Origin of the sequence: Streptomyces chengmaiensis (genome assembly GCF_029846775.1) — a bacterium.
GTDB lineage: Bacteria > Actinomycetota > Actinomycetes > Streptomycetales > Streptomycetaceae > Streptomyces > Streptomyces chengmaiensis.
In genome coordinates, this window is sequence record NZ_JARWBG010000018.1 from 55213 (window position 1) to 111798 (window position 56586).

Consider the following 56586-nt stretch of genomic DNA (forward strand, 5'->3'; position numbering starts at 1 on the left):
GCCGAGCGGGAGCGGAAGCCACGGCTGGACAAGGGCGAGGACGGCCCGAGGGAACTCGACTGACCCGGGAACTCAGATCACGCTCCGGGAGTACCTGATATAGGGACAATGCGTACGGCGCACGTGTGCGCGGACGTTCGACGTCGACGGGGCTGGACGGGTGGAGCGGCATGGAGACTGCTGAGCGGGGCGGCACACGGGCCGGCGGCGGCGTGCCGGCGGCCGGACTTCCCGGCTTCGCGTACACCGAGGCCGACGCAGAGAAGCAGCGCGGCGTCCGTCGTATGAAAGCCACCGCGACCGGCATGCTGCTGCTCGTCGCCCTGGTCTTCGCCCTTGCGACCTGGGGAGAGAACGCCGGGCTCGGCGGCTGGACCGGGTATGTCGCGGCCGCGGCGGAGGCGGGCATGGTGGGTGCGCTGGCCGACTGGTTCGCGGTCACCGCGCTGTTCCGGCGGCCGCTCGGGCTGCCCATTCCGCACACGGCGATCATCCCGACGAAGAAGGACCAGCTGGGCGCCGCGCTCGGCTCGTTCGTCGGGGAGAACTTCCTGTCGGGCGAAGTCGTACGGGCCCGGTTGCGCGCCATGGGCATCGGCCGCCGCCTGGGGGCGTGGCTGGCCCATCCCGACCACGCCGACCGGGTCACCGCCGAGCTGTCCACGGCGCTGCGCGGCGCGCTGACCGTGCTGCGCGACTCCGATGTGCAGGCGGTGGTGGGGGAGGCGATCACCCGGCGCGCCGACGCCGCGGAGGTCGCGCCCGGCATCGGCAAGACCCTGGAGAAGGTCGTCTCCGACGGCGCCCATCACCGGGCGGTCGACCTGATCTGCGCCCGCGCCCACGACTGGCTGGTCCTGCACGCGGACTCGGTGATGGACGCGGTGGAGGGCGGGGCCCCCGGCTGGACCCCGCGGTTCGTCGACCGGAAGGTCGGCGAGCGGGTCTACAAGGAGCTGCTGCGCTTCGTCACCGAGATGCGGGACATGCGCGGGCACCCGGCCCGCGGTGCGATCGACCGCTTCCTGACGGACTTCGCCACCGACTTGCAGGCGGACACGGACACCCGGGCGCGGGTCGAGCGGATGAAGTCCGAGCTGCTGTCGCGCTCGGAGGTGCAGGATGTGATCGCCTCGGCTTGGGGCAACGTCCGCACCATGATCATCTCGGCGGCGGAGGACGACCGCAGCGAACTGCGGCTGCGCGCCCGCGCCTCCCTGCTGTCGCTGGGCGCGCGGCTGGCGACGGACAGCCGGCTCCAGTCGAAGCTGGACGGGTGGGTCGAAGACGCGGCGGTGTATGTGGTGACGACGTACCGGCACGAGATCACCGCGCTGATCTCGGAGACGATCGCCAGCTGGGACGCGGAGCACACCTCGCGGAAGATCGAGGCGCATATCGGGCGGGATCTGCAGTTCATCAGGATCAACGGCACGGTGGTGGGTGCGCTGGCGGGGCTGGTCATCTACACGGTGGCGCATGCGCTGGGCGCGTGACCCGCTCCCTCGTGCGGTTCACGCGCCTCACGCGCCCGGTTGCCGCCGGAGGGCCGCTCAGCGGAAGAACTGCCCGCGGACGGCCCCGTCCGGGAACTCACTCGTGTGGATGTTGGAGTAGTAGTCCGACGGGTTGGCGCGGACGCGCTGGACGACGTCCGGGCTCTGACCGGTGAGCCGCCCGGAGACGGCGAAGATCCCGTCCGGCACGGGCCGGTTGAACAAGCTGAAGACGACATCGCCGTTCTTGCCGAAGCCGCCCTGGTGGACATGGCCGAGCGTGGGGCTCTTGATGTTGATCCAGGCGAGTGAGTAGTCGACGTTCCTGCCCTTGGGGTGCAGGAAGGTCACAGCGTGCCCGTCGGGGTCGCCGACCTTGGACGCGTCGTTCTTCGGCACCTCCTGACCGCCGTTGGCCAGCGCCCGCAGCTTCCCGCCCTTGATGACGGTCAGCGGGTCGATGTTCCGCTTCAGCGGCTGGAGCTGGCCGCGGACGGCCCCGCCGGGGAACTCCGCGCTGTGCAGGTTCACATAGAAGCCCGAGGGGTTGCTGCGGATGCCGTGGGCCAGTGCGGCGTCGTCGACGGTTACCTGCCCGGCGGCGGAGTGCACGGTGTCGGGCATCGCGGAGCCGAACAGCGGAACCCTGACCTCGCCGTTCTGGCCGGCGGCGCCCTGGTGGACATGGCCGAGCGTGGGTACGAACCCCTTCCACTGGATTGCGAAGGTCACCCGGTCGCCCTTGACCCTGACGAGGGCGACGGCCTTTCCGTCGGGGTCGTTCACGGCGGGGCCGCCGGGCACGGGCACTTCGTCGGCGCCGGAGAGCGTTGCGGTGAAGGTGTCGGCGCGCCCGCCGTGCCCGTCATCCGCGACGGCGGGCGCAAAGCCCGCCACGCCGACGACAGTCGTCGCCGTGATCGCTGCGGTCGTCGTCATGGCAGCCATTCGCTTGTGCACTCTTCTGGTCCTCCCGTTCGCGGTCAGCCGTTCGGCCGGTCGTGTTCGGGATACGAGCCCTGGAGGACCCCCGGTTCAAAGAATTCTGATTTCTCCCTGAATTGAACCGGGGGCGAGTCCGGCTCGTGGCTCCTGCATACGCTCCGCTCCGTCAATCGGCTGCCAATCGGCTGCGGATTCACCACGGGCAAGCACGGAGCAAGCCCATAGCGAGCACGGAGCAAGCCCGGAGCAAGCACAGAGCGAGCCCGAGGCGCACCGACTGCCGGGAGCGAGCCCGAGGCGCACCGACTGCCGGGAGCGCGGCCTGCGCTCACCGGCGCACCGACGGCTCAGTCAGATCTCGCTCACGGCTCACTGCGTCATTCGCAGCCGACGCCGTCGCCGTCGCGGTCGAGGTGGCTTCCGTATCCGGGGTCGCCGCGGTGCACGGGCGCCGCTCCGGCGGCGCGGGCGGCGTCGCAGTTCTTGTAGTACGTACTGCCCCCGCCTCCGCTTCCTCCGCTGGACGACCCTCCGCTGGACGACCCTCCGTTGGACCCGCCCGTCGATCCGCCGCTCGATCCGCTGTACGGCTCGCAGCCGACGCCGTCGCCGTCGCGGTCGAGGTGGCTTCCGTATCCGGGGTCGCCGCGGTGCACCGGTGCGGCCCCGGCGGCGCGGGCGGCGTCGCAGTTGCGATAGGAGACCGGGGGAGGAGCCGTCACGTTGATGCGCACGACGGCGGTGCCGCCCGTGCCGCCGTCCTGCGGTTTGACCCGGTAGGTGAACTCGTCTGGCCCGCTGTAGCCGGCCGTCGGCCGGTATGCGATGCGCGCGCCGTCGACGGTGGCGGTGCCGTGGCCGGGTACGGCGTCGACGGTCAGGTCCAGGTCCAGGCCCTCCGTGGCGCCCGACGGCGATGTGACCGTGTCGTTGTCCAGCACCGCGATCACGATCCGCTCGCCGGCCTCCGCAGTGTCCTCGTCGTCGCTCAGGGAGAACGACCAGGTGGGCGTGGGGCTCGGCGTCGGGCTCGCCGTCTCGGACGCCGCGGTCTCCAGCGGCGTGCCGCTGACCGCGGACGGATCGGCTGCCCCGGCCTTCTCGCCCTCCGTGCCGCCCGTGCCGCCTCCGCAGCCCACGGCTGAGATCCCCAGCGCCACAGCCGTAGCGATCAGCCGCACGCGTCCCGCTGTCCTTCTGGTCCCCGTGCGTATCTTCCCAGTGTTCATAAGCCCCCCAAGGCTCCCCGGTACGGATGAAACGGAAGAAGGGCCTGATGCTTCCATGCCGCTCGGGGCGGCGTGCCCGCCGTAATCAAGCTGTGACGGCATGTGTCTGTCGCATACGCCTGCGTTGCGGCGGCGGGCTGTGGGGACGCACCCTGGAAGAAGACAGGGAGACCGTCATGCCCACACTTGAGGAACAGATCGACATCAAAGCGTCCGGAGACGCGGTCTGGAACCAGTTGCACCAGGTCGAGGACTACCCCCGGTTCGTCGAAGGCTGCCGCGACGCGCGGCGTGAGGGAACGACCGGGGTTCATCTGGACGTCGACACCCACGGCACGGCCCACGGCATCGACGCCGACACCCAGGACCTGCGCCCGCAGTCCACGATGACCTGGCGGACCACGGACGGCTCGCATCTGCGCGGCTCCGTCTCACTCCTGCCGATCGACTCGGACCACACCAGAGTGCAGGTACGCATGGAGTACGACCCTCACGAGGCGCACAGTGCCTTCGGGGGCCCCAAGGGCTTCGCCCAGTCCTCCGCGATCGAGCGGATGGTCCGCGAGGACCTTCAGCAGTTCAAGGACCTGGTGGAGTCACACCCCACCAAATGACGCACGGCGCAGGTGATCCGTCATGACGATGCAGCACTGGAACATCGACTTGTCGTTCGAAGAGGACGGGACGCGTACCGCGTGCAAGGCCTCGCTCAGCGGACCGGAGGCACCAGCGGTCCAGGGCATGGGCGTGGCCAGGCGCAATCCCGCCGACACCCCGGACGCCAAGATAGGCGAAGAGCTCGCAGCGGCCCGCGCCTGCTCCGAACTGGCCCACGAGCTCGTGGGCCGGGCAGCCGCGGACGTGGAGAGCCACACCCACAGACCGGCCGACCTCAACATCTGACCATCTTCCCGACGGCGCGGGGCCGCTCTCTCCCCCTCACCCCGGCCCCGCGTCACCGCACGCTGGGCAGCACCTCGAACCCACTCGCACCCTCGGGGGCCTCGTCCCGCACCTCGACCCGTTCCACCACAGCGGCGGCAGGGCCCCTTCGCGCCCACCGCACCAGCGCCTCGACGCCGCCCTCATCCCCCTCGAACACGGCCTCGACCTCCCCCCACCCCACGTTCCGCACCCACCCGGCGACCCCGTGCTCCTGGGCGGTCTGCCGACACGTGTCCCGAAAGAACACACCCTGCACAACCCCGCCGACCACGACACGCTTTCGCACGACCATGCCCCGGATGCTATGAGCCCCACGGCCCGATCCGGGGCATTCCCCTGGCGCGCCGACCCAACTCAGGCGCTTCGCTCTCGTCGTGCGCTGCGCTATCTCGAAGCCGTGCCAGTACGGCGGCCGACCGGCGTATCGGGCCAGGCTAGCGAGACGGCGAGGTCGGCCGGATCACAGGCGGACGACGCCGACGCGCGGAACACGGAAGCGGCCCGCGACACGTTCCCCATGCGCCTCGACCTGACGGTGACTTCGGCCGGCCGTCTGCTGGGCTTCACAGCCGACCCAGTGGCGGACCCCGTAATGCCACGGCCGGAGAACTGAGGTGCGCCGGACGGCGGATAGGTGCCGTGCCTCCAGTGCCCAGGTGGTCCACGCGCCGACCCGACTCAGCCGAGACAGTTCTCCCTCACGGCTCCGATGAAGACACCCCACGCCTGCGCGGGGACCACGAGCTGCCTGGCCACCGGATCTTTGCTGTCGCGTATCGCTGTACGCGCGCTGAGTCGAGCTATCTCCACACACTCGGTGCCGCTGCCGCCGCTGTACGAGGACTTGATCCACTGGAGGTCGTCGCCGCCCATCACAGCTCCTTGCAGGCCCGGTCGAGGAGCGCGACCGAGGATGGAATGTCCAGCGCCTGGGCGCGCAAGTATTCGAATGCCAGCTTATAGCGGTCAAGTTCCTCGGGCTTCTCCATGAACAGGCCACCCCCGATGATGTCCACGTACACCACATCCAACTCAGGCGTGGGACCGCCCAGGACGACGAAGCTGCCCACGGCAGCAGCGTGAGCCCCTGTTGCGAAGGGCAGCACTTGAACGGTGATATGGGGCTCGCCTGCGAGCGTCCGCAAGTGATCCAGTTGCCGGCGCATCACGCTGCGCCCGCCGACGACCCGGCGGATGACGGCTTCGTCGACCACGGCCCAGATGTGTGGCGGTTCCTCTCGGTCCAGCAGTTCCTGTCGCTTCATGCGGATGTCGACCATGTGTGTGATCTCTTGCTCACTGCATCGCATTTCGGAAGCGCGGTGGACAGCTTCGGCGTACGCGCGTGTCTGGAGCAGCCCAGGGACGTACATGCAGGCGTAATGGTCCTCGCGTACGACCTCGTCCTCCAAGGTCAGCATGAGGCTCATTGACTCGGGGATCGGGTCGGCGAGGGAGTGCCACCAGCCCTTAATCCTGGCGCCTTTGGCAAGTTCGACCAGTGCGCTCCGCTCTTGCTCACTCGAACCGTACTCACGACACAGGGCATCGACAGCGGGCCACTTGACGCTTCCCTCCTTGGTCTCGTACCTGCTCAGGGTCGCCTTGGAGATACCGACGCGTGCCCCCGCTTCCTCAAGGGTGAGACCTGCACGCTCCCGTAGGCGACGCAGGTCGGCCCCGAGCTGCCGCCTGCGTGTGGTCGGTCCAACTGCCATTGCTGTGGCCCTTCGTGTTGATCTGCCCGAGCGTGCATGCCCACCTGCCGTACAGACAAGGTGGCGTGCGCGGGGAGCGCGCACATGTGGGTCTGCGCTCCCTCATATCAGTGATGAGAGTCTCATTTTGAGAGTTCCAATGTCACGATGGCGATGCAAGGCGCTACCGCATGTAACTACCGCCTGCCGGAGAGGTGACTGGAAATGCACGAGTGTCGGTGTGAAGTCCTTAGGAAGCCTTGGGAACTTTCGTTCCTTGCGGAGGCGCGGGAAGTAGCCGGGCTGCGGCGGGTGATGCGGCTGCACCTGGCGACTTGGGGTCTGCCGAACGTGATCGAAGCGGCTCAGCTGTGTGTCACCGAACTGGTCAGCAATGTGGTCCGTCACGTGGGGTCAGGAACACCCGCGACACTTGCCGTGTCGATGCGCGGTCCTGCCGTTCGTATCGAGATCCGCGACCCTGATACGCGGGCGCTCCCCACCCTCGTGTCAACGCAGGTGGACGACGAGGAGGGGAGAGGCATGGCGCTGGTCGATGCGACGGCCGAGCGATGGGGTGTTGTCCTCAATGGAGACTCGAAGATCACATGGTGTGAACTCGCCACCGGGCTCGACTCGGCGCGGGGTCATATCAAGGATGTTCGGGTAAGCAAGGCAGAGGCTGTTCTGGCGATCTGTAGCGCGTCGCCAGAAAGGTGGGAGGTCTTCGGCCAGATGGGCGTTCGCGAGGCGCAACGAGACGCGGTCATCCTCATGGCCGACCTGCTGCACTGGATGCGCGCCCATGGGTGCGACCCGGACGAAGCGCTGGACCGGGCACAGGTGCTGTTTGAGGCCGAAGCCTACTCCGAAGATGTCTCGCTGCAGGCGTAGCCCTGCTCCGCCTGCCAGATCGTCTGAATGGAGAGCGCGGCACAGAGGTCGCGCAGGTCCTTGCGTGGCTCGGACGGCGTGAGAATCGCAAGCGACGGCGTTGGCGTTATAAAACGCTGGTAGTCGAAGAGTTGACCGATCGCCGTGCGGATGGCTTCGCGTGTGGCAGCGCTTTTCGCCTCTATCAGCGTGTCTGTGGTGGCATCATAGAGGTCAGTCAAGAGGGGGCTAGATTCTCCCTGTGGTCGTATTTTGAATCGACTGACCTGGTGCCCCAGGTTGACAAGATGGTTATGGTAGTCGCTAACTAGCTCCGACTCCCGCCGATTTACGATGATCGATTTATTCGAGCGGTTGGCGGATGTCGTGGAGGTGAGGTTGCGTTCTACGGAAGTTATTTCAACTTCTGTCTGTGATGCCGGGACTCTGCTGATCCTCGGTTCTCTCACTGAAGAAGCGTCCACCGGTATGAGACGGAACATAATGGCTGACCGCTGGATACCTTCGACGTCGGGAGTCTCGGTGCGATACCAGGGATTCTCGCTCGCTAGCACAAATTCGCCTCGGTAGGCGACAACGCCAGAAGCTATCCCTTCGAATAGGTGGAGGGACTTTCCGGTTTTGGTGTGTTCCAGGACTGCTTTATTGCCGCGGGTTATTTGCTGATCACCGTGTCGGCCCGCTCCGCAATAGTGATAGTGGCCATCTTTCCCCCAGCCGTCTCTGTAGCCGTACTGCGGGCCTTTGGTGTGATCGGTGAAGAGGAATATATAAGGGCCTTTCCCGGATGGGCAGATTCCCCCTTGGGGGCTACCGCCGTACTGTTCGTGGATCTCCTGACGCCGACGGCGCTCGTCAACTTGTATGTCCAGCACAAAAATACCCTCGGTGTCTTCGGTGAATCGTTTCTTTTTTAGTCGTGCAAGGAACAGGGGCCGGGGGGGAACTGCTAGCTTGTGGCAATCGTGGAGTAGGTCCAGACATCCGCCGGCATCTCATGTCTGAGCTTCCAGGTAACCTCCATGGGTTTGCTTCCCTTGTGCTCCACATAGTTGGCGGGGCCGAGGAGCATCCACGGCTGTGGGCCACCGATGTCGGTCTTCTTGTAGCGACGGACGAAGAGCAGTACATGACTGCCTTGGGTGGCGTGGGTCTGGTAGCGGATACCGGTCGGGGAAGTCTCCGATGTCTGGTTCTGTGACTCCCAATGGAAGAGCGAGTCGCTCATGGCATAGTCGCGATAGCGCGTCTGCGGAGAGAAGTCCTTGGCGTCCTTCTCCAAGGTGATCAGCAACGCGTCCGTCCTGATGCTTTCACACCACTTCACTCCCTCACGGAAGTGTCCTGGCATAAATCCACCAATGAATGACTGACCCAATGCCGGGAGGATCTCCTCGCGGCTGTAAGAGGCATGGACAGTCAGCGGTAGATCGGCTAGGTCGCCGGTGAGTGCGATGGGTACGTGATCGGCTCGGTCGAGGGTGTGTGCCAGGACTTGACGGAGCTCATCGCGAAAGGCGTGGTGTGGGCGGAGCGAAGCGATCCCTTCTTGGTAGGAGGCGAAGCCTCCCAAGGGCCAGAGCGAGAAGTAGAGCATGCGCGCATAAGCCTTTTCTCGCTCGTCGAGCTCAGCGTACGCAGGCGCGTCATCGTCCAGCAGCCTGCTATAGGCGGCAACCCGCTGCGGGTCGTCCACATGCAGGAACGCCGATACTCGCTTTAGTAGTGCGTGCTCCTCCTCAGGACCTTCCTTGGGCAGCAGGCCCGCGCGACGGAGCAGCCCTGTCCAGGAGTTGCCGTTGCCGCGGTAAAGCTCCTTCAACTCCCGGCCGCTTTCTCTCAGGTAGGTGGAGAGGTGAAGCACGCCGTACTGGCCGACCTCGTTGGCGAGTTGTGTCACATTGACGCTGAGCTGGCTTCGCACGTTGTTGATGATCATTTCCTTGGCCTTGGACTCAAGGATGATCTGGCAGCCGGACGGCAGCTGGGGGAAGTCATGCTCCATGCTGTCCAGCAAGCGGTTACGGGTGAGATTGGTGAGAGCCCGGAACTGTTCCTCGAATCGGAACTCCTTGTGGTGCTGCCCAATGAAGTCCAGCACGGTCAGTACCGGTTTTTTTCGGTTCGCCGCAACCCTCTGCCGAGCTGCTGTAGAAAGACGGTGGCGCTCGATGTGGGGCGCAGAAGCAGCAGTGTGTCGACGTCTGGGATATCGAGGCCCTCGTTGAGGATGTCTACGGAGAATATGATCTGAAGCTCGCCCGACTTGAGAGCGTCGAGAGCCGCCTTTCGTTCTTCATGAGCTGTCTCCCCGGAGAGAGCGCATGCCTTGAACCCTGCGCGCTCGAAGAATCTCGCCATGAAGTGCGCGTGCGCTACTGAGACGCAGAACCCGAGGGCTCGCATCGAGTGTGGGTCGGTGATCTTGTCGATCACTGCTCGGACGACGAGACGTGCCCGAGCGTCATTTCCGGTGAAGAGGTTGTCGAGCTCCGAGACATCGTATGATCCGCGTTTCCAGGCAACGGCGCTCATATCGGTGTTGTCTGTGACGCCGAAGTAGTGGAAAGGGGTGAGTAGATCGTTCTCAAGGGCTTCCCAGAGCCGCATTTCGGCGGCGATACGCCCATCGAAGAACTCATCCTGGACGTTGCGTCCGTCCATGCGCTCTGGAGTAGCGGTAAGGCCGAGCAACTCCAAGGGGGTGAAGTGGTCGATGATCCTTCGGTAGGTAGGGGATACGCCGTGGTGAAACTCGTCGATAACGATGACATCGAAGTGGTCGGGCGCAAAGCGCTCAAGGGAACGAGCGTTGAGTGACTGCACACTCGCGAAGACATGCTGCCAGTTTTCCGGCACGATGCCGCTGTGTAGCTGCTCACCAAAGTTGGCGTCAACGAGTACGTCTTGGTATATGCGCAGGGACTGTCGTAAAATCTCCTGCCGATGCGCAACGAAGAGAAGTCGCAGGTCGCGACCGTACTGCTGTCGCAGGTGTTTGTAATCAAGGGCGGCCATAACGGTCTTTCCCGTGCCGGTGGCGGCCACCAGAAGATTGCGGTGGCGGTCATGGACCGTGCGCTCCACCTCAAGCCGCTCCAGCATGTCGCGCTGATGAGGGTAGGGGCGAACCTCTAGGCCCGACAGTGTGATACGTCCGCCTGGGGCGGTGCTGGTACCTCGCCCCGCACGCTGGAGCGCCTCATCAAGGCGGGATGCGTCTCTGTCTGGCACGTATCGCTCAAAGGCCGATTCGCTCCAGTAAGGATCAAAGGTCGCCTCGAACTTGCGGAGTACGTCAGGTGTGGCAATGGATGAGAGGCGGACGTTCCACTCCAGGCCGTCGAGCAGTGCGGCTTTGGAGAGATTGCTGCTTCCGACGTATGCGGTGTCGTAGCCGCTGTTGCGTCGGAACAACCAAGCCTTGGCGTGTAGCCGGGTGGATCGAAGCTCGTAATTGACCTTCACTTCGGCGTTGAACCGCTGGACCAGCTTGTCCAGGGCTCGCCGCTCTGTAGCTCCGATGTACGTCGTGGTGATGACGCGGATAGGTACTCCACGTGTATGGGCTGCTTCAAGTGACTGCTCGATGACACGGAGCCCGTGCCACTTCACAAAGGCGCACAGGAGGTCGACTCTATTGGCAGTGGCGAGCTCAGCACGAAGCTCAAACCCCAGGTTTGGGTCCTCCGGTGAATTGGTGATCAGCGCTGTTTCGGACAGAGGCGTCGCAGGGCGGATGGCATAGACACCTTTGGCCTCCTGCTCGGCGATGGCAAGCAGCTGTCGCGGACCGGCTGCGACCAAGTCGACCCACTCACGGGCTCCCTCAAGCGTGTTCATGGACTCGAGGATGTGATTCGCCGCGTGGACCCGTTCATGAGCTGGCAGCCGTTCGAGGATGCGCTTTGTCGTCGCCGCCACATGCCGCGCCAGGACTTGAGGTGTCGAATCCGGGCTGACCGTATCGTCGATGGCCTGCCAGCTACCGCCCTGGCTGAGGTTTTCCAGCTGGTGCTCAAGCCGCAGCGTGATCAGTTGCTCATACAGCCCGGCAACAGGCTGATCTGTATCCATGGAGCCGGTCACCTGTGTCCCTCCCGTTTGTTGCTCCAGTGGTACCAGGCCCCACTGACAACTGATCAGGTATTAGCCGTCTCCGTGGCAGTCGCGGTATGCCGTGCCCGAGCCGCACCAGCAGGGGGCGCCCTTGGAGGGCGGCCAGGGGGTGGCGTGGCCGCGGGCGGCGAGGGTGGTGGCGTATTGGGGGAGGAGCGCCGGGTTGGCGGGGGTGGACTGTTCGGAGGCGGCGAAGGCCTCGTAGGAGGGGACCGTGCCGCGGACGATGCCCAGGTTGCGGGTGCCGGTGGCGGCGAGCTCGCGGAGGGAGGCTTCGATGTCCGTGAGGTGGGCCTCGTAGGTGGGGTACTCCGTCTGTAGCTCCGGGCAGGCCGTGAGGAGTTCGCGGAACTCGGGCTCCGGCCAGTGGAGGACGGTCACCGGGAAGGGGCGGGAGAGCGCGGAGCGGTAGGAGCCCAGCTCGGAGCGGAGGCGGGCGATCTCGGCCTGGAGTTCGGCGGGGTTGTCGGAGCCCAGGGCCCACAGCCGCTTGGGGTCGTGGAGTTCGTCCAGGGAGATGTCGCCGGTGTGGACGCGGTCGGCGAGGGCGTCGCGGTCGTCGTGGGGGAGGCCCAGGAGCCGGCGGACGCGGTGGCGGCCGGTGAGCAGGGACTGGATGGAGTAGGGGACGTCGTTCTCGCCTGCCGGGAGGAGTAGCTCAAGGGCCGCGGTGAAGCAGTCGTGGGAGTCCTCGAGCTCGTCGTGGGACTCCAGCGTCTCCGCGACGATCTCCCACGGGGCCGCGTCCGCCGGGGCGGCCGCGCGGACGCCGGCGATCAGGGCGCGGGCCTCGGCCTCGTGGCCGTACTCCCAGAGATTGGCCGCTTGGAGGGCCTTGATCAGCAGGGGGTGTTCCGGGGAGTCGGTGAGCAGACGGTCGTAGAGGGCCGAGGCGCGTTCGCGGGCGCCGGCGAGTTCGAGGTGGGCCGCGGCCCGCAGGAGCAGCGGCTCCTTGTCCTCGGGGTAGCGCTCGGCGGTGCGCAGCAGGCGCTCGGCTTCGGCGGAGTGGTCGGCAGGCGTGTCGGGGCGCATGCCAGACACCGTACTGCCGTATGGGGGTTCGGCGGGGGCGCCCCGATTCTCATCTGCGCCTGGTGACTTGGGCAGGTACGGCCTATCGTGCGCCCGTGCTGCAGCAGCGGAGGGCGGTCGTGGTGCGGGGGCCCGCGGGGGGCGCGGCGTAGGGCATTCGCGCGTGTGCTGTGGGGCGTCGCCGAGCTGGCCGTCACTCTCGGGGGCGTCGTCCTTCTCCTCGTCGTACACCAGCTGCAGTGGACCAACCTCCAGGCCCGGCATGACGCCCGGCGGCACGTCCGCGTCCTCGAGCAGCAGTGGGAGCGGGCGGAGGGCGCTGAAGAGGAGGGCGGTGAAGGGGAGGGGGCTGAAGGAAAGTCGGGTGAGGGGGAGTCGGGTGAGGGGAAGAACCGGGCGGCCGATGGGGGTGGGGGCGAGAAAGGGGAGACGCAGGGCACAGCTTCTCCCGCTCCCTTCCGCGGCTACGCCGTCCTTCGCATCCCACGCCTCGGCGTCGTCGCCCCCGTCGCCCGCGGGGTCGGCAAGCGTGAGGTGCTGGACCGCGGGTTTGTGGGGCACTATCCGGATACCGCAGCGCCGGGTCGCGCCGGGAACTTCGCGGTCGCGGGGCACCGCAACACCCACGGGGAGCCCTTCCGCCGCATCGACCGGCTGCGCAAGGGAGACGAGGTGCGGATCGAGACCGCGCAGGGCGTGTACGTCTACGAGGTGGACCAGACCCTCGCGCAGACCACGCCCGGGGACACCGGCGTGATCCAGCCCGTGCCGCGCAGCCTGGTGCGGCCCTCCGCCGGCTACGACCGGCCCGGCCGCTACCTCACGCTGACCACCTGCACGCCCGAGTTCAGTTCGGCCTACCGGCTGGTGGTGTGGGGGGAGTTGGCCGCGGTGCGGACCCGGTAGTCGTGTATAACGGGTGTGTACAACGGTATGGACAGATGTGCGCATGAGGGGGGAGGGACTGTGTTCCGGCCGGTCGCGTTCCTCTTTCTGCTGCTCATCGAGGTCCTCCTTGTCGACGGCGACGGCGGTCTGGCCGCGGTCGCCCTCGCTTTCGCCGCGGCCGCCGTCTGCGCCGTCATCAGTGCACGCTGTGCGCCCGCCGTGCCCCGCACCCGCGTCCGCACCGCCATCCGCGACCGTGAGCGGCGTACCGCCTTCCTTCCTCAGCGTGATCCGGACGCCCGCGGGCGCACCAGGCCCCGGGCTCCCGGGCGGGGTCTCCTCGTGACGGCCGCGTAGGAACGAGCGGGCGGACTCCAGTCAGCCGACCGGTCCCTCCGCAGTCGTCATGCCGCATGCACGTTCTCCATCGGCACGACGAGACCCCGGAGGGCTCACCCATGTCCTTTTTCGCCACGCTTGTCGAGCAGCTTGCCGCGCTGCTCCGGCCGCTGTTCCACACATCCGCCACGGCCGCCGCGATCGTGGTGTTCACCGTGCTCGTACGGCTTGCGATCCATCCGCTCTCCCGTGCCGCCGCCCGCGGCCAGCGGGCCAGGGCGCGGCTCGCGCCGCAGGTCGCCGCGTTGCGCACGAAGTACCGCAATGATCCGGAGCGGCTCCAGCGGGCCGTGTTGGAGCTGCACGGCAGGGAGAACGTGTCCCCGCTGGCGGGCTGTCTGCCCAGCCTGCTGCAGCTGCCCGCGTTCCTGCTGATGTACCACCTGTTCGCCGGCGGCGGCGTCGGCGGGACGCTGCTCGCCGCGCCGCTCGCCGGGAACTGGCTGTCCGCGATCGGCCAGGGCGGGGTCTTCGGTCCGGCCGGACTGGTGTACGTCGCCCTGTTCTTGATCGTGGCCGCCGTTGCCACGTTCATGTACGTGCGGGGGAAGCGGCAGTTCGCAGCCTCGGGGGCGACGCCGGAGGGGGTGCCTGCGGGCGTGACGAAGGCACTGCCGCTGCTGTCCTTCGGCACGTTGGTCAGCGTCGCCGTCGTCCCCCTCGCCGCTGCCCTCTATGTCACCGTCAGCGCCGCCTGGACCGCGGCGGAGCGGGCGCTTCTTACGGCCTAGCGGCGGTCCAGGTGGTGAACAGGGTCTTGCGGAGCGGCGGGGGCTCTTGGAGGATCAGCCAATCCTCCGATGGCCGCACTCCATCGGCCGGGGCCTCACCTCGACCACAGGGAGAAGACCATGAAGCTGCTGCGTGTCGGTGCGGCGGGCGCGGAGCGTCCGGCGCTGCTCGACGAGGACGGGACGACCCTGCGGGATCTGTCCGGGCTGGCGGCGGACGTCGACGGGGAACTGCTCGCCGATCCGGATGCCCTCGCCCGGGTGCGGCAGGCTGCGGCGGGCGGCGAGCTGCCCGCCCTGGACGCCGCCGGGCTGCGCATCGGACCGCCCGTGGCCCGTATCGGCAAAGTGGTGTGCATCGGGCTGAACTACCACGACCACGCGGCCGAGACAGGTGCGGAGCCCCCCGCCGAGCCGGTCGTGTTCTTCAAGGCGGCGGACACGGTCGTCGGCCCGCACGACGTTGTCCTGGTGCCGCGGCGCAGCCGCAAGACCGACTGGGAGGCGGAGCTCGCGGTCGTCATCGGCCGGACCGCGCGCTATCTGGCGGACGACGAGGACCCGCTGTCGTACGTCGCCGGATACGCGGTCTCGCACGATGTCTCCGAGCGTGAGTTCCAGCTGGAGCGCGGCGGGACCTGGGACAAGGGCAAGAACTGCGAGACGTTCAACCCTCTCGGGCCCTGGCTGGTGACCGCGGACGAGGTTCCCGACCCCCAGGCGCTGTCCCTGAGGCTGTGGGTCAACGGCCGGCTCCGGCAGGACGGCAGCACCGCGGACCAGATCTTCCCGGTGGCGGACGTCGTCCGGTACGTCAGCCGTTTTATGACCCTGTACCCCGGCGACGTCATCAACACCGGCACCCCGGCGGGCGTGGCGCTCGGGCAGCCGGAGCCGAAGCCGTTCCTGCGCGCGGGCGATGTCGTGGAGCTGGAGATCCAGGGGCTCGGACGGCAGCGCCAGGAGTTCAAGGACGCGTAGGCGGACGAGCGAAACGAGGGAATGCGGGGCGGCGCGGCGGGTGTGTCGGGCGTGTTGGCCGGGCCCGCCTGACCGATTTTCACATATTGCGACGTATGAGAAAGAAGACTTCGCCGCGCTCCCGCGCCGCCGTGTCCGCCTCCGCGAGCGTCGCCGGGGCGGCCGTCCTCCTCGGAGCCCTCGCCGCCTGGGGGGTCGCCGCCCCGCTCCCCAGCGGTCTCGGGCACTGCCTGCCGGGCCCCTGCCCCACTCCGCATCCCGAGCTCTACAACGGCCCGCTCGCCGGCCGGGACAACAACATCAACATCTTCGTCGGCGATGACTTCCTCGTACGGGGAGCCGCCGCCGAGGCGGAGGGCAGGATCGTCGTCCTCGACCGGTTCGACATGGACAAGCGCACCGGCGCCTCCGCCGTCTACAACGTCGGCGTCGTGGGCGTCGGCTCGCGCGTGCCTCCCGACGACGGAACGGACTTCCTCACCGCGGGCGGCGATCTGACCGTCGCCGCCGGGCAGCGCCTGCTGGCCGAGGAGGGCCGCGCCTCCGGAGTCGTACGGTACGGAGGGACCCTCACCGGCGCCGTCATCCCGTCCGCCGTGTCCGACCCGGGGGCGGCCGGCCCGTTCACGGAGCTGCGGCGGGAGTTCGCCGCGGCCAGCCGCTGCTACGCGTATCCGGACGGGGACGCCCCGCGCGAACCCACCGGAACCGCCGTCAACAACGGCGGCGCGACCGTCTTCACCGGCGACGGCGTCTCCGGCCTCCAGGTCTTCAACGTCGACTTCGATCTGACGACGGAGTCCGGCGGGCAGCAGGGGATCACCTTCCGGGGCATCCCGTCGGGCGCGACCGTTCTGGTCAACCTGATCGGGGAGAGCCGCACCGTCAGCACGTATACCGGGAGCCTGCCCGGTGGTCTGCGGGAGCGGCTGCTGTGGAACTTCCCCGATGCCACCACCGTACGGCTGGTGGGCACGGGGCAGTTCCAGGGGAGCGTGCTCGTGGGCGAGCCGCACAGCATGACGACGGTGACGCTGCCCGGTGTGAACGGCCGGCTCTTCACCACGGGGTCGCTGACGCACACCTCGGAGGAGGGGAGGGGCGGCGGGCAGGAGCTGCACGCGTATCCGTTCGACGGGGAGCTGCCGTCGTGCGTCGAGGAGTCGCCGACGCCCGAGCCGGCGTCCCCGGACCCGGCGTCCCCGGACCCGGCGTCCCCGGACCCGGCGTCCCCGGATCCGACCGAGCCGGAGCCGATTCCCGCGGGCTCGGGCTCGGACCCGAATCCGACCGGCCCTGCCCCGAGTCCCGCGAGCCCTGCCCTGAGTCCCGCACCAGCAGATCCCTCGTCGAGCGGTGATACGGCGGGCGGTTCCACCGGAGGCTCGGACGGCGGAACCACCGGTGGCGGGTCGACCGGCGGCGGTTCCACCGGCGGAACGACGGGCGGCGGCGAGCTGCCCGACACCGGCGCGTCGGGCAGCGGGCTCACCGTCCTGGCCGCGCTGTCCGCCGCCCTGCTCGCCGCGGGCGTAGGAGCCGTAGCCGTCGCCCGAGTACGGCGGAACACCCCCGACGACGAGGCCTAAGACGGCGTCTTCCGAAAGTGCTCCAGTATGAAGCGCTCCAGCGCCTCGACCACCAGCGCGTGGTCCTCCGCCTGCGGCAGGCCCGAGACCGTCACCGCGCCGACGACGCCCACGCCGTCGACCGCGAGCGGGAACGAGCCGCCGTGGGCCGCGTACACATCCGGGTCGAGGCGCGAGGACGCCTCGAACGTCGTGCCCTTGGCGCGTTGCCTGGCCCCCACCAGGTACGAACTCTCTCCGTAGCGCTCCACGACCCGCCTCTTGCGGTCGATCCACGCGTCGTTGTCCGCGCTCGAACCCGGCAGCGCGCAGTGGAAGAGCTGCTGCGGTCCGCGGCGAATGTCGATCGCGACGGGGGCACGGCGCGTCCGCGCCAGTGAGACGAGCAGCTTGCCGAGTGCCCAGGCGTCGTCGTACGTGAGACGGGGCAGGGTCAGTCGGCGCTCCTGTGCCTCGATCTCCTCGACGGCCGGCGGGGGCGGTGTGCTGCTGCTCATGAGGAGAGCTCCACTGCTCATGAGGAGAGCTCCACGGTCACGCCGTCACGGGCGGAGCGCAGCGCCGCCTCCAGGACGTCCAGTGCGGCGGCGGCCTCCTCGACGGTGACGGGCGGCGCGGTCCTCTCGCGCAGCGCCCGTTCCACCGCTGCGTAGTACGCCGGGTAGGCGCCCGGCACGGTGGCCAGCGGCCGGCCCCCGCCGGTCAACGGGGACTCGCCCGCTCCCACCCGGCCCCACGCCGACTCCGGCTCCACGCCCCACGCAGGCTCCCCGGGCCCCGGCCGCCGCCCCTCGCGCAGAGCGGCCTCCTGCGGGTCGAGGCCGTACTTGACATAGCCCGCGCGCGAGCCGAGCACCCGGAAGCGCGGGCCGAGCTGCGCGGCCGTGGCGCTGACATACAGATGGGAGCGCACCCCGCCCGCGTGCGTGACGGCGATGAAGGTGTCGTCGTCCGCCTCCGCGCCCGGACGGCGCACGTCCGCCTCCGCGTAGACGCGGAGCGCCGGGCCGAAGAGCGCGAGCGCCTGGTCGACGACATGGCTGCCCAGGTCGTACAGCAGTCCGCCGATCTCCTGCGGGTCGCCGGACTCCCGCCAGCCGCCCTTGAGCTGGGGACGCCACCGCTCGAAGCGGGACTCAAAGCGCTGTACCTCGCCCAGCTCGCCGTTTGCCAGCAGTCTGCGGAGGGTGAGGAAGTCACTGTCCCAGCGGCGGTTCTGGAAGACGGAGATCAGCAGTCCGCGCTCCTCGGCGAGCGCCGCCAGCTCGCGCGCCTCCGCTGCGGTCCCGGCGACCGGCTTGTCCACGACGACCGGCAGACCGGAACGCAGCGCGGCGGCGGCGAGCGGGACATGGGTCTTGTTCGGGGACGCGACCACCACCAGGTCGAGCTCGCCGCTCCGGTCCCACAGCTCTTCGGGCGAGTCGGCGAAGCGCACGGCGGGGAATTCGCCGCGCGCCTGCTCCCGGCGCTCGGGGCTGGAGGTGACGATCGTGTCGAGGGCGAGGCCCTCGGTCGCCGCGATCAGCGGGGCGTGGAAGACGGAACCTGCCAGGCCGTAGCCGACGAGTCCGACGCGGAGGGCACTCTTCATGGGCTTACTTAAACAACGCTGTTGCTAAAGTGCAAGCGGGCAGGACAATGGGCAGGTGACGATGTTTCCCCGAGGCGCCGGACCGTCTCCCGCCGGCGCCGGACTGCCCGCCCTGCGCAGCCACAACGCCGCTCTGGTCCTCGATCTGCTGCGCGCGGCGGGCGGGGACGGCATCAGCAGGCCCGAACTCGCCGAGCGCACCGGGCTCACCCCGCAGGCGGTCAGCAAGATCACGGCACGGCTGCGGGACGAGGGACTGGCGGCGGAGGCGGGCCGCCGTCCGTCAACCGGAGGCAAGCCCCGCACCGTGCTCCGGCTGGTCCCTTCCGCCGGGCACGCCATCGGGCTGCATCTCGACCGGGACGAGCTGACGGCCGTACTGCTCGACCTCGCAGGTGAGACGGTCGCGTACGAGACGAGGCCGCTGGACCTCGGCGCGGACGCGGAGGCGGTCGTCGAGGCGGTCGTCGAGGCGGCCGTCGACGCCGCGGCGGACCGGGTGCGGGCCGTCAGTGACTCCGGGGGTTCCGGGGACGTCGACGGCCCTGGGGGCTTTGGCAGTTCCGGTGGCTCCGCGGGCTCCGGTGGCTCCGCGGGCTCCGGGGAGCGGGCGGCTGGCATCGGCCGGGTGCTCGGCGTGGGGGTCGCCATGCCGGGCCCGCTCGACCATGCGCGCGGCGTGCCCGGCAGGGTCACCGGGTTCCCCCAGTGGGACGGCTACCCGCTGCGCGACGTCCTCGCCCGCCGCCTCGGCCTGCCCGTCGTCCTCGACAAGGACACCAACGCCGCCGCGCTCGGCCTCGCCCTGCGCGAGCCCCGCGAGTCCCGCGAGCCCGGCCGGTCCAGAGGGTCGAGCGGGGCCGGAGGCGCGTTCGCCTATCTGCATCTCGGTACGGGGCTGGGGGCGGGCCTCGTCCTCGGCGGTGCGCTGTACCGGGGCGCACGCACGGCGGCGGGGGAGTTCGGCCATCAGGTCGTCCAGTTGGACGGGCCCGTGTGCGAGTGCGGAGACCGCGGCTGTATCGAGGCGCTGTGCCTGGCCGCCGTGGCCCGCGGCGATCTGACCGAGGCTGCGAGGGTCCTCGGCGTCGGGGCCGCGAACCTCGTGGGGCTCCTCGACGTCGACCGGGTCCTGCTGGGCGGGCGGGTCGTCGCGGGTGCGGAAGAGGTGTTCGTGCGGGGGGTGGGGGAGGCTCTCGCCGCGCGTACGGGTGTGGCCGCCGAGGCTGCCGCGGGCGGTGTGCGACTGGTTGCGGAGGGGGCGGCACAGCTGGTGCTCGCGCCGGTCTTCGGGCGAGCGGAGGCCGTCCCGGCGCGCCTGGCGGACTCGGCGGACCTGGTGTTCCCGGTCTTCCCGGCGGACCTGGCGTCCCCGGTGTTCCCGGCGGACCTGGCATCCCCGGCGGACAAGGTGTAGTCGGCGCGCCCGGCGGACCTGGCATCCCCGGTGCTCCCGCCTGCCCGGGCCGCCGCAGCGAACCCCGGACCCGCTGTGCCCGGGCCGCCCCCTCCGCACCGAAGCAGGGGGCTGCCGATCCGGCCGATCCCCCGGCGGCCGGGACCGCCGGTGATCGCCGGGACCGCTGAGCCGCCGGGCTCGCAGGGACGGTAGCCGGATGATGGCCCAGGGCCGTGTGGAGCGCTGCCTCACCGGGTCCGATGGGGCGATGCCGCACGCCAGTCGGGTCGTCCCGCGCCGCGGTGCGCGAGTCGCGCCGCCCTGTGTGGCACACAGACCATGGGCGGCCGGTGCGCTTCCTCCGCTCCGCCGCCCAGCGAGCAGCACGCGACAGCAAAGGCAACCCATGCGACTGCGCAACGCCCTCGCCGTCACCGTGACCGTGGCCGCGGTCGCCCCCGTGGTGGTCCCTGCGTCCCTGGTCGTGGCGGCCACGGCCCGCGCCCCCTCCGACACCCGGGCGGCGGGACCGCCGAGCCGAGCCGAGGCCCTCGTCCCGGGGCCCGGCCCGGCGTCCGCCGGCCCGGCATCCTTCTCGTGGTCTGTCCCCGCACCCTCGCCGGCACCGGCACCGGCACCGGCACCGGCACCCGCTGCCGCGTCCGCGTCCACCCCGGTCCTCGACCCGGCGGCGGAGGACGGAGCGCCCGGCCGCCGGGAGCCCGCCGACCGCCAGCCCTCCTGCGGCAACCCGTCCGACCCGGACTTCCCCATCGAGACCCGCGTCCAGGACGGCCCCGAGGAGTACCGGCCGGGCGGGGGCTTCCAGGAGTGGTCCCTGGACCTCGGCAACACCACCCGCGAGACCTGCCACAACATCCACCCGGTCGTCGTCTTCACCTCGGACGACCCCGCGGCCCTCACCGCCGACCAGTTGCGGCTCGAGTTCCATGAGCCCGAGGCCGGCCGCTGGCGCCCGGTGGACCTGGAGAAGACCTCCGAGGACGAGATCGTCGGCGTCGTCGATGCGCCCGACTTCCCCGGCTTCGCGGTGCCCGCGGGCGCCTCCGTGCCCGTCCGCATGCGGCTGGCCGTCGACGCCGAAGCGCCTGCCCCCGCCCGGGTGACGGCCAACGCCGCGGTGGTGCAGCGCAAGGGCGGCGACGGCGAGTGGGTCGGGGAGTCCGGCGACTACCGGTTCGCGGTACGCGACGAGGAGGCGGTGCACGACGAGGAGAAGGACGAGCCCGTCGGAGCGGCGGAGGACGAACCCGCCCAAGTGCTGAAGGAACTCGCCGCCACCGGTGCGCAGGTGCTGCCGTGGGTGGGGGCCGGGGCGGCCATGGTGGCGCTGTGCGGCGGAGGGCTGCTGCTGGCGGTGCGCAGGGCGCGACGCCGGGGCTGACCGGCCCTTCCGGCTGGTCGTGCGCAGCTCAGGGTGCTGCTCGGCGGCGATGGGCGACGGCGGCGACGGGCGACGGCGGCGACGGGCGACGGCGGCGACCGGCCGGCCCATGTCCAGCGGCCTGCCTGCTGAAGCCCGGACCGGTTGCGTCCGGCAGCGCGGTCCACCTCGGTTCACGGTCTGTGCCACCCCACGAATGCGGGCGTATGGTCCATGTACAGGCGTATGGTCCGTGTATGAGTGACTCTCGATATGTGAGTGACTCTCGGTGCGGTCGGCGTGGGTCTCGGCCCGGCGCCGACGCGGGCGCCGGTTCCGCTGCCGGACGGCTGGACGCCGCGCTGGTCGACGTCGTGCGGGACACCGGGGCGTCCATGGGCCTCGTGTATCTGTCGGCGCCGGGTGAGCGCATGCTGCGGATGGCGCTGTTCTCGGGAGCGCCCCGCCAGATCGCCGCACCCTGGGCCCGGATTCCGGTGGATGCGCCGATCCCGGTGGCGGACGCGGTCCGGGACCGGAAGCTGGTGTGGCTGGGCAGCCAGGAGGAGACCGCCCGCCGCTACCCCCGGCTCGGGATCGTGCTCCCGTACGATTTCATGCTCGCCGCAGCGCCCGTCGCCACCGCCGCCAAAGTGTGGGGCGGCCTCGTACTGCTGTGGCCGGTCCGACACCCGGCGCAGCTCAGCGGTACGGAACGGACCGCGCTCGACCGCTTCTGCCGCCGAGCGGGTCTGCTGATGCAGCAGGCCGAGGACAGCGGCCACCCGTTCGTTCCCGCGGACGAGCCGAGGTCTGTGCCCCCGCTGCCCCGCACCGAGGCGGACCCGGAGCTGGCCGCCTCCGCCCACGACTTCGCGGAGCGCCTTCCCATGGGCTGCTGCGCCCTGGATCTGGAGGGCCGGATCACCTTCCTCAACGCCGCCGGCGCGGAGCTGGTCGGCCGCGACGCGGCCTCTCTGAGGGGCGCGCGCCCGTGGGAGGCCCTGTCGTGGCTGTGGGACCCGGCCTTCGAGGACCGCTACCGCGCCGCGGTGGTCTCCCGCCGGCCGACCTCCTTCACCGCACTGCGCCCTCCCGACACCTGGCTGTTCTTCCAGCTCTACCCGGACGCGGACGGCATCAGCGTCCACATCACCCCCACCGGGGGGCCGCCCCTCGCCGATGTGCCGACGGACGCGGCCGTCGGTCCCGGAGCGCAGCCCGCGCAGCCCGCCGAACACGTGGGAGCCACGGCGCTGTACCACCTGACGCATCTGGCGGCGTCCCTCGCAGAGGCCGCCGGGGTCCACGAGGTGGCCGATCTGGTCGCCGACCAGATCGTGCCGGCCTTCGGGCCGCAGGGCCTGGTCCTGATGACCGTGAACGACGGGCGGCTGCGGATCGTGGGCCACCGCGGCTACAGCGAGGAGTTCATCAACCGCTTCGACGGCACGCCGCTGACCTCCGGCCTGACCACCGTGCAGGTCCTCGCCACCGGAGCACCCGTGTTCTTCCCCAGCTTCGAGGACTTCCAGCGCGCCTATCCGTCCGCGCCCCGCTACGGGGACCGAGACGCCTGGGCCTTCCTGCCGTTGATCGCTTCCGGCCGGACGATCGGCTCGCTCGTCCTCTCCTATGCCCGGTCCCGCCCGTTCCCCCCGGCGGAACGGGCGTTGCTGACCTCACTGGCCGGACTCATCGCCCAGGCACTGGACCGCGCCCGCCTCTACGACGCCAAGCACACCCTCGCCCACACTCTCCAGACCGGCCTGCTGCCCAGCGCCCTGCCCTCGATCGACGGCCTCGACGTAGCCGCCCGCTATCTCCCCGCCGGCCACGGCATGGACATCGGCGGAGACTTCTACGACCTGATCCGCTGCGACGCAGGCACGACCGCCGCGGCGATCGGCGACGTCCAGGGGCACAACGTGAACGCGGCCACCCTCATGGGCCAGGTCCGCACCGCAGTTCACGCCCACGCCACCGCCGGAGCGTCCCCCGGCGACGTCCTCGCCCGCACCAACCGCCTCCTGGCCGACCTAGACCCCGGTCTGTTCACCAGTTGCCTGATCGCCGAACTCGACCTGCCCCGCCACCGCGTGCGCCTCTCCACCGCCGGACACCCCCCGCCCCTGCTGCGCCACCCCGACCGGCACACCGAAGTCCTCGGCATTCCGCCCGGACTGCTGCTGGGGATCGTCCCGGACGCCGAGTACCGCACCGCCGAGTTCCCGCTTCCGCCCGACGCCGTGCTCGCCCTGTACACCGACGGACTCGTCGAATCACCCGGCGTCGACATCGACGCCGCCACCGCCGAACTGGCCGGGCATCTCCAACACGCCGCACAGCAGGACCTGGACGGCCTCGCCGACGCTCTCCTCCAGCACGCCCGGGCCGCCGCGCCGCGCGCCGACGACATCGCCCTGCTCCTCATCCGCCCCACCTTGTGATCGACGGGGTCAAGGTCCCGGGGGCTTGACTAGTCTGGGGGCGTCGCCACACCGTCGTCGCGGCGCCCCCGGCACCACCCCACCGCACCACGCGCACGGCAGGAGTCCGTCTGATGGCAGAGCGCAAGCCGATCGAATCCTGGCTCACCGACATGGACGGTGTCCTGATCCACGAAGGCGTGCCGATTCCCGGCGCCGACGCCTTCCTGAAGAGACTGCGGGAGGCAGGGCGGCCCTTCCTCGTCCTGACCAACAACTCGATCTACACACCGCGCGACCTGCACGCCCGCCTGGCGCGCATGGGTCTGGAGGTGCCCGTGGACAACATCTGGACCTCCGCGCTCGCCACCGCGCAGTTCCTGGACGACCAGCGGCCCGGCGGCACCGCGTACGTCATCGGCGAAGCCGGGCTGACCACCGCCCTGCACGACATCGGTTATATCCTCACCGACCACGCCCCCGACTACGTCGTGCTGGGTGAGACCCGCACCTACAGCTTCGAGGCGCTCACCAAGGCGATCCGGTTGATCAACGGCGGCGCCCGGTTCATCTGCACCAACCCCGATGAGACCGGCCCCTCTGCGGAAGGGCCGCTGCCCGCCACCGGATCGGTCGCCGCGCTGATCACCAAGGCGACCGGCAAGGAGCCCTACTTCGCGGGCAAGCCGAACCCCCTGATGATGCGTACGGGCCTGAACGCCATCGGAGCGCACTCCGAGACCAGCGCGATGATCGGCGACCGGATGGACACGGATGTGCTCGCCGGGCTGGAGGCGGGCATGGAGACCTTCCTGGTGCTCACCGGGCTTACCGGCCCCGGGGACATCGATCGCTATCCCTTCCGGCCGTCCACCGTCGTCGACTCGATCGCCGACCTCGTCGAGCGGATCTGATGCCTTCTCATCGTCCCTGAACCCGGCCGGACGTCCGTACGGGCTAGTCGGCCACTCCTGCGGATGCGAAGCCGCGCACCGGGCACGAACCTTCTGATATGGGAGGTTCACGATGCGTTCAGCTCTGATTGCGCTCCGCGGCGCCGGGGTGGCAGGCGTACTGATCATCGCGCCTGCCACCCCGGCCGCGTATGCCGCGGACCCGGTGAAGGCCACGCCGACGCCGGCCGCCGTGGCCCCCGGCGGGAAGGTGGAGGTCCGGGTCTCCGGCTGCCCCGAGGCGGGAGGGGCCGTCTCGTCCAAGGCGTTCGTCGCCGACGCGGAACTGGCCGCCGACGGCTCCGGCTCAGAGCTGATCGGCAGCGCCACGGTCAAGTCCACGGCGGAGGCCGACGCCCACGACATCGAGGTCGACTGCGGCGGGCGGGAACACCCCAGGGCAGGCCGCATCGAGATCGTCCACCGGTACGCCCGGCCGCATCCCTCCCGGCAGCCGGGGCAGTCCCCCCAGGCGCGTCCGTCCGCGGGCGGGCCGCAGGCGTCGCCGCGGCCCGCGAGCCCTGTGGCGCCCGTGCGTGCGGGCGGCGGAGGAGCCGCCACCCTGGCCGGAGGGCAGGCGGCCGAGCAGCCGTCCGCACGCCCCGACGTCGTGGAGACCGGCCCCGGCACCCCGCACACCGTGATCGGCCTGGTGCTCGCCGGCGTCGCGGCGGTCGCCGTGGCCTTCCGCTCCGCGCGCCGCCGCCGGTCGGGCACGGACTGAAGATGTCCTCCACCCCCTCCGCAGGCGGCCTGTCCGGAACCGGCCGGCTGCTCACCGGAGTGGCCTGGGCGGCGCTGCTGCCGGCGATCTGGCTGTGGGGAGGGGAGACCACCGCCGTGCCGCGCGGCGCGTCCGCCCCCATGACCGGCGACGTGGCGGCGGTCGGGCGCCCGCTGCGTGTCGAACTGCCGCCCGCCCACCGCCCGCTGGAGCCCGCCAGGCCGCACCGCGTCGAGGTTCCCTCGATGGGGATCGCCGCGCCCGTGGTCGCGCGCGGGCTCGATGCTGCCGGCGCGGTCGACCCGCCGCCGGACGCGATGCCGCACATGGTCGGCTGGTACGACTCCGGCGCCCGGCCCGGTGCGCGGGGCCCTGCCCTGCTCGTCGGCCACGTCGACACCCTGACCGAGCCCGCGGTCTTCTACGGGCTGAGCACCATGCGGCCCGGCGCCGAGATCAAGGTCACCAGGGACGACGGCTCGGTCGCGGAGTTCACCGTCGACGACGTCCAGGTCTTCGAGCGGGGCCGCTTCGATGCGCGGAAGGTGTACGGGCCGCATCAGAAGGGCCGCGCCGAACTGCGACTGATCACCTGCGGCGGGGAGTTCGACCGCCGGGCGGGGGCGTACACGGCCAATGTCGTCGTGTCCGCGTATCTGACGGGTGTCGCGAGGACATGAGCCGCGGGCGCGTGTTCGCGCCAACCGGTCCGGCCGGCGGGCTGCCGACTGCCGCGCGGCGCCGGCCGGACCGGCCCTCGACCGCGTCCCGCCGGGCTGCGGGAGAAGCCCGGGGGCCGCACGGGAGGGCGGAAGGAGCGCCGAGGCCCTGTGCGTCGCGGCCCCGGTAGGGAGGCGAACCCGCCGGGTCCGGAGGGCGGTCGGGGCTGTCCCCGCCCCGGCCCTGTGCCACGATGAAACCGCCCGGTGAATTCGCCCGGTCTTGTCCGGTGACATGCAGCTCGGCAGGGTTTCGAGGGGGAACGGATGTACTTCGGTCATATGGGCGGCCGCTTCCGCGGGGTGCTGGCCATGACGACGGGGGTGGCGACGGTGCTGTCGTTGGCGGGGTGTTCAGCGGACGACGGCGGGGACCCTCCGTCCGCCGACGGCGGAAAGCGCGCCGCGAGGGCGCCGTACTGGGTCAACCCGGACGGCAACGCGGCCCGGCAGGCCGCCGACTACCGTGCGGCCGGGGAGTCGAGGAACGCCGAGCTGATCCAGCGGATCGCTCAGCGCCCGGTCGCCGAGTGGATCGGCCCCGGCGATCCGGAAGCCGAGACCAGGCGGCTCACCGACGCCGCGGCCGCCGTGGACCGGGAGGCGCTTCTCGTCCTCTACAACATCCCCCACCGTGACTGCGGACAGTTCTCCAGGGGCGGCGCACCCGACGGGGACGCCTACCGCGCCTGGGTCGACCAGGTCGCGCGGGGCATCGGAGACCGGCGGGCCACGGTGATCCTGGAGCCTGACGCGGTGCTGCACCTGGTCGACAGCTGTACGCCCCCCGAGTTCCACGGCGAGCGGTACGCCCTGCTCAGCGGAGCGATCGCCCGCCTCAAGCAGCAGCCGCACACCACCGTGTACCTGGACGCGGGCAATGCCGGCTGGTCCCAGCCCGACGCCCTGCACGAGCCGCTGCGGCGGGCCGGCATCGAGCGGGCAGACGGGTTCGCAGTGAACGTCTCCAACTTCTACCCGACCGACGCCAGCATCGCTTTCGGCAAGGCGCTGTCGTCGAAGGTCGGCGGCAAGCACTTCGTCATCGACACCAGCCGCAACGGCAACGGGCCCTACACCGGCGCCGACCCGTCGGAGGACTGGTGCAACCCTCCGGGCCGCGCCTTGGGCGAGCCTCCGACGACCCGCACCGCGGACGCTCTTGTCGACGCTTATCTGTGGATCAAGCGTCCGGGGGAGTCCGACGGGGACTGCCGGGGCGGGCCGCCGGCGGGTGGCTGGTGGCCGAGGTATGCGCTGGAGCTCGCCCGCAACGCGAAGTAACGCCTCCAGGGGCCCGCAAACTGGGGGCGCTGCCCCCGCAACCCCCGCGCTTCGGTCGCCGGCGGGGCTGGAATGTGAGGCCCTCCGTCCTCAAGCGCCGGACGGGCTGGAAGATCCAGCCCGTCCGGGCGTCTCCCGGAGGAGGTCTGGGGGCTTGAGGACACGGCCGAAGGCCATACGGGGGCTGGGGGCTTGCCCCGGTCTCGGGAAGTGGGGGTCCCCACGCCCCAGGGCGTAGGGGGAGGGGAAGAAGCCCGCCGCAGGCGCTACCGCACCTGCACCCACACGCCCTTCGACGGCCTCCCCTCCCCATCCGTCACAAAGAGCATGTACCACCCCGACGGCACCAGCGCCCTGTTCCCCGGGACCGTGATCCGCACGCCCTCGCCGTCCTTCGTCTCCGTGACCTTCAGGGCGATCGCACGCTGGTCGACGTCCGTCACATGGGTCACGGCGCTCGGCCGCAGCAGCCGGGCGGTGCGGATCGCGGAAGGGTCGCCGGCGGTGCGGAAGACCGCGGCGCCGCCTCGTTCGACCGTCGTGGGGCCGTCCGTCAGCTCCGGGCGGGGGCCGCGGTGGAGATAGGGCGGGCTGTAGAGCTCGATGCGCTGCTCGAAGGCGCCCGGCCGGGTGTTCGCCTTGTCCGCGAAGAGCGAGTCCGAGCCGAAGATCATGACCCTGCCGTCGGGCAGGAGCACCGATCCGGAGTGGTAGTTCCGCCCGACCCCGGGGTCAGCGACCCTGCGGTAGGCGCCGCTCTCGGGGTCGTACAGCCGCGCCTGGAGGATGTTGGAGGCGCTGCGCCCTCGGTAGTCGCGGGAGCCGCCGGTGACCAGGACCGTGTCGTCGGGCAGCAGGGAGGCGCTGGGATAGCGGGTGCCCTCGTCGAGGGAGGGGCCGTCCCGGAAGCGGGGGCTGGGGTCCTTGAGGTCCACCAGCCGGGACTTCGCGGTCGACTTGCGGGACTCGCCCACCCCGCCACCGCCGATCACCATGAAGCGCTGGTCCTGCGCGGGCGGCAGCATCACCGTCGCCGAGGTCTCCATGGTGTCCGGGTCGCTCAGTCCGGGGATCCTCTCGAAGGCGTCGGTCTCCAGGTCCCAGACGCCCGGGTCGCGGCCGACGTCCGCGGGTCCGTATCCGGCGTTGGAGCCGGAGTAGAAGAGCCTGCCGTCCGCCAGCAGGAAGATCGCCGGATAGGTGGGGAAGCGGCGTTCGACCCCGGTGTACGTCCACTTCTTCGTCCCGGGGTCGTAGATCTCGTCCTTGCCGGGGACGATCTGCCCGATCTCGTCGAGCCCGGAGAGCGCGAGCACCCTGCCGTCCTCCAGGGTGGTCAGGGTGGGGTACCAGCGGGCCTCGTTCATCGGGTCGACGGGGACGTACCGCTCCGCGACCGGGTCGAACTCGAAGGCCTCCCTGATGCCCTGGAAGTCCTTCTTGTCGAGCGCCAGCTTCTGTGCCGTGCCGTACACATTGCGCCGGTCGTCGCCGGTCAGCCCGTGGATGCGGTAGTTGTCCTCGGCGCCGGTCTGGTACTGCTTCCCGGCACGCTCGGCCTCCACATAGACGCGGGCGAGTCCGGCCTCGGTGCCCAGGAACCTCCCGGTGGCGGGGTCGAACGTCTTCTCCGCCCGCTCGATGAGGACGGGATCCTTGGAGACAAAGGTCCTGCCGTTCGCCCTGCCGGTGAACCTCGTGCCGGCCGGGAGCGTCTTGGGCGCGTCGGGGTCCTCGTTGTGGACGATCATCAGGCCGCCGGCCTTGGTGACGTCGCCCTTCAGCTTCTCGTACCGCTTGGTGCCGCCCGCGACCAGCAGACGGCCGTCCGGGAGCTGGGTGTGCCCGGCGCAGAACATGTCCTTGGGTGTGGGGATCTTGGTGAACTCCCCGGTCTCGGGGTCCCACAGCACCGACTCGAACTTCTTTGCGTCAAAGTTCCTCTGGTCGTTGCCGGAGCCCGCGATCAGCAGGACCTTGCCCGTGTGCAGCAGGGCCGCGTGAATGGTGTTGATCCGGTAGTCGCCGGGGACGTCCAGCAGCTCCCAGTGGCCGTTGGCCGCCTTGTAGGCGGGCCGGTTGATCCGGAACTCGTGGTACTGCTCCGAGGCGAAGCGCCACAGGGCCGGACCGTTCATCCCGGCCAGGGCGATCACCACGGCGGCGACGACGGCGATGCGGCGTGCACGCCTGCTGCGGTGGGTGGAGGTGCTCATGTCCTGTGCCCCCGGATCTCGTGCCGCCAGACCGCGATCGGAGCCGCCGTGATCAGCAGGGCGAGCGCCGCCCAGGTGATCATCGCCGGGTGGTCGTGCCCGAAGAAGAACGAGGAGACCAGCGATCCGCCGAAGACGGCGAGGAAGAACAGATGGATGCGGAAAGTCCCGAAGAGCGTGTCGGGGCTGGAGGAGTCGCCCTTGGGCGTCACCACGAAGGAGCTCTTGCGGCGCAGCACCGCGTCCAGCAGCGAGCGCGCGTAGATCGGCGCGGAGAGCGCGGACATCACCATGCCCGCGAGGCCGCCGGAGCCCTCCGGCTCGTGGGGCGAGACGTTGTGCCGGCGGTTCCAGACGTACAGGCCGATCTGCAGCGCGGAGGCGTTGCCGTACAGCATCATCCAGACGACCGGGTCGATATGCACGCCCGAGGCGCCCATCCCCAGGAAGAGTGCGCAGCTCAGAGCCGCCAGGATCCAGTTGAGCGCGGACATCGGATAGAAGATGACCATCATGGTGTAGTTGAAGAGCCTGCCCGGCGGCAGCGAGTAGAAGCCCTTCCAGTACTGCTTGAGGATCGTCTCGTAGGTCCCTCGGGACCAGCGCAGCTGCTGGGTGAAGAAGTCCGTCCAGGCGCTCGGGCCCTCGCCGACGGCCAGCACGTCGGGGGTGTAGACGGAGCGCCATTTCCGCCCGGTGGCCGGGTTGCGGGCCCGGTGGATCTCGAAGCCGGTGGCCATGTCCTCGGTGATCGAGTCGTACAGCCCGCCGATCTGCCGGATCGCACGGATGCGCACCGCGTTGGAGGTGCCGACGAACATGGGCGCTCCATAGCGGTTGCCGGCCCGCTGGATCAGCGCGTGGAAGAGGAACTGCTGGGACTCGGCGGCCTTGGTGACGAAGCTGTCGTAGTTGCCGTAGACCTGCGGGCCGATGACGAAGCCGACGTCCGGGTCGCGGAAGTAGCCGAGCATCCGCTCCAGGTAGTTGGGCAGCGGTATGTGGTCGGTGTCGACGGATGCGAAGAAGTCGTAGGCGTCGCCGTGGGCATCCAGCCAGGCGTTGTAGTTCCCGTGCTTGGTCCTGGCGCGGTGCGGGCCCGTGGGCCGGTTCCAGCGGGGGACGCCCTTGCGGGAGAAGTGCCGTACGCCCAGCCGGGCGCAGACCTCCTTGACGGCCGGGTCGTCGCCCTCGTCGAGCAGCCAGACGTCCAGCGGCCCGCGGTGCCGGATGCGGACGGCCGCCTCCAGCGTCTTCGTCACCATCTCCAGCGGCTCCTTGCCGGGGACGAAGGAGGTGAGGAAGGCCACGCGGGTGCCGGTCTCGGGGACGACGGGGACGGGGTCGCGGGCCACCAGCGTCGCATGCGCGTTGGACAGGACGTTCAGGGTGCGGAACAGCTCGATCAGGCCGATCGAGACGAGCATGACGGCGTCGAGGACGAGGAGGGCGTCGTTGTCGAGGTTCGGGTCCCGCTCGGTCCAGTGGCGGGGCTGCATCAGCCAGACGAGCAGCCCCAGCGAGACCAGGGGGGCGGCGCCCAGCAGCAGGGCGGCGCGGATGCGGTGCGGCTCCTGCGACAGCAGCGAGCGGTAGCGCACCCGGTAGGGCCGGCCGGCGGCGCCTGGGGAGTCGTCGTCGGGGCCGGTGAGGGGGCCGGCGAGTCGGCTGTGGTGCTCGTAGTCGTACCGCGGCAGGGCCGTCGCCGGGCGGCCGGGACGGTGCCCGGTCTCAGATGCCATCCGTAACCCCCCGCAGTGTGTCGGCTGCGCGCTGTCTCTACAGACACACGGCCTTCGCTCCGCGGTTGCACGATGCCCGGGGGACGCAGGGAGAAAAGCTGCCCAGAACATGACCAGACCCCCCTCACCTGCTGGTGAGGGGGGTCTCGGCTTGCGCGTGCGCCGCCAGGGACTCGAACCCCGGACCCGCTGATTAAGAGTCAGCTGCTCTAACCAACTGAGCTAGCGGCGCCTGCTGACCTGCACAACTCTACCCGACGCCGAAGGGTGCTCCGGACCGTCGTGTGATCGTCTTCGCGGCTCACCGGCCTGTCGTGTTGTCGTTTTTTCCTTTTCTTCCGTCAAAATGCGTTATGTCCAGACGATTGAGACACTGGCGCACGTGACAGCGCGTCAGAAGATCTTGATGGGTGTGGAAGGGGAGCGCATGACCGTCCCGGTGTTCCAGGAGTACGAGCCGGCCGCCGACTGCGACTGCCCGGGCTGCGCCGAGCGGCGCAGGACCCTCGCGGCGGGCGGGCACCCGGCTGCGCACGGCTGTCGACGGGCACTGGTCGTGGTGACCGCGGCGGGCGTGGTGCTCGGCGGCGCCGGAGGAGGGGGCGCGGCTGCGGTCGGGCTCCCCACCGGGCCGGACCGGGTGGCGGAACCGGACCCGCCCTCCGTGCAGGGCGGCACGGGCCCCCTGCACGGACGCCCGCTCGCCGGCCCCGCCGACGGGCAGGCCGACGGCCCGGCCGACGGGCAGGAGGCCGAGCCGCTCCGCCCCATGACCCGGGCCGAGATCATCAACCGGGCCAAGAAGTGGGTGGCGGCCAAGGTCCCGTACAGCATGGAGAAGTACTGGTCGGACGGGTACCGCCAGGACTGCTCCGGCTATGTCTCCATGGCGTGGAACCTGCCGGGGAACGAGTGGACCGGCAGCCTCGCGCTGTTCGCCACGAAGATCTCCCGGGAGGACCTGCAGCCCGGCGACATCCTGCTGTTCCACAACCCGCTGAACCCGACCATCGGGTCCCATGTCACGATCTTCGGCGGCTGGACGGACTACACGCACGACTACTACGTCGCGTACGAGCAGACCCCACCGCATACCCGCAAGCAGGCCACGCCGATGGCGTACTGGACCAACTCCGACAGCTATGTGGCCTACCGCTACAAAGGCCTGACCAGCGACACCAGCACGAGCGGCAGCGGCACCGGCGACACCAGCACCAGCACTGGCGGCAGTGGCAGCGGCACCGGCACCGGCGGCGCCGGCACCGGCGACACCAGCAGCACCGGCGGCAGCGGCAGCGGCACCGGCGACACCAGCACCAGCACCAGCACCAGCACCGGCGGCAGCGGCAGCGGCACCGGCACCGGCGACACCAGCAGCACCGGCGGCACCGGCACCGGCACCGGCGGCAGCGAGAGCACGGTCGACGTGTTCCCGGGCGCCGAGTTCTTCGGGCCGGGCGCCGACAACGCCCACCTCACCCGGCTGGGCGAGATGCTCGTCGAGCGCGGCGGAGGCCACTTCTACAGCGTGGGCCCCGGTCCGCGCTGGAGCGAGGCGGACCGCCGCGCCACCGAGGCGTTCCAGCTCGCCCAGGGCTGGCGGGGCGCGGACGCCGACGGCATCCCCGGCCCGGAGACCTGGCGGCGGCTGGTGACGGGGGACGGCCATGACATCCCGGCGGCGCGGTCCGGCGGTGCGGGCGGGACGGCGGCGGAGCCCCCGGCCTTCCCGGGGCGGGCCCACTTCCGCCCCGGCCGGTCGAACGCCCATGTGGCCCGCCTCGGGCAGCAGCTCGTCGCCCGCGGATACGGAACGCACTACCGGTCCGGGCCAGGCCCCCGCTGGACGGAGGCCGACCGCCGCAACGTCGCGGCCTTCCAGCGCGCCCAGGGCTGGCGCGGCGCCGCGGCCGACGGCTATCCGGGCCCGGAGACCTGGCGGCGGCTCTTCAACTGACCCGACGGGATCCGACCACGGGAACGCACCGCACCCACACGACAGAAACGCCCGAACGACCAGCAGAGGCGGCAGCCATGAACACCACCCCACCAGCAGAGCCGTACGGCGAGCCCCAGCCGCCGCCCGAGATCCCGCCGAAGGCCCCGCCCGAGCACCTGGGCGGGGCCCCGGCCCACGCCTCGCCGTACGGCGGTGCACCGGGCGAGCAGGTCGACCCTCCGGTGCACGTCCGCCCGCTCGAAGGCGGCGCGGGGGCGGTCGCGACGGGAACGTCCTCGCCGACGGGCCGCCCCGGTGCCGCGGGCAACGCCTACGCGTACGCGGCGAGGGGCGGCCGGACCGGAAGCGCGTCCGCCCCCTCGTTCACGGGACCGGTCGGTGGCTCGGCCTCCGCCGGTGCGGCCGGGACGCCGACCGTCGATGCGGCCGACGTCTTTGACGGCGACCGCGCCGGCACGCAGGGGCGAGCGGCGGCGGGGCCTGTCGCTGCGGGGCGGCGGGCCGACGCTGGTTCGTCTTCGGGCGGTGTTCCGGGCTCGGGTTCCTCGGGTACTTCGGCCGCCGGTGCCGCCGGTGGCGGTGGTGATCGGTCGGCGTCGGCGGCCGGGTGCGAGGTGGGGCCTGTCGCTGCGGGGCGGCGGGCTGGTGCGGGTCCGGAGCCGAATGGCGGCTTGGGCTCGGGTTCCTCGGGTACTTCGGCCGCCGGTGCCAGCGGTGCAAGCAGCGCCAGCGGTGCCAGCGGTGCCAGCGGTGCCAGCGGTGCCAGCGGTGCCAGCAGCGCAAGCAGCGCCAGCGGTGCTGGTGGTGATCGGTCGGCGTCGGCCGCCGGGTATGAGGCGGGGCCTGTCGCGGCCCGGCCGCGGGCCGACGCTCGTCCGGAGTCGGCCGCCGGGCGGGGCGGGCGTGTGTACATCGGCTCCGCCGGCAAGTCGTCGGCGATGCGACCGCGGTACGAGGCAGGGATCGCCGTCGCCGCGTCGGGCGGGCCGGACCGGGCGGCGGCGGGAACCGCGTCAGGGGGCTCGTCCGGTCGGTCCGTGTTCATGGTGGCGACCGGCCACTCCGCCGCCGACCTGCTCGAAGAGACCGCCGCCGGATACCAGGGCATGACGGGCGCCCCGGCCCCGGGCGGTCCGGACGGCCTCCCGCACGTACCCGCCGTGTCGGACGCGAGCCTGCTCTCGGGCGCTCCGTCCGACAGCGCGCCCCCCGGCGGACCGGGCGGCGGACCGGCCGGCGGACCGGGCGATGAAACCGTCGGCGGCCGCTCCCGCCGGGATCCCCTCATCGCGAGTGAGACGACCACCGAGATCCCCGTGCATCTTCTGTTCCGCGACGACGACACGGGCTCGGTCCCGCTGCCACCCGCCGTGGTGAACCGGAAGTCCCTGACCGGGGAGTTCCCCAAGGTGCAGCTGCCCAAGGTGCGGACGGCCGCGCCGGAGCCGTTGACGCCGCGGGCCGCGCCGCCCCTCGACCCCAAGCTGGCCGAGCGGCCGGGACCGGCCCTGCCGGGCTGGATCGGGGTGGTCGCCGGGTCGGCCGCCGCCGCCGGGATCGGCGCTGTGCTGTGGGGCGCCGGGGTGCTGCCCGGCTGGCTGACCCGGCTGCTGGGGCTGCCCTCGTACACGTACAACGGCATCGGCTTCGGCGTCTGGTGCCTGCTCGCGCTGGGCGTGCTGCTCACCCTCTTCGGCCTCGGCGGCCTCGGTCGCGGCCGCGTCGGCTACGCCATGGTGCTGACCCTCTTCGGCGAGTACCGCGGCAGTGTCCGCCGCACCGGTCTGCTCTGGGTGAGCCCGCTGCTGCTCCGCCGCCGAGTGGACGTGAGGCTGCGGCACTGGCGCAGCGATCCGATGCCCGTGGTCGACGCGGACGGCACGGCGCTGCGCGCCGTGGTGCTCGTGGTGTGGCGGGTCAATGACACGGTGCGTGCGGCGCTCGGCGTGGAGGACCATGAACGCTTTCTGCGCGAGCATGTGGAGTCCGCGGTGGCGCGGGTGCTGTCCCAGCTTCCCGCAGACGCCTTCCACCAGCTGAACCAGGACGCTCCGACGCTGCGCAACGCCGAGGCCGTGGGCGACTCGCTCACCCGGCTGCTCCAGGCGGAGTGCCGCACCATCGGCGTCGAGGTGTTCTCTGCACAGCCCACCCGAATCGACTACGCGCCCGAGGTGGCCGCGGCCATGCAGCGCAGGCGTATCGCGGCGATCGACGCCAAGCACCGGGACAGCGTGCTGACGTCGGTCGTGGACGCGGTCGACGACACGGTCAGCCGGCTGACCTCACGCGGCCTGGTCGAACTCGACGACTACGAACGCAAGGCGCTCGTCAAGGACCTCACCGTGGCCTTCTACACGGGGCGTTCACATCGGCCGGAGAGCTGAGGGCGCGGGCAGCGCAGGGGAGCGAATGGTCTGGACAGGTTGAACTCCGTTCCATACATTGAAACTTGGTCTAGACCTGGATCGGCGCGTCCCGCGGCACCGCCAACCTCGGATCGCGCCACAAGTGACACCGCACGCGTGCAGCACGGCTCACAGAACTCCCCCACGTTCTTCTCAGGAGCGAAGCATGCGCAAGAAGATAGGCGCGGCCGTCGTCGGCCTCGCCGTGACCGGCGTGTCCCTGCTCGCCACCGGCAGCGCCAGCAGCCATGGCTACACCGACTCGCCCATCAGCCGTCAGAAGCTCTGCGCCAACAAGACCGTCTCGGGCTGCGGCCAGATCCAGTGGGAGCCGCAGAGCGTCGAGGGCCCCAAGGGCTTCCCGGCCGCCGGCCCAGCCGACGGCGCCATCTGCGCCGGCGGCAACAGCCGGTTCGCGGAGCTGGATGACCCGCGCGGCGGCGCCTGGCCCGCCACCAGCGTCACGTCCGGGCGGAACTACACCTTCCGCTGGCAGTTCACCGCCCGCCACCGCACCACGGACTTCAAGTACTTCATCACCAGGAACGGCTGGAACCCCAGTCAGCGGCTGACCCGTGCCGCGCTTGAGCCGCAGCCGTTCCTGACCGTTCCGTACGGCGGGAACCAGCCTCCGCCCACCCTCACCCACTCCGGCACCCTGCCGTACAAGTCCGGACGCCATCTGATCCTGGCCGTGTGGACCGTGCACGACACGGGCAACGCCTTCTACGCCTGCTCGGACGTGCAGTTCTGACGAGCGGCATCCGGTCGCCGCCGCGCGCCGTGCTTCTGGAAGGCCGCGCGCGGCGGCGGCTTCGCACGGCCCCGAGCCGGACGGGAGGGCCCGGCCCCCGTACCCCGGCGTCCGCGCCCGCCGACGGCGGACCCGTCAGGGGGTTGAGCGCCACCCGTCCGGCGGTCGCCGAGCGGGCCGGTACGGCCATGGCATGACCGCGTCACGGACTGCCTGGCCCGGAAACGCCTCTGGGGCTTCTCGATGACCGAGAAGCCCCAGAAGATCAGTGGTGCGCCGCCAGGGACTCGAACCCCGGACCCGCTGATTAAGAGTCAGCTGCTCTAACCAACTGAGCTAGCGGCGCGTGCTGACCCGTAAATAATACCCGGTCCCGAGGGGTGCTCCCGACCACGCCGGAATCGGCCGGGGCCGAGGTCTCAGATCGCGAGCGACAGCACCACCGGCGCCGCTCGCCTGTTCAGCGTGTCGGCCGCGGAGCGCAGCCGGTGGGCGTGCTCGACCGGCATGGACAGCGCCAGACAGCCCACCGAAGCGCCCGCCGTCAGCGGGACCGCGGCGCAGACCGTGCCCACGGCGTACTCCTGGAGGTCCAGCACGGGGACGGTCGGCGGCTGCGCGTCCAGCTTGGAGAAGAGCAGCTTCTCGCTGGTGATCGTGCGCGAGGTGAGCCGGGCGATCTTGTGACGGGAGAGGTGGTCCCGGCGGCCGTTGACGTCGAGCTGGGTGAGCAGGCACTTGCCGACCGCGCTCGCATGGGCCGCCGAGCGGAAGTCCACCCACTCGTTCACCTTCGGGGCGCGCGGCCCGTCGGCGTACTGGGTGATCTTCACCTCGCCGTCGATATAGCGGCTGATGTAGACCGCCGCGCCCACCGAGTCCCGCAGTTCGGTCAGGATGTCCTGGAGTTTGGCCTCCAGCGCCTGCTGCCGCGCGGCGCCGGAACCCAGCAGGATGAGGGAGTCGCCTATCACATAGGCGCCGTCCGTGACCTGCTCCACATAGCTCTCATGGCGCAGCATGGCCAGCATCGGCGAGAGATGGCCGGTCGGCAGGCCCGTCTCGCGCGCGATCTGGACATCCGAGACTCCGCCGCGGTGCTTGGAGATGGTCTCCAGAACGCGCAGGACGTACTGCGCCGAGTGGAACGGCGCGGTCGGCGGCTCGGGTTTCAGCGCCACGGTTCCCCCTACAAGGTTGTGACCGCAAGCTTCCGTACCACGATAGCGGCCAAGAGCCGTTTGGTGGGCGGCTGTTGGCGTAAATGATGAGGCGCCCCAGCGCCATACGCTGGGGCGCATCTCATTGGCATATGCCAGGGGTAAACTTGGTCGCGGAGCGACAGGTCAGAGCACTGCGCTGAGGAACTCGCGTGTGCGTTCCTGCTCCGGGTCGGAAAAGATTTTCTCCGGCGATCCGGACTCGATCACCCTGCCGGCGTCAAACATGAGCACCTCGTCCGAGATGTCCCTGGCGAAATTCATCTCGTGAGTGACGCACAGCATGGTGATGTCGGTGGAGTGCGCGATGTCCCGCAGCACATCGAGGACGCCGGCGACCAGCTCCGGGTCGAGTGCCGAGGTCACCTCGTCCAGCAGCAGCACCTGGGGCCGCATCGCCAGCGCCCGGGCGATCGCCACCCGCTGCTGCTGTCCGCCGGAGAGCTGCGTCGGCTTGGCGTCGCAGCGGTCGCCCAGGCCGACCATCTCCAGCAGTTCCTTGGCGCGCGCCTCCGCCTCGTCCCGCGACAGCCCGAGCACCCGCACCGGCGCCTCGGTGATGTTGCGCAGCGCGGTCATGTTGGGGAACAGGTTGAACTGCTGGAACACCATGCCGATCTGCTTGCGGGCCTCTCGGCGCTCCTTCTCCTGAGCCGGATAGAGATGTCTGCCGTTGACCTCGATGGTGCCCTCGTCGGGAGAGGCCAGGGTCATCAGCAGCCGCAGGATCGTGGTCTTTCCGGAGCCGGACGGGCCGATCAGGGTCACGTGTTTCCCGGGCTGCACCGAGAAACACAGATTGTCCAGCACGGTGTTCTCACCGAAGCGCTTCGTCACGTTCTCGAAGCGGATCAGCGGCTTGGCGGCGGTCGTGTCGGTCGTCTCGGGTGCGGTGTCAGCGGACAAGGCGGCGCTCCAGGGCTCGTACGAGAAGAGAAGCCGGGTAGGCGATGAGGATGAAGGCGATGCCGATCAGGGTCAGCGGCTCGGTGTACTGGAACGTCTGGGCGCTCTCCAGCCGGGCCTGCTGCAGCATCTCCAGCACGCCGATCGCGGCGAGCAGCGGAGTGTCCTTGAGCATCGCGATGACGTAGTTGCCGAGCGCCGGGGTGATCCGCCGGATCGCCTGCGGCAGGATCACCGCGATCCAGGTGCGGTGGGCGGGCAGGCTGAGCGCGGTGGCCGCCTCCCACTGGCCGAGGGGCACGGCGTCGATGCCCGCCCGGTAGACCTGGGCGGTGTATGTCGAGTAGTGCAGCCCGATCGCGATCGTGCCGGTGGTCAGTGCGGAGAACTGCACGCCCCACTCGGGCAGCACGAAGTACAGGAAGAACAGCTGCACCAGCAGGGGAGTGGTGCGGATGAACTCCGTGACGGCATGCACCGGCCACCGGATGAAGCGGGTCGGCGCCCGGAACCCGATCGCCCAGACCAGGCCGAGCGTGAAGGAGATCAGCGAGCCGAGCACCAGGATCTGCAGCGTGATCAGAACGCCGTCCCAGAAGCGCGGCATGAAGTCCGCTATCGCGGACCAGTCCCAGTTCACTTGGACGCGCCTCCCGCCACGCTGATTCCTATGTTCCGCTTGGTCTTGTTCTCCAGCGCCTTCATGGACCGGGTCACGAGGAAGGCCAGGACGAAGTAGATGACCAGCACGATCGTGTAGATCTGGGCGCTCTCCTGGGTGGCGAGCCGCACCAGGTAGGCGGCGAACGACACATCGCCCACGCCCAGCAGAGACACCAGCGCCGTGCCCTTGAGCAGCTCGATCAGCAGATTGCAGAAGGACGGCATCATCTCGGGCACCGCCTGAGGCAGCAGGATCAGCCGCATCCGCTGCCAGGGGGTGAAGCTGAGCGCGACCCCCGCCTCGCGCTGAGCGGGTGCGACGGCGTTCAGCGCGCCGCGGACGATCTCGGCGCCGTACGCACCGTAGGAGAGACCGAGGGCCAGCACCGCGGCCCACATGGGCACCAGCTGCCAGCCAAGCAGCGGCGGCACCACGAAGAACAGCCAGAACATCAGCACCAGGGCGGAGGTGCCGCGGAAGATCTCCGTGTAGAAGCCCGCCAGGAAGCGGACGAAACGCGAGCTGTGGGTGCGCGCCATGCCGACGCCGAAGGCGACGACCGCGGCCAGCGCCGCGCTGTAGACGAGCAGCTGGATCGTGATCCATATGCCGGGCAGCACCCAGTTCTGCCAGAGTCCCGCTGTCATCGGCACAGCTCCTCGGCAGTGAGGGTGGTCATCTCGTTCTCCGTGAAGCCGAACCGCTTGAGTATCCGGAAGAGCTCGCCGCTCTTCTTCATCTTGTGGATCTCGACATTGAAGGCATCGCGCAGCTCGGTGTCGGTGGGCCGGAAGGCGAAAGCCCCGCCGTCGATCTGCTCCTCGCCGTCCACGACGGCGGCGAACGGCTCCGTCGCCTCCGCCTTGGTGCTGTTCTGCACCACCCCGCGGGCGGTCAGCGGCGTGGCGGCGAAGGCGTCGACACGACCGGCCTCGACCGCGTTCAGCCCGGCCACCTGGTCCTGGAGGATGACGATGTCGTCCTCCGGGTAGCCGTTGGCCACCGCATAGCCGATCTGCGCGTACCCGGTGCCGGTGCCGAACCTGGCCTTGGTGCGCACTATGTCCTCGTAGGAGTGCAGCCCCTTGGGGTTGCCCTTGCGGACGATGAAGCAGTCGAGCATCTGGTACTCCGGATCCGAGAAGATCACCTGCTCGCACCGCTCCGGGTTGACGTACATCCCGGCCGAAACCACGTCGAACTGCTGGGAGTTGAGCCCCGGGATGAGCGAGGCGAAGTCGGTGGCGACCGGCTGGACGGAGCCGATGCCCAGCCGCTGGAAGATCACCTTGGCGAGCTCCGGAGCCTCCCCGGTGAACTCGCCCTTCTCGTCGACGTAGCCGTAGGGCACCTCGCCGGCGATGCCGAGCCGTACGGTGCCCTGCGATTTCAGCCGGGCCAGCGCATCGCCCGACGGCACCCGGCTGCAACCGGCCGTCGCGCCCGCGACGCCGAGCGCGCCGAGGGCAGCGGAGCCGAGCAGCAGGGAGCGTCTGCGGAGCACACCTGTTTGCCGCGATCCTGTTCCTCGTGTTCGAGCCATGGGCGCGCGGCTACCCGGCCGTGAGCAGGGTATGCGTAGGGAATGGCCGACCGATATGTGACCGTAGCCCTCGACAAGCGCGGAGTTGAGTGCACCGCTCGGCTCCTCGACGACAAGGCCCCCCTGACATGCGCGGCGGTCTGGGAAGCCCTGCCGCTCGCCGGGGACGTCTACCACGCCAAGTACGCCCGCAATGAGATCTACGCCCTGCTCCCGGCCTTCGCCGAGGCCGAACCCCCGCTGGAGAACCCCACTGTGACGCCCATTCCGGGCGACCTGTGCTACTTCACCTTCACCGATGTGCAGCTCGGCACGGCCTCCTACGGCTACGGCGACGCGGCGGCCCACCGGGGCCGTCCCACGGTGGTCGACCTCGCGCTCTTCTACGAGCGCAACAACCTGCTGCTCAACGGCGACATGGGATGGGTGCCGGGGATCGTCTGGGGCTCGGTGGTCGACGGCCTCGACCGGATGGCCGACGCATGCCAGGACCTGTGGCGGGCGGGCGCGAGGGGGGAGACGCTCAGCTTCCGCCGGGCCTGACGGGCTTTCGGGGGCTCCGCCCCCGGACCCCGCGCCTCGAACGCCGGCGAGGCTGGAAGATCCAGCCCGTTGGGGGCACCTCCCGGACGAAGTCTGGGGGAGTTTGAGGACACGGCCGAAGGCCGTACGGGGGTCTGGGGGCCTGCCCCTCAGTTCGGGAAGGGGCGGGGAGGGGACAAGTGCCGCAGGCGGCCCTACACCTCCCCCGGACGGGGGATCGCCGTCACACCCGCCTCATACAGCGCATGCGCCCCCCGCATCACCATCCCATCCCCATGCCTCGCCCCCACCAGCTGCACCCCGATCGGCAGCCCGTCCTCGTCGACGCCGCACGGCACGCTCGCCGCGGGCTGCTGGGTGAGGTTGAAGGGGTAGGTGAAGGGCGTCCAGCCCGTCCAGCGGTGGTGGCCCGAGTGCGCCGGGACCTCGACGCCCGCCTCGAAGGCCGTGATCGGAAGAGTCGGGGTGACCAGCAGGTCGTACGAGGTGTGGAAGCGGCCCATCCGCCGGCCGAGCGCCATCCGCTCGTCCACCGCCGCCAGATACTCCAGCGCGCTGTACCGCGCGCCGATCTCGCAGATCTCGCGCAGCCCGGGGTCCAGGGCCTCCCGCTGCTCGGTCCCGAAGTGCTGCACAAGCCGGGCGGCCCCGCTGAACCACAGGGTGTGGAAGGCCTCCGTCGGCTCGGCGAGGTCGGGGTCGGACTCCTCGATGTACGCGCCCAGTTCCGCCAGGGCCTCCACCGCCCGCCGTACCGCCGAAGCCACGGCAGGACGCACCGGGACCTGGCCGCCGAAGGAGGGCGAGTAGCCGATCCGCAGCCCCTTGACGCCCTCCGCGAGCGTGCCGCGCAGGCTCGGCGCGGGCCCCAGCTGGGACCAGTCGCGCCAGTCCGCCCCGCTGATCACGTCGAGCAGCAGAGCCGCGTCCGCCGCGTCCCGGGCCATGGGCCCCACATGGGCGAGCGTCCCGAAGGGGCTGGAGGGGTACAGCGGCACCCGCCCGTACGTCGGCTTCAGCCCGAAGACGCCGCAGAAGGAGGCGGGGATGCGCACCGACCCCCCGCCGTCCGTGCCCAGCGACAGCGGCCCCGCGCCCAGCGCCACGGCCGCCGCGCTGCCGCCGCTGGAGCCGCCGGCGGTGCGGCTCGGGTCGTACGGATTGCGCGTCACCCCGCTCAGCGGTGAGTCGGTGACGCCCTTCCAGCCGAACTCCGGCGTCGTCGTCTTGCCGAGGAACACCGCGCCGTGCTCGCGCAGCCGCGCCACCGACGGCGCGTCCTCGCCCCAGGGCCCCTCCCGGCTCACGGCGAGCGAGCCGCGCAGCGTGGGCCCGCCGGCTTGCAGCAGGATGTCCTTGACGGTCACGGGCACCCCGTCGAGCAGCCCCCGCGTCCGCTTCTCGCGCCAGCGCGCCGCCGACGCCTCCGCCTGGGCGAGCGCCTGCTCGGCGTCGACCCGGACGAAGGCGTTGACCAGCGGCTGCACGGTCTCGATGCGTTCCAGCACGGCGCGCACGGCGTCGACGGGCGAGAAGTCGCCCCGCTCGTAGCCGGCCAGCAGCCGGCGTGCGGTGAGATCGGCGAGGGAGGAGGGCTGCGCGGGCTGTGGCGTCTGCGGATCAGTCATGCATGGGGACGTACCCACGTTTCTTGTCCACCACGTTCGGCAGCGGCTTTCCTGCCTCCCACAGCTCGAAGAGCTCCACGAACTGCTCGCCCAGCCGGTCCCGCCAGCCCACCGTGTCCCCGCTCATATGCGGTGAGACAAGCAGCCCCGGCACGTCCCACAGCTCGCTGTCCGGCGGCAGCGGCTCGGTCTCGAAGACGTCCAGCGCCGCGCCCGCCAGCCGCCGCTCCTTGAGCGCCGCGACCAGGGCGTTCTGGTCGACCAGCGGCCCCCGGCCCACATTGATGAACCGCGTCGACGGCCGCATCAGAGCGAACCGGCGCGCGTCGAACATCCCGCGCGTCGCGTCGGTGAGCGGCGCAGCGCACACCACCCAGTCCGCGCCGGTGAGCAGCCGGTCCAGATCCTCCCCGGCGTGCACGCCGGGGCGCGCGGTGCGCCCCACGACCGCCGTCTCGACTCCGAGCGCCCGCAGGGACTCGGCCACCGTGCGCCCGATCGGCCCTGCGCCCACGACCGCCGCCCGGGTGCCCGCGACCGGCAGCCCCTCGCGGTGCCGCCAGCGCCGCTGGCGCTGGAGCTCCAGCGTTCCCGGCAGATCCTTGGCCATGGCCAGCACCAGTGCGGCCACATATTCGGCGATGGGCGCCTCGAAGATCCCCCGCGCATTGGTGACGACCGTATCGGAATCGATCAGCTCGGGGCAGAGCAGCCGGTCCACACCGGCGCTCGGGGTGTGCACCCAGCGTGGTCGCGGGCCCTCGCCCGGCCAGGCGCGGCGCACCGCATCAGAAGTGAAATCCCACACCAACAGCACCTCGGCATGGGGGAGTTGGGAGGCAAGGCTCTCCTCGTCCGCGTACTGAACGCGGACCCGTCCGGCCAGTCGGCCGAGCCGTGGAGAGGGGTCGGCGTCGAGCACGAGAAGGGTGGGTTCGGACATCAAGCGGAAGCCGTTTCGTAACGTCGTACATGTACGGATTGACCCACGCTTGCACCCGAACCTAACGTCGTCAACAACACGTCAAAGGGGGCCTGCGATGGACGTCTCCCTGGAAGTCTCCTTTCTCGGCGGACCACAGCCGCAGCGCGGCGTCGGCGTGGTCGCCCCGTTCGATTTCGCGCTGGACCGGGAGCTATGGCGCTGGGTCCCCGACGACGTCTCGCTGCGCCTGACCCGCACCCCCTATGTGCCCGTGGAGGTGTCCCTCGACCTGGCCCGTCTCGTGAGCGAGCACGAGACCTTGTGCGAGGCCGTCCGGGCGCTCGGCGAAACGGAGCCGGAAGTGGTGGCCTACGCCTGTACCTCGGGCAGCTTCGTCGGCGGCCTCGCGGGGGAGCGCGCGATGTGCGAGGCGATGAACTCCGCGGGGGAAGTGCCTTCGGTGACCACCTCCGGCGCCTTGCTCGAAGCCCTCGACGAGCTGGGCGCCCGCCGAATAGCCCTGGTCACCCCCTATACGGAGTCGGTGACCCGGTCCCTGGAGGAGTATCTGGGCGAGGCCGGGGTAACGGTCACGGGCCGCGCCTTTCTCGGGCTGACCCGGCACATCTGGAAGGTTCCGTACCGCTCGGTGGTGGACATGGCGCGACAGGCGGTGGTGGGCGCGGCCGACGCGCTCTTCATCAGCTGTACGAATCTGCCGACGTACGACGCCATCCCGCAGCTGGAGGCCGAGCTTCGCATGCCGGTGCTCTCCGCCAACCAGGTGACGATGTGGGCCGCGCTGCGCCGGGTGGGAGTGCACGCCGTCGGCCCGTACCAGCAGCTGCTGATCCAGCCGGAGCCCCGGCCGCCGCAGAGCCCCCTGGAGGCGCGGCTGGAGGAGGGGCTGGAGGGCCGTCTGGAGGCGCGGCTGGAGGAGGGGCTGGAGGCCCGCTTCGAGGTCGGCCTGGACGAACTGGGGAGCCCCGAGGCGCCACCCCTGCCTCCCCTGCCTCCCGTGCCTCCCGTGCCGCCGGGGCCGCCCATCGCCCCGGCCGCCTCGACGGCGGCCGCGGCCGGCCCCGCCGACCCGCAGGCCGACCCCTCGCAGCTGCCGCCGTTTCCGCCGACTCCGACCGATGAACAGGAAGGCTGGGCATGACGATCGTCGGGCTTCTCTATCCCGGGCACTCCGCCGAGGACGACTACCCCCGCATCGAGGTGATGCTCGACAGCGACATCAGACTGGCCGTCGTCCACACCGACATCGGCGAGGACGCCCACCGGGTCGACGCGCTGCTGGAGATGGGTTCGGCCGATCGGCTGGCCGCACGGGTGGAGGAGCTGCGTCTGCAGGGCGCCGAGTCGGCGGTGTGGGCGTGCACCAGCGGCAGCTTCGTCTACGGGTGGGAGGGCGCCCACGACCAGATCCGCTCGCTCGCCCGGGCGGCGGGCCTGCCGGCCTCCAGCACGTCCTTCGCCTTCGCCCACGCCGTGCGGGAGCTGGGCGTACGGCGCGTGGCCGTCGCCGCCACCTATCCGCAGGACGTGACGGATCTGTTCACCGACTTCCTCAAGGCCTCCGGCGCCGAGGTGGTCGGCAACCGCGCGAGCGGCATCGTCACCGCCGAGGAGGTCGGCGCCTGGGAACGTGAGCAGGTCCTTCGGCTGGCCCGCGCGGGAGACCATCCGGACGCCGAGGCGGTGCTGATGCCGGACACCGCGCTGCACACCGCCGCGTATCTGGACGAGCTGGAGGAGGCCCTGGGCAAACCGGTGCTGACGGCCAACCAGGTGACCGTGTGGGAGGGTCTGAGGCTGGCCGACCGGAAGGCCTGGGGGGACGGCCTGGGCGCGCTGTTCGCCCGCCCGGAGCGCCTGGAGCGCGGGGACTGACCGGGGCGCGGGGGCCGGCCAGGGGCCGGCGGGGTACGGGAATAACCGGAGGTTGCCTCCTGTTTGCTGCTCTGACATCTGTCAGCTCAGACCCGCAGCACAAGCGCAGGAGGCACCACCGGTGGACGCCGCAGAGGCCGCAGAGGCCGCAGAGACGCCGACGGGCGTACGGGGCACGGCGCACGGCGTCGCCCCCGTCCCCCTGTCCGTACTGGATCTGGTGACGGTCGGCAGCGGGAGCACCGCGTCCGCGGCCCTGGCGACCAGTGTGCGGATAGCCCGGCTCGCCGAACGGCGCGGCTACTGCCGCCACTGGGTCGCCGAGCACCACTCCATGCCGGGCGTGGCCTCCTCCTCGCCGGCCGTGATCCTCGCCCACCTCGCCGCCCACACCGACCGCATCCGCCTCGGCTCGGGCGGGGTGATGCTCCCCAACCACGCTCCGCTGGTCATCGCCGAGCAGTTCGGCACCCTGGAAGCGCTGGCCCCCGGCCGGATCGACCTGGGGCTCGGGCGCGCCCCCGGCACGGACGGCGGGGCCGCGGCCGCACTGCGCCGCACCGACCGGCTCGCGGAGGGGGCGGACGAGTTCCCGCAGCAGCTGTCCGAGCTGACCCGCTTCCTCGACGACGGCTTCCCCGACGGGCACCCGTATTCCCGTGTCCACGCGGTCCCCGGTCCCGTGCAGGGTCCCTCCGCGCGCCCCCCGGTCTGGCTGCTCGGCTCCTCGGGTTTCAGCGCCCGGCTGGCCGCCGCGCTGGGACTGCCCTTCGCCTTCGCCCACCACTTCTCGGCGCGGAACACGGTCCCGGCGCTCGATCTGTACCGGGAGGCGTTCCGGCCCTCGGCTGTGCTGGACGCCCCGTATGCGCTGATCGGCGTCTCCGCGCTGGCCGCGGAGGATGCGCGGCAGGCCCGCCGCCAGGCGCTGACGGGCGCGCTGTCGATGCTCCGGCTGCGCTCCGGGCGGCCGGGGCTCATTCCCACGCCGGAGGAGGCGGAGGCGTATCCGTTCACCCCGCAGGAGCGGGAGTTCGCCGACGGCTGGCTGGCGAACGTGGTGCACGGCACCCCCGACGCCGTCCGGGCGGGCCTGGACGATCTGCAGAAGCGCACCGGCGCGGATGAGCTGATGATCACCGCCAACGTCCACGGGGGTGAGGAGCGGGTGCGCAGCTATGAGCTGATCGCGGACGCGTACGGGCTGCCGGGCGCCGACGGGCTGCCGGAGGCGGCGCCCGGAAGGTAAAACCTGGGTTTCCCCGCGGGATTGGTCCAAGCGGCGCCCGTCCGCGTCCCCCTGCACTTAATAGATCCTTAAACCGCTCGTCACCCCGGTGGCGAGCGGTTTGGTTCGCTGTGCCCACGTCTCTGACAAGCGCGTTTCCTTCCAGATTGGTCTAGTCCTCAATCTGGTTCAGACCATTGACGCGCGGTTGGCCGGATCGCTATCACTGCTCCAACTCCCATGTGAGACCACCCGTTCCGCGCAACCCCCGGAGGCAGCACGTGCGTGCCCGCAAACGCTCCCGCAGACCCCTGCTCGCGGCCCTGACGACCGCGGCGCTCGCCGCGGGCGCCGTGGCCGGATTCGCCGCCACGGGCACCGCCGGCGCGGCGGACGCAGACTCCGCCGCGTCCGCCGCGGCTTCCGGCGGCGTCAAGATCGCCTACTACGACCAGTGGAGCGTGTACGGCAACGCCTTCTACCCGCAGCATCTGGACACCCGGGGCATCGCGGAGAAGCTGGACGTCATCAACTACTCGTTCGGCAATATCCACCCCACCGACCTCACCTGCTTCATGGCCAACAAGGCGGCGGGGGACGACAACAACCCCAACGCGGGCGACGGCGCGGGCGACTCCTACGCCGACTACCAGAAGTCCTTCTCCGCGGCCGACAGCGTCGACGGCGTGGCCGACAAGTGGGACCAGCCGATCGCCGGAGTCTTCAACCAGTTCAAGAAGCTGAAGGCGAAGCACCCGCATCTGAAGATCAATATCTCGCTGGGCGGCTGGACCTACTCCAAGTACTTCCATGACGCGGCGAAGACCGACGCGGGCCGCAAGAAGCTGGTCTCGTCCTGCATCAGGCAGTACCTGGACGGCGATCTGCCGGTCGAGGGAGGATTCGGCGGGCCCGGGACCGCCGCCGGGATCTTCGACGGCATCGACATCGACTGGGAGTACCCGGGATCGAGCGGCGGCCACCTCGGCAACCACTACGGCCCCGAGGACAAGCAGAACTTCACCCTCCTGCTGGCCGAGTTCCGCGAGCAGCTCGATGCGTACGGCGCGGCTCACGGCGGTAAGAAGTACCTGCTCACCGCAGCGCTCCCGGCCGGCCAGGACAAGATCAAGCACATTGAGACCGACAAGATCGGCGCGTATCTCGACTACGCGAACATCATGACGTACGACATGCACGGCGCGTGGGACGCGGACGGACCGACCTACCACCAGTCCCCGCTGTACTCCCCGGCGTCCGACCCGACGGACCCGATCGCGCCGGGAGACCAGAAGTACTCGATCGACAACGCCATCGACTCCTGGATCGACGGCAACGCGGCCTACGGCATCGCGGGAGGCTTCCCCGCGGACAAGCTGACGCTGGGGTACGAGTTCTACTACCGCGGCTGGAAGGGCGTGCCCGCCGGGGCCGACAACGGCCTCGCACAGTCCGCCGCCGGCGCCTCCGCCGCCCGGCCGGTCTCCCAGCAGGCGGGCATCGCGCACTACAAGGAGCTGGGCGGCATCGTCGACGACCCGGCGACGACGTTCTGGGACGACGAGGCGAAGGCCGCGTACTTCTACAAGGACGGCGAGTTCTTCACCGGGCTCGACAAGCGGGCCGTGCAGGCCCGTGCCGACTACGCCCGAAGCCGCGGTCTCGCGGGAGCGATGATGTACTCGCTGCTCGGCCTGGACGCGAACACCACGCTGCTCAACGAGATCGTCGCGGCGGTCGGCGACTCCCCGGACCCGGACCCGACTCCCACCCCGACCCCGACTCCCACCTCAACCTCGACTCCCACCTCAACCTCGACTCCGACGCCGACTCCGACCCCGACGGCCCCGCCGTCCGGCTGCACGTCCGGGGCGTGGAGTGCCGCCGCCGTCTACACGGCGGACACCAGGGTCTCCCACAACGGCCACACATGGCGCGCCAAGTGGTGGACACAGGGCGAGGAGCCCGGGACCACCGGTGAATGGGGCGTCTGGGAGGACCTCGGCGTCTGCTGACCCGCTGTCTGCTGCCCCCGCAGGCCGCCGCCCCCCGACCGGAGGAACGGTCGGGGGGCGGTGTGCGTCAGCCGGGCGCGCCGTCGCGCAGACGCGCCATCTGGGTGTCGTAGTCGTCGAGAATGCCCCGGAGCTGCCGCAGCGCCTCGGGCGGGATGTCCTCCGGCGCGGTCTCGGCCACATACCGCGCCGCGGCGACCAGGGCGGCGAACTCGTACGCGTGCGACGTGACGTTCAGCACCCCGGGGCGAGCCCAGTCGAGGACCATCGCGGATCAGGCCTTCGAGCTGAGGTAGTCCTTGATCTGGTCGAGCTCCTGGGCGAACCCGTCGTAGTCCACGCGCATGCCGTTGAGGTAGGCGCTCCAGCCGAGGCTGTTCTTGGCGTAGTGGACGGCTTCCTGTATCTCCTCGTCCGTGGCGCCGAACAGCTTCGCGGCCTCGGTGTGGAACAGCGTGCAGTAGCGGCACTTGGTCTCGGAGTGCAGGGCGATCCCGATCAGTTCCTTGTACTTGTTCGGAATGAGCGTCTCGCCGAGCTCCAGGGTCTTGAAGATCTCCCATTCGGCCTCGAGCAGGCTGTCGGGTATCTCGGCGAAGAAGGCGGGAACGAGCCCCAGGGTCTCTTTGATCTCCGACTCGATCTCTCCTCGGTTCCGGCCGGCCATGGTGATCACTTCCTCTCCAGCCGAGCCGTGCAGATGTCCCCCCTTTTCATCACGATAGATCCATATCGGACAGGGGCACACCCCTGAGAGGAGCCGGGGGATCATCAGACCGGGAGCGGGCTCGCGCCGATCATGTGGTCGATGCGCTCCGGGGCGACGGCTCTGGAGTACAGCCAGCCCTGCCCGGTGTCGCAGCCGATGCGCCGCAGCCGCTCCGCCTGCCCCGCCGTCTCGACGCACTCCGCGGTGACCGTCAGCCCCAGCCGGTGCGCGAGGTCCACCATCGCCTCGACGATGGTCTCGTCGGCCGGGTTCGGGTGCGTCTCGTCCTGGAAGCCGCGGACGAAGGACCCGTCGAGCTTCAGCGCGGACACCGGCAGCCGGCTCAGATACGCCAGGTTCGAGTACCCGGTTCCGAAGTCGTCGATGGCGATCCGCACACCCATGTCGCTGAGCGCCTGGAGCGCCTGGAGGGGACGGCCCGCCGAGCCCATCACCGCGGACTCGGTCAGCTCGAGCTGGAGCAGATGAGGCGCGAGCCCGGTCTCCGCCAGGATTCCGGCCACATCCGCGACCAGGTCGGAGTCCCAGACCTGGCGCACCGCGACATTGACGCTGACGAACAGCGGCGGCGCCTTCGGATGGTCCTCCTGCCACCGCCTGGCCTGCCGGCAGGCGGTCCGCAGCACCCACTGCCCGAGCTGGACGATCGACCCGTCCTCTTCGGCGATTCCGATGAACCGATTCGGCGTCAGCGTGCCGAACTGCGGGTGCCGCCAGCGGACCAGCGCCTCCACCCCGTGCGCGACCCCGTCCGCGAGGCCCACCAACGGCTGGTACTCCAGCTGGAACTCGCCCCGCTCCACCGCTGGACGCAGCGTCGAGGCGAGCGCCTGACGGGTCATCCGGTGAGCGTTCCGCTCAGGGTCGAAGAAGGTCCAGCGGGCCTTTCCGTCCGCCTTGGCCCAGTACAGGGTGGTGTCCGCGGCCTGCATCAGCCCGGTGGCGGACGTGCCCGCCACCGGGCGCTCCACGACTCCGATCGAGGCGGAGAGCGACAGCCGCTGGCCGGCGAGGTCGAACGGCTGCTGCAGTGCGGTGAGCACGGTCCTGGCGAGGTCGGCGAGTTGTTCCGTCCCCGTCGAGTCCTCGACGAGGATCGCGAACTCGTCGCCCCCGAGCCGGGCCGCGAGATGTCCGCCGCCTGCGCCGCCTCTGCCGCGCCCGTCGCCCCGGGGGGCCGCTCCCTCGCCCCCGCGGCCCTGGCCGCCCGCCGCCCTCGCCACGCACTCCGACAGCCGCGCGGCGACCGCGGCGAGCAGCCGGTCGCCGACCCGGTGGCCGAGGGTGTCGTTCACCGCCTTGAAGCCGTCGAGATCCAGGTAGCACAGCCCGATCCGGCCCGTGGAACCCTCGTCGTACGCCGATGACTCCAGCGCCGCGGTGAGCCGCTCGAAGAACAGGGTGCGGTTGGGCAGCCTGGTCACCTGGTCGTGCATCTGGAGGTGGCGCAGCCGCGCGCGCAGCTCGCGCCGGTCGCTGATGTCGGCGACGGACAGCAGGACCGTACGGCCGTCGCCGGCCATGGGGGTCACGGTGATCTCTGCCCACAGGGGGCGGCCGTCGGGGTACTTGAGGCGGCGGGTGCAGCGGAACCGGGAGCGGCGGCCGCGCAGGACCTCGCGGTAGGCGTGCCAAGTGCGCCCGTCCGAGGCGACGTCGACCAGTTCGGCCGCGCAGCGGCCTTCGACGCCCGACGGCTCGGCGTCGAACAGCAGAGCGAGCGCGTCGTTGGCCGAGACCACCAGGCCCTCGTGGTCGACGACGGCCATCGCCATATGGGCGGCGTTGAAGGCGGCCCGGTAGTCGGATGCCGCAGAGCGGGTGGCGCGGCGGCCCGCGGCCCGGCTCTGAGGGCCGCCGCCTGTGTGCCGGCACTCCGGGCCGCTGCCGTCTGTGTGCCGGTCGTCCGTGTCACGGCCGTCCGGGGCCCGGTGGTCGATGACCCGGCCGTCCGGGGCCCGGTGGTCGATGACCCGGCTGTCCATGGCCCGGCTGTCCATGGCCCGGCTGTCCATGGCCCGGCTGTCCATGGCCCGGCTGTCCATGGCCGGATACTGGGCGGCGCGGCAGTCCACCGCCAGACAGCCGGCGGCCCGTGTCCGCCGCTCCTCGCCACTCTCTGTCACTGAAATCAGCGTGCCGACGGGCGCTGCGACTCCCGCCGGCCCTGGTCCTTCGGAGAATCCGCTCACCGCTCACTCCCGCAGTGCAGTTGAGTCGTACAGGCCGTTCACATGTGGTCGGGAAAGGCTGGCCAGGTCGAACTGGGGGAAAGTGTGCCGAGCATAGAGGCTTGTCCGGCAGCCCTTCCAGCCTCTCACCCCTGGGGCGGACTGCCCCCGAACAAGGGCCGATCGTTTCTGCGCGGGTGAGAACAGGGGCTACCCCCGTACTGACTGAATGTGACGTTCAGGGAGTCATCGGAGTGTCGCCGGATGTTCCTCCCTGACGCTCGTTGACCCACGGTCTCGGCTCGGTGTCGACAGGGCGTCGGCTCGGTCACCCGGGCGGTGCAGTGGAACAGGGCAAACACCCGCGATTCCGCACAGGCTGGGAGAGGTGTCGCTCGTTCCGCAGCCGGAGGTCCACGTGGAGGGTCAGCATGCACCCGCGGGAACACCCGAGGGAGTGGAACTCACGCGACTGCGCAGCGCAGCGGCCGCCTTCACTTCGCTTATCGCCCTGGCCGCCACATCCCTCGTGGCCGGCCCCGCGGCGGCCGAGAGCTCCTCGGAGCCCTGCGCGCTGCGCCGTACCGGCGCCCACCACTCGCTCGGCCTGGACTCCTGGAACTCCGCCTATCCGAGACCGGCCGCGGCGCTGGACGCGGTCATGGTCTTCCTGGCGTTCCCCGACTCCACCCCCCGGTACCGGCCGAGCGAGCTGGCGGCCGACCACTTCCCGGCCACCACGGAGTTCTTCCACCAGGCCTCGTACGGGGGGTTCACCCTGCGCGCGCACCCACAGCCGCGGTGGGTGACGATGCCCGAACCCTCCACCGCGTACGCGATAAGGCGGGACTGGGGCCCCGAGGGACGCAGCGCCTATCTGCGCGACGCGCTCGCCGTGACCGATCCGGAGGTCGACTACTCCCGCTACGACATCGTGTATCTCGTGGCCGACCCGGACGCTCCGGGCGTCGACTCCGACGCCACGAAGGTCGTCAACTTGGAGCGGCCGCTGCGTGCGGACGGCGTCGACATCAGAAGGGTGGTCACGGTCTTCGAACGCCATCCGCCGGACCGCCATGTGCTGGCCCATGAGACCGGTCATGTCTTCGACCTCCCCGACCTCTACCACCGGCCGACGGACGGCAAGGGCGACTGGGACACCCATGTGGGGGACTGGGATGTGATGGGCAGCCAGTTCGGCATGGCGCCCGACCTGTTCGGCTGGCACAAGTGGAAGCTGGGCTGGCTGGACCGCACGGCCGTGCACTGTGTCACGGGGACCTCGCTGATCACACTGGAGACGATCGCGGCCGCGCCCGCGCCCGGCGGCAGCCTCGGCACCCGGCTCGCGGTCGTGCGGACCGGCCCTGACACGGTCCTGGCGGTCGAGGCCCGCGGCGCGGCCGGCAATGACGAGGAGACCTGTACCGAGGGCGTGCTGCTGTACCGCGTACGGGCGGCGGCGGCCTCGGGTCGCGGCCCCGTCCAGGTGATCGACACCCACCCGGAGACCGAGGCCTGCTGGGACGAGTCCGTCTACCCGCCGCTCGCGGACGCGCCTCTGGGCGTCGGCGAGACCTTCACAACGCCGGGCGCGCCGGGGAAGCGGACCCGGGTGGAGGTCGCGGAGCGGACGCGTACGGGCGCGTGGACGGTGCGGATCAGCACGGTCTGACCGTGCCGACGGCGCGGTGTACGCAAGAAGGCCCCTCGCGCGATGCGATAGGGGCCTTCTTGTCGTCTGTGCGCCGCCAGGGACTCGAACCCCGGACCCGCTGATTAAGAGTCAGCTGCTCTAACCAACTGAGCTAGCGGCGCCTGCTGACGTCGTAGACCTTAGCATCCTGATCGGCGGGAGGNGTCGTAGACCTTAGCATCCTGATCGGCGGGAGGAAAAATCGATACCCGGACCTCTGCGGCGCCGGCCGCCCGCGCCGCCCGCACGGCGGCCCAGACGAGCACCTCGGGCCCCGGCAGCCATGGGTTGCGGGTGTCCGGGGCCACCAGCCACCGCGGCCCGGCGGGGTCCGACGGGGTCAGCGGCGGAACGGTCACGGCATCCCCCGCGCCATGGCAGATCAGCGGCGGCACGCTGTCGCCCCATGCCTCCCAGCGCAGCAGGGACGGCAGTCGCTGGGCGGCCCCGGGCGCGGCGAAGAGCAGCATCCGGCCCCGGTGCACGGCTGCGGGACCCGATCCCGGGCCCTCCTCCCAGAGCCGGTCGAGCATCCGTCGCCCGAAGACCGCCGGCACGTTCACGACGTCGAAGACCGTGCCGCAGGGCAGCGCGGCGGGCGCGGTCGGCTGCGTCCGCCATGCCCAGAGCGCACCGCTCGGGCACGCCTCGGCGGAGGCCAGCCACTCCGCCCCGGGGGCGGTGACCTGGCCGACGTGGAGGGGTGTGTCCGGGAGCCGGGCAGACGAGGTAGTCATGGCTCCAAGATCTACCGAGAGTGAGATGCCGGTTTCCGAGAGTTGGGAAAACGCGGACACGGGAGTGCGGGAGGGGGTACCTTGCCCCGCGGCATATGCGGGGCTGCGGTGCCAGTGGCGTAGTGCCGCACGCGTGTGCGGCCGTTAGGCCCTGCGAGGGTTGTCCGGCGGATCTACGGCCCTATGCTCACGGCACCGTGTTCACGGCGCAGTGTTCACGGGGTCGCGTCCCGGAGCAGATCGCGCCCGAACTCGATCATCTTCCGGGCGTAGTCCTCGGTCCACTCCGCACGGGCGGCGATGTCCGCGGCGGTCAGCCGGTCGAACCGCCGGGGGTCGGCGAGCTGCGCGGCGGCGACGGCCTGGAACTCCATGGCCCGGTCCGTCGCGGCCCGGAACGCCAGCGTGAGCTCCGTGGCCCGCGCCAGCAGCTCGCGTGGATCCTCCATCGACTCCAGATCGAAGAAGTGCTCGGGGTCGGCGGCGGCCTCCGCAGGCTCGAAGATCAACGGCGCCGGCCGCAGCCTGCGCTCGCCCCGCTCGGATTCCGCCATGCGCACTCTCCTCCTCAACCCACTCCACCGAAGATCGCCCCCGCTGCCCTCTCATTGTCCCGCCCACCGCAAGTACGCGTCGCCCGACCCCTGCCGGGTGAGCTCGGAACACGGGTGACCAAAGGGGGCCGGGTACCTCGTGAGCGTGCGGCCCGTGCGGCGCGGGCGGGGTCCCCTGCCGCCTGCCGCCTGCCGCCGTGGACGGCGGAGCGCGGTGGCTCCTTCCCCCGGCCTGCGCGGCGATTCCCCGGCCTGTGCGGAGACCGGCCGGATGCGGTTCCGCGGCGGCTCCGGGCGGGAGCACGAAGCCGCCGCTGCCCCTTGCGGGGGAGGGCTGGGGACGGAGGCCCTCGTTTCGGGAAGGGGAAGGATCGATCGGGGACCAGGGTGGGGGATCAGGCCCCTGGCCCCCGGGTCGCCTCCGGCGGCAGCCCGGCAGGGGCGCGCAGGTGCGGGCGCGGGGGCGGGGGCGGTTTGGTACGCCGCGCCGGTCAGGCCGGCGCGCACATCACGGTCGCCACGGCACCCTGTGGTTGGACAGGTGATCGTGTGTGGTCATCATCGCCTCCCATCCGTCGGGGAACTTCACCGTCACCCCCAACTGCACCGGCTCCGTCGACGGATGCTCGTCCAGCAGGTCCGTCACCCCTGCCCGGCACACCACCACGCACGCGTGCCGGTGCCGGGAAGCCAGCACGCACAGCCGGCCCGTCTCCAGGTGGAAAGCCGTCGCGTCGGGACGCCCAGACAGCGGATGCAGCACGACCGTGACGTCGAACTCCCTCCCCTGAAGGCGGTTCGCCGTGTCCACGGTGACCCCGCTCACGCCCGCCTCCGCCAGCGCCGCCCGTACCGCCGCCGCCTGGTCGCGGTGGGCCGTGCCGACCGCGACCCGGTCCGCGGTCACCGGCGTCGGCTCCGGGGAGCGCTCGCTGGTCGCCGCCGCCCCGCGGTCCAGCAGCCGGCGGACGACCAGGGCCACTGCCCGTACCGCCTCGGGGTCCGTACGCGGCGTGTGCCGGGCGGGCAGCTCCAGCAGGCCCCACCCCGACTCGGCCGCCTCGTCCAGCACCCGGTCCGCAGCCGAGCCGTCCGAGGCGGCCCCGAAGGCCAGCCGTCGGTCCTCGGGGCCCGTCCCGCTGCGGAACGGCGTGTACGGGTAGAACGCGTCGGACACCAGCGGCGCGGCCGACGCCGGCAGCCGCCACGACACCGGCAGCCGGTGCTGCGGCAGGTCCGGATTGTGTGCGAGCAGGGTGGAGACCGCACTGGCGGACGGGTCGTACGACAGCCCCGCCCACTGCTCCGCGCCGACGATCGAGAACGGGTCGAGCTGCCCCGGGTCGCCCACGAACAGCGCACGCTCGAACAGCCCCGCGACGGCGAGCAGCGCGTCGGAGCGCATCTGGTACGCCTCGTCGACGATGGCGTGCCGCCAGGGCTCCACGTTCTGCACATGCGCCCACTTCGCGGCGGTGGAGATCACCACGTCGAGCCCCGAGAGGTCTGCTGCCTTCGCGGAGGTGCGGACGTTGTCGAGGCCGTCCAGCGCCTTGTCGTACGGGTCGGGATCGCTGCTGTGCAGCCGGCCCACCGGCAGCCGCGGGTCCTTCTCGGCG

General features: G+C 70.7%; 49 protein-coding genes, 3 tRNA genes and 3 pseudogenes (2 of these 55 cut by a window edge). 27 read left to right on the forward strand and 28 right to left on the reverse strand.

Annotation, left to right across the window (positions count from 1 at the left end):
* Positions 1-63, forward strand: the final stretch of a protein-coding gene (locus QCN29_RS17110) for a DUF1707 domain-containing protein (protein ID WP_279929094.1). Its footprint begins 702 nt before the window's first position; only the last 63 of its 765 coding nucleotides appear in the window; the start codon falls outside the window, past its left edge; it ends in the stop codon at positions 61-63.
* 107 nt (positions 64-170) lie between these two features.
* On the forward strand, positions 171-1496 hold the full coding sequence (locus QCN29_RS17115) for a DUF445 domain-containing protein (RefSeq protein WP_279929004.1): 1326 nt from the start codon (positions 171-173) through the stop codon (positions 1494-1496).
* A gap of 57 nt (positions 1497-1553) precedes the next feature.
* Here QCN29_RS17115 and QCN29_RS17120 read toward each other — a convergent pair whose 3' ends face one another.
* Entirely contained in the window at positions 1554-2435 is an 882-nt protein-coding gene (locus QCN29_RS17120) for a CHRD domain-containing protein (RefSeq protein WP_279929006.1), read from the reverse strand.
* Positions 2436-2818: 383 nt separating this feature from the next.
* Positions 2819-3622, reverse strand: a complete 804-nt coding sequence (locus tag QCN29_RS17125) for an excalibur calcium-binding domain-containing protein (protein WP_279929008.1) — start codon at positions 3620-3622, stop codon at positions 2819-2821.
* A 224-nt stretch (positions 3623-3846) separates the two neighbouring features.
* Between QCN29_RS17125 and QCN29_RS17130 the strand changes: the two genes are divergently transcribed.
* The gene (locus QCN29_RS17130) at positions 3847-4284 is read left to right on the forward strand and encodes an SRPBCC family protein (RefSeq protein ID WP_279929010.1); all 438 of its coding nucleotides are present in this window, start codon (positions 3847-3849) and stop codon (positions 4282-4284) included.
* A gap of 22 nt (positions 4285-4306) precedes the next feature.
* On the forward strand, positions 4307-4573 hold the full coding sequence (locus tag QCN29_RS17135) for a DUF1876 domain-containing protein (RefSeq protein ID WP_279929012.1): 267 nt from the start codon (positions 4307-4309) through the stop codon (positions 4571-4573).
* 52 nt (positions 4574-4625) lie between these two features.
* On the opposite strand, the gene QCN29_RS17140 is transcribed toward QCN29_RS17135, so the two are convergent.
* The 3 genes from QCN29_RS17140 to QCN29_RS17150 all read right to left on the reverse strand — a co-directional run bounded on the left by QCN29_RS17140 (position 4626) and on the right by QCN29_RS17150 (position 6333).
* Positions 4626-4907: an acylphosphatase gene (locus tag QCN29_RS17140; protein ID WP_279929015.1), complete on the reverse strand. Its 282-nt coding sequence runs from the start codon at positions 4905-4907 to the stop codon at positions 4626-4628.
* 386 nt (positions 4908-5293) lie between these two features.
* Complete coding sequence (locus QCN29_RS17145; RefSeq protein ID WP_279929017.1) at positions 5294-5488, reverse strand: DUF397 domain-containing protein; 195 nt, start codon at positions 5486-5488, stop codon at positions 5294-5296.
* Entirely contained in the window at positions 5488-6333 is an 846-nt protein-coding gene (locus QCN29_RS17150; protein ID WP_279929019.1) for a helix-turn-helix domain-containing protein, read from the reverse strand. Before QCN29_RS17150 ends, QCN29_RS17145 begins: the two co-directional genes overlap by 1 nt.
* A gap of 204 nt (positions 6334-6537) precedes the next feature.
* Between QCN29_RS17150 and QCN29_RS17155 the strand changes: the two genes are divergently transcribed.
* Entirely contained in the window at positions 6538-7206 is a 669-nt protein-coding gene (locus QCN29_RS17155) for an ATP-binding protein (protein ID WP_279929021.1), read from the forward strand.
* Here QCN29_RS17155 and QCN29_RS17160 read toward each other — a convergent pair.
* Positions 7176-7427 carry a hypothetical protein gene (locus QCN29_RS17160; protein WP_279929023.1) on the reverse strand — a complete coding sequence of 84 codons (252 nt, stop codon included), beginning with the start codon at positions 7425-7427 and terminating at the stop codon, positions 7176-7178. The two genes, QCN29_RS17155 and QCN29_RS17160, sit on opposite strands and share 31 nt — an antisense overlap.
* A 381-nt stretch (positions 7428-7808) precedes the next feature.
* On the opposite strand from QCN29_RS17160, the gene QCN29_RS17165 reads away from it, so the two are divergent.
* Positions 7809-8123 (forward strand): hypothetical protein, encoded by a 315-nt coding sequence (locus tag QCN29_RS17165; RefSeq protein WP_279929025.1) that lies wholly within the window; start codon positions 7809-7811, stop codon positions 8121-8123.
* Between the two features lie 32 nt (positions 8124-8155).
* On the opposite strand, the pseudogene QCN29_RS17170 reads toward QCN29_RS17165, so the two are convergent.
* Both QCN29_RS17170 and QCN29_RS17175 read right to left on the reverse strand, forming a co-directional pair.
* Positions 8156-11283, reverse strand: a pseudogene (locus QCN29_RS17170) (DUF3427 domain-containing protein).
* Positions 11284-11355: 72 nt separating this feature from the next.
* On the reverse strand, positions 11356-12357 hold the full coding sequence (locus QCN29_RS17175) for an SEC-C domain-containing protein (RefSeq protein WP_279929027.1): 1002 nt from the start codon (positions 12355-12357) through the stop codon (positions 11356-11358).
* A gap of 165 nt (positions 12358-12522) precedes the next feature.
* Here QCN29_RS17175 and QCN29_RS17180 point away from each other — a divergent pair, with 165 nt between their 5' ends.
* From QCN29_RS17180 to QCN29_RS17200, 5 genes are all read left to right on the forward strand, one after another.
* Positions 12523-13263 (forward strand): class E sortase, encoded by a 741-nt coding sequence (locus tag QCN29_RS17180; protein ID WP_279929029.1) that lies wholly within the window; start codon positions 12523-12525, stop codon positions 13261-13263.
* Between the two features lie 27 nt (positions 13264-13290).
* Positions 13291-13602 carry a DUF6412 domain-containing protein gene (locus QCN29_RS17185; protein WP_279929031.1) on the forward strand — a complete coding sequence of 104 codons (312 nt, stop codon included), beginning with the start codon at positions 13291-13293 and terminating at the stop codon, positions 13600-13602.
* A 101-nt stretch (positions 13603-13703) separates the two neighbouring features.
* Complete coding sequence (locus QCN29_RS17190; RefSeq protein ID WP_279929032.1) at positions 13704-14375, forward strand: YidC/Oxa1 family membrane protein insertase; 672 nt, start codon at positions 13704-13706, stop codon at positions 14373-14375.
* 120 nt (positions 14376-14495) lie between these two features.
* Complete coding sequence (locus QCN29_RS17195; RefSeq protein WP_240135601.1) at positions 14496-15356, forward strand: fumarylacetoacetate hydrolase family protein; 861 nt, start codon at positions 14496-14498, stop codon at positions 15354-15356.
* A 95-nt stretch (positions 15357-15451) separates the two neighbouring features.
* Entirely contained in the window at positions 15452-16945 is a 1494-nt protein-coding gene (locus QCN29_RS17200; protein ID WP_279929035.1) for a choice-of-anchor A family protein, read from the forward strand.
* On the opposite strand, the gene QCN29_RS17205 is transcribed toward QCN29_RS17200, so the two are convergent.
* Both QCN29_RS17205 and QCN29_RS17210 read right to left on the reverse strand, forming a co-directional pair.
* On the reverse strand, positions 16942-17442 hold the full coding sequence (locus QCN29_RS17205; RefSeq protein ID WP_279929036.1) for a heme-degrading domain-containing protein: 501 nt from the start codon (positions 17440-17442) through the stop codon (positions 16942-16944). The two genes, QCN29_RS17200 and QCN29_RS17205, sit on opposite strands and share 4 nt — an antisense overlap.
* A gap of 17 nt (positions 17443-17459) precedes the next feature.
* Complete coding sequence (locus tag QCN29_RS17210; protein WP_279929037.1) at positions 17460-18539, reverse strand: Gfo/Idh/MocA family oxidoreductase; 1080 nt, start codon at positions 18537-18539, stop codon at positions 17460-17462.
* 61 nt (positions 18540-18600) lie between these two features.
* Here QCN29_RS17210 and QCN29_RS17215 point away from each other — a divergent pair, with 61 nt between their 5' ends.
* The 7 genes from QCN29_RS17215 (at position 18601) to QCN29_RS17245 (ending at position 27431) form a co-directional block, all read left to right on the forward strand.
* On the forward strand, positions 18601-19956 hold the full coding sequence (locus QCN29_RS17215; RefSeq protein WP_279929096.1) for an ROK family transcriptional regulator: 1356 nt from the start codon (positions 18601-18603) through the stop codon (positions 19954-19956).
* 388 nt (positions 19957-20344) lie between these two features.
* Positions 20345-21343, forward strand: a complete 999-nt coding sequence (locus QCN29_RS17220; RefSeq protein ID WP_279929038.1) for a hypothetical protein — start codon at positions 20345-20347, stop codon at positions 21341-21343.
* Between the two features lie 236 nt (positions 21344-21579).
* Positions 21580-23772 carry a SpoIIE family protein phosphatase gene (locus tag QCN29_RS17225; RefSeq protein ID WP_279929040.1) on the forward strand — a complete coding sequence of 731 codons (2193 nt, stop codon included), beginning with the start codon at positions 21580-21582 and terminating at the stop codon, positions 23770-23772.
* Positions 23773-23885: 113 nt separating this feature from the next.
* Positions 23886-24665, forward strand: coding sequence for an HAD-IIA family hydrolase (locus QCN29_RS17230; RefSeq protein ID WP_279929042.1), 780 nt, complete (start codon positions 23886-23888; stop codon positions 24663-24665).
* A gap of 112 nt (positions 24666-24777) precedes the next feature.
* Positions 24778-25428 (forward strand): hypothetical protein, encoded by a 651-nt coding sequence (locus tag QCN29_RS17235; protein ID WP_279929043.1) that lies wholly within the window; start codon positions 24778-24780, stop codon positions 25426-25428.
* Positions 25429-25430: 2 nt separating this feature from the next.
* Positions 25431-26108: a class F sortase gene (locus tag QCN29_RS17240; RefSeq protein ID WP_279929045.1), complete on the forward strand. Its 678-nt coding sequence runs from the start codon at positions 25431-25433 to the stop codon at positions 26106-26108.
* 306 nt (positions 26109-26414) lie between these two features.
* Positions 26415-27431, forward strand: a complete 1017-nt coding sequence (locus tag QCN29_RS17245; protein WP_398859325.1) for a glycoside hydrolase family 6 protein — start codon at positions 26415-26417, stop codon at positions 27429-27431.
* A gap of 266 nt (positions 27432-27697) precedes the next feature.
* Here QCN29_RS17245 and QCN29_RS17250 read toward each other — a convergent pair whose 3' ends face one another.
* The 3 genes and pseudogenes from QCN29_RS17250 to QCN29_RS17260 all read right to left on the reverse strand — a co-directional run bounded on the left by QCN29_RS17250 (position 27698) and on the right by QCN29_RS17260 (position 31621).
* Positions 27698-29647, reverse strand: a complete 1950-nt coding sequence (locus QCN29_RS17250; protein ID WP_279929047.1) for a radical copper oxidase GlxA — start codon at positions 29645-29647, stop codon at positions 27698-27700.
* 2 nt (positions 29648-29649) lie between these two features.
* Positions 29650-31389, reverse strand: a pseudogene (locus QCN29_RS17255) (glycosyltransferase family 2 protein); the annotation flags it as partial.
* Positions 31390-31547: 158 nt separating this feature from the next.
* Positions 31548-31621, reverse strand: a tRNA-Lys gene (locus QCN29_RS17260).
* Positions 31622-31816: 195 nt separating this feature from the next.
* Between QCN29_RS17260 and QCN29_RS17265 the strand changes: the two genes are divergently transcribed.
* The 3 genes and pseudogenes from QCN29_RS17265 to QCN29_RS17275 all read left to right on the forward strand — a co-directional run bounded on the left by QCN29_RS17265 (position 31817) and on the right by QCN29_RS17275 (position 36511).
* Positions 31817-33346: a peptidoglycan-binding protein gene (locus tag QCN29_RS17265; protein ID WP_279929099.1), complete on the forward strand. Its 1530-nt coding sequence runs from the start codon at positions 31817-31819 to the stop codon at positions 33344-33346.
* 1691 nt (positions 33347-35037) lie between these two features.
* Positions 35038-35736: pseudogene (locus QCN29_RS37345) on the forward strand (SPFH domain-containing protein); the annotation flags it as partial.
* A 187-nt stretch (positions 35737-35923) separates the two neighbouring features.
* On the forward strand, positions 35924-36511 hold the full coding sequence (locus QCN29_RS17275; RefSeq protein WP_279929049.1) for a lytic polysaccharide monooxygenase auxiliary activity family 9 protein: 588 nt from the start codon (positions 35924-35926) through the stop codon (positions 36509-36511).
* 269 nt (positions 36512-36780) lie between these two features.
* Here QCN29_RS17275 and QCN29_RS17280 read toward each other — a convergent pair.
* The 6 genes from QCN29_RS17280 to ehuB form a co-directional block, all read right to left on the reverse strand.
* A tRNA-Lys gene (locus QCN29_RS17280) sits at positions 36781-36857 on the reverse strand.
* Between the two features lie 73 nt (positions 36858-36930).
* Positions 36931-37692 carry an IclR family transcriptional regulator gene (locus QCN29_RS17285; protein ID WP_279929050.1) on the reverse strand — a complete coding sequence of 254 codons (762 nt, stop codon included), beginning with the start codon at positions 37690-37692 and terminating at the stop codon, positions 36931-36933.
* Positions 37693-37857: 165 nt separating this feature from the next.
* Complete coding sequence (gene ehuA, locus QCN29_RS17290) at positions 37858-38637, reverse strand: ectoine/hydroxyectoine ABC transporter ATP-binding protein EhuA (RefSeq protein WP_279929051.1); 780 nt, start codon at positions 38635-38637, stop codon at positions 37858-37860.
* Positions 38627-39277, reverse strand: coding sequence for an ectoine/hydroxyectoine ABC transporter permease subunit EhuD (gene ehuD, locus QCN29_RS17295; protein ID WP_279929052.1), 651 nt, complete (start codon positions 39275-39277; stop codon positions 38627-38629). The genes ehuA and ehuD overlap by 11 nt, the downstream gene beginning before the upstream one ends.
* Positions 39274-39948 carry an ectoine/hydroxyectoine ABC transporter permease subunit EhuC gene (ehuC, locus tag QCN29_RS17300; protein WP_240135587.1) on the reverse strand — a complete coding sequence of 225 codons (675 nt, stop codon included), beginning with the start codon at positions 39946-39948 and terminating at the stop codon, positions 39274-39276. The genes ehuD and ehuC overlap by 4 nt, the downstream gene beginning before the upstream one ends.
* Complete coding sequence (ehuB, locus tag QCN29_RS17305; RefSeq protein ID WP_279929054.1) at positions 39945-40844, reverse strand: ectoine/hydroxyectoine ABC transporter substrate-binding protein EhuB; 900 nt, start codon at positions 40842-40844, stop codon at positions 39945-39947. The genes ehuC and ehuB overlap by 4 nt, the downstream gene beginning before the upstream one ends.
* A 42-nt stretch (positions 40845-40886) precedes the next feature.
* Here ehuB and QCN29_RS17310 point away from each other — a divergent pair, with 42 nt between their 5' ends.
* Positions 40887-41387, forward strand: a complete 501-nt coding sequence (locus QCN29_RS17310) for a DUF3830 family protein (protein ID WP_279929055.1) — start codon at positions 40887-40889, stop codon at positions 41385-41387.
* A 194-nt stretch (positions 41388-41581) separates the two neighbouring features.
* On the opposite strand, the gene QCN29_RS17315 is transcribed toward QCN29_RS17310, so the two are convergent.
* A complete protein-coding gene (locus QCN29_RS17315; protein ID WP_279929056.1) occupies positions 41582-43015 on the reverse strand; it encodes an amidase in 1434 nt (477 codons plus the stop codon).
* The gene (locus tag QCN29_RS17320; protein ID WP_240135583.1) at positions 43008-43958 is read right to left on the reverse strand and encodes a D-2-hydroxyacid dehydrogenase; all 951 of its coding nucleotides are present in this window, start codon (positions 43956-43958) and stop codon (positions 43008-43010) included. The genes QCN29_RS17315 and QCN29_RS17320 overlap by 8 nt, the downstream gene beginning before the upstream one ends.
* 109 nt (positions 43959-44067) lie before the next feature.
* Between QCN29_RS17320 and QCN29_RS17325 the strand changes: the two genes are divergently transcribed.
* From QCN29_RS17325 to QCN29_RS17340, 4 genes are all read left to right on the forward strand, one after another.
* Positions 44068-45102 (forward strand): maleate cis-trans isomerase family protein, encoded by a 1035-nt coding sequence (locus tag QCN29_RS17325; protein WP_450169535.1) that lies wholly within the window; start codon positions 44068-44070, stop codon positions 45100-45102.
* The gene (locus tag QCN29_RS17330) at positions 45099-45836 is read left to right on the forward strand and encodes a maleate cis-trans isomerase family protein (RefSeq protein WP_279929058.1); all 738 of its coding nucleotides are present in this window, start codon (positions 45099-45101) and stop codon (positions 45834-45836) included. The genes QCN29_RS17325 and QCN29_RS17330 overlap by 4 nt, the downstream gene beginning before the upstream one ends.
* Before the next feature lie 121 nt (positions 45837-45957).
* Complete coding sequence (locus QCN29_RS17335) at positions 45958-47085, forward strand: LLM class flavin-dependent oxidoreductase (protein ID WP_279929060.1); 1128 nt, start codon at positions 45958-45960, stop codon at positions 47083-47085.
* Between the two features lie 260 nt (positions 47086-47345).
* The gene (locus QCN29_RS17340) at positions 47346-49079 is read left to right on the forward strand and encodes a glycosyl hydrolase family 18 protein (protein ID WP_279929062.1); all 1734 of its coding nucleotides are present in this window, start codon (positions 47346-47348) and stop codon (positions 49077-49079) included.
* Positions 49080-49146: 67 nt separating this feature from the next.
* Here the strand turns inward: QCN29_RS17340 and QCN29_RS17345 are convergent, their stop codons facing one another.
* The 3 genes from QCN29_RS17345 to QCN29_RS17355 form a co-directional block, all read right to left on the reverse strand.
* The gene (locus QCN29_RS17345; protein WP_279929064.1) at positions 49147-49347 is read right to left on the reverse strand and encodes a hypothetical protein; all 201 of its coding nucleotides are present in this window, start codon (positions 49345-49347) and stop codon (positions 49147-49149) included.
* 6 nt (positions 49348-49353) lie between these two features.
* On the reverse strand, positions 49354-49746 hold the full coding sequence (locus QCN29_RS17350; protein WP_279929065.1) for a carboxymuconolactone decarboxylase family protein: 393 nt from the start codon (positions 49744-49746) through the stop codon (positions 49354-49356).
* A gap of 104 nt (positions 49747-49850) precedes the next feature.
* Positions 49851-51584 (reverse strand): putative bifunctional diguanylate cyclase/phosphodiesterase, encoded by a 1734-nt coding sequence (locus QCN29_RS17355; RefSeq protein WP_398859344.1) that lies wholly within the window; start codon positions 51582-51584, stop codon positions 49851-49853.
* A 784-nt stretch (positions 51585-52368) separates the two neighbouring features.
* Here QCN29_RS17355 and QCN29_RS17360 point away from each other — a divergent pair.
* Positions 52369-53655: a M6 family metalloprotease domain-containing protein gene (locus tag QCN29_RS17360; RefSeq protein WP_398859334.1), complete on the forward strand. Its 1287-nt coding sequence runs from the start codon at positions 52369-52371 to the stop codon at positions 53653-53655.
* 69 nt (positions 53656-53724) lie between these two features.
* Here the strand turns inward: QCN29_RS17360 and QCN29_RS17365 are convergent.
* The 4 genes from QCN29_RS17365 to QCN29_RS17380 all read right to left on the reverse strand — a co-directional run.
* Positions 53725-53798: transfer RNA gene (locus QCN29_RS17365), tRNA-Lys, on the reverse strand.
* An 18-nt stretch (positions 53799-53816) separates the two neighbouring features.
* Complete coding sequence (locus QCN29_RS17370; RefSeq protein WP_279929069.1) at positions 53817-54413, reverse strand: bifunctional DNA primase/polymerase; 597 nt, start codon at positions 54411-54413, stop codon at positions 53817-53819.
* 215 nt (positions 54414-54628) lie between these two features.
* The gene (locus QCN29_RS17375) at positions 54629-54967 is read right to left on the reverse strand and encodes a hypothetical protein (protein ID WP_240135575.1); all 339 of its coding nucleotides are present in this window, start codon (positions 54965-54967) and stop codon (positions 54629-54631) included.
* A gap of 508 nt (positions 54968-55475) precedes the next feature.
* Positions 55476-56586, reverse strand: partial view of an AAA domain-containing protein gene (locus QCN29_RS17380; protein ID WP_279929071.1) — the 3' portion only. Its footprint extends 221 nt past the window's final position; only the last 1111 of its 1332 coding nucleotides appear in the window; its start codon lies beyond the right edge, outside the window; it ends in the stop codon at positions 55476-55478.

What these genes read in the sequence shown, in the direction of transcription:
- QCN29_RS17115 (WP_279929004.1), top strand. Translation starts at nt 171, where the DNA reads ATGGAGACTGCTGAGCGGGGCGGCACACGGGCCGGCGGCGGCGTGCCG.
- QCN29_RS17120 (WP_279929006.1), bottom strand. Translation starts at nt 2,435, where the DNA reads ATGACGACGACCGCAGCGATCACGGCGACGACTGTCGTCGGCGTGGCG.
- QCN29_RS17130 (WP_279929010.1), top strand. Translation starts at nt 3,847, where the DNA reads ATGCCCACACTTGAGGAACAGATCGACATCAAAGCGTCCGGAGACGCG.
- QCN29_RS17135 (WP_279929012.1), top strand. Translation starts at nt 4,307, where the DNA reads ATGACGATGCAGCACTGGAACATCGACTTGTCGTTCGAAGAGGACGGG.
- QCN29_RS17140 (WP_279929015.1), bottom strand. Translation starts at nt 4,907, where the DNA reads ATGGTCGTGCGAAAGCGTGTCGTGGTCGGCGGGGTTGTGCAGGGTGTG.
- QCN29_RS17145 (WP_279929017.1), bottom strand. Translation starts at nt 5,488, where the DNA reads ATGGGCGGCGACGACCTCCAGTGGATCAAGTCCTCGTACAGCGGCGGC.
- QCN29_RS17150 (WP_279929019.1), bottom strand. Translation starts at nt 6,333, where the DNA reads ATGGCAGTTGGACCGACCACACGCAGGCGGCAGCTCGGGGCCGACCTG.
- QCN29_RS17155 (WP_279929021.1), top strand. Translation starts at nt 6,538, where the DNA reads ATGCACGAGTGTCGGTGTGAAGTCCTTAGGAAGCCTTGGGAACTTTCG.
- QCN29_RS17175 (WP_279929027.1), bottom strand. Translation starts at nt 12,357, where the DNA reads ATGCGCCCCGACACGCCTGCCGACCACTCCGCCGAAGCCGAGCGCCTG.
- QCN29_RS17185 (WP_279929031.1), top strand. Translation starts at nt 13,291, where the DNA reads ATGGACAGATGTGCGCATGAGGGGGGAGGGACTGTGTTCCGGCCGGTC.
- QCN29_RS17190 (WP_279929032.1), top strand. Translation starts at nt 13,704, where the DNA reads ATGTCCTTTTTCGCCACGCTTGTCGAGCAGCTTGCCGCGCTGCTCCGG.
- QCN29_RS17195 (WP_240135601.1), top strand. Translation starts at nt 14,496, where the DNA reads ATGAAGCTGCTGCGTGTCGGTGCGGCGGGCGCGGAGCGTCCGGCGCTG.
- QCN29_RS17200 (WP_279929035.1), top strand. Translation starts at nt 15,452, where the DNA reads ATGAGAAAGAAGACTTCGCCGCGCTCCCGCGCCGCCGTGTCCGCCTCC.
- QCN29_RS17205 (WP_279929036.1), bottom strand. Translation starts at nt 17,442, where the DNA reads ATGAGCAGCAGCACACCGCCCCCGCCGGCCGTCGAGGAGATCGAGGCA.
- QCN29_RS17210 (WP_279929037.1), bottom strand. Translation starts at nt 18,539, where the DNA reads ATGAAGAGTGCCCTCCGCGTCGGACTCGTCGGCTACGGCCTGGCAGGT.
- QCN29_RS17215 (WP_279929096.1), top strand. Translation starts at nt 18,601, where the DNA reads ATGTTTCCCCGAGGCGCCGGACCGTCTCCCGCCGGCGCCGGACTGCCC.
- QCN29_RS17220 (WP_279929038.1), top strand. Translation starts at nt 20,345, where the DNA reads ATGCGACTGCGCAACGCCCTCGCCGTCACCGTGACCGTGGCCGCGGTC.
- QCN29_RS17225 (WP_279929040.1), top strand. Translation starts at nt 21,580, where the DNA reads ATGAGTGACTCTCGATATGTGAGTGACTCTCGGTGCGGTCGGCGTGGG.
- QCN29_RS17230 (WP_279929042.1), top strand. Translation starts at nt 23,886, where the DNA reads ATGGCAGAGCGCAAGCCGATCGAATCCTGGCTCACCGACATGGACGGT.
- QCN29_RS17235 (WP_279929043.1), top strand. Translation starts at nt 24,778, where the DNA reads ATGCGTTCAGCTCTGATTGCGCTCCGCGGCGCCGGGGTGGCAGGCGTA.
- QCN29_RS17240 (WP_279929045.1), top strand. Translation starts at nt 25,431, where the DNA reads ATGTCCTCCACCCCCTCCGCAGGCGGCCTGTCCGGAACCGGCCGGCTG.
- QCN29_RS17245 (WP_398859325.1), top strand. Translation starts at nt 26,415, where the DNA reads ATGTACTTCGGTCATATGGGCGGCCGCTTCCGCGGGGTGCTGGCCATG.
- QCN29_RS17250 (WP_279929047.1), bottom strand. Translation starts at nt 29,647, where the DNA reads ATGAGCACCTCCACCCACCGCAGCAGGCGTGCACGCCGCATCGCCGTC.
- QCN29_RS17265 (WP_279929099.1), top strand. Translation starts at nt 31,817, where the DNA reads ATGACCGTCCCGGTGTTCCAGGAGTACGAGCCGGCCGCCGACTGCGAC.
- QCN29_RS17275 (WP_279929049.1), top strand. Translation starts at nt 35,924, where the DNA reads ATGCGCAAGAAGATAGGCGCGGCCGTCGTCGGCCTCGCCGTGACCGGC.
- ehuC (WP_240135587.1), bottom strand. Translation starts at nt 39,948, where the DNA reads ATGACAGCGGGACTCTGGCAGAACTGGGTGCTGCCCGGCATATGGATC.
- ehuB (WP_279929054.1), bottom strand. Translation starts at nt 40,844, where the DNA reads ATGGCTCGAACACGAGGAACAGGATCGCGGCAAACAGGTGTGCTCCGC.
- QCN29_RS17310 (WP_279929055.1), top strand. Translation starts at nt 40,887, where the DNA reads ATGGCCGACCGATATGTGACCGTAGCCCTCGACAAGCGCGGAGTTGAG.
- QCN29_RS17315 (WP_279929056.1), bottom strand. Translation starts at nt 43,015, where the DNA reads ATGACTGATCCGCAGACGCCACAGCCCGCGCAGCCCTCCTCCCTCGCC.
- QCN29_RS17320 (WP_240135583.1), bottom strand. Translation starts at nt 43,958, where the DNA reads ATGTCCGAACCCACCCTTCTCGTGCTCGACGCCGACCCCTCTCCACGG.
- QCN29_RS17330 (WP_279929058.1), top strand. Translation starts at nt 45,099, where the DNA reads ATGACGATCGTCGGGCTTCTCTATCCCGGGCACTCCGCCGAGGACGAC.
- QCN29_RS17345 (WP_279929064.1), bottom strand. Translation starts at nt 49,347, where the DNA reads ATGGTCCTCGACTGGGCTCGCCCCGGGGTGCTGAACGTCACGTCGCAC.
- QCN29_RS17350 (WP_279929065.1), bottom strand. Translation starts at nt 49,746, where the DNA reads ATGGCCGGCCGGAACCGAGGAGAGATCGAGTCGGAGATCAAAGAGACC.
- QCN29_RS17355 (WP_398859344.1), bottom strand. Translation starts at nt 51,584, where the DNA reads ATGGCGATGGCCGTCGTCGACCACGAGGGCCTGGTGGTCTCGGCCAAC.
- QCN29_RS17375 (WP_240135575.1), bottom strand. Translation starts at nt 54,967, where the DNA reads ATGGCGGAATCCGAGCGGGGCGAGCGCAGGCTGCGGCCGGCGCCGTTG.